General features: G+C 71.2%; 46 protein-coding genes and 1 pseudogene (1 of these 47 running past the window's edge). 19 read left to right on the top strand and 28 right to left on the bottom strand.

What is annotated here, in order from left to right:
* The 5 genes from FM112_RS09480 to FM112_RS09460 all read right to left on the bottom strand — a co-directional run.
* Nucleotides 1–978: the 5' portion of a CopD family protein gene (locus tag FM112_RS09480; protein ID WP_176386770.1), read on the bottom strand. 675 nt of this gene lie to the left of the window's left edge; 978 of the gene's 1,653 nt are visible here — the first part of the coding sequence; the start codon lies at nucleotides 976–978; its stop codon lies off the left edge, out of view.
* A 50-nt stretch (nucleotides 979–1,028) separates the two neighbouring features.
* Nucleotides 1,029–1,715, bottom strand: a complete 687-nt coding sequence (locus tag FM112_RS09475; protein WP_176386769.1) for a YcnI family protein — start codon at nucleotides 1,713–1,715, stop codon at nucleotides 1,029–1,031.
* A gap of 59 nt (nucleotides 1,716–1,774) precedes the next feature.
* The gene (locus tag FM112_RS09470; protein WP_254910433.1) at nucleotides 1,775–2,479 is read right to left on the bottom strand and encodes an ABC transporter ATP-binding protein; all 705 of its coding nucleotides are present in this window, start codon (nucleotides 2,477–2,479) and stop codon (nucleotides 1,775–1,777) included.
* A 119-nt stretch (nucleotides 2,480–2,598) separates the two neighbouring features.
* Complete coding sequence (locus FM112_RS09465) at nucleotides 2,599–3,714, bottom strand: ABC transporter permease (RefSeq protein WP_087006850.1); 1,116 nt, start codon at nucleotides 3,712–3,714, stop codon at nucleotides 2,599–2,601.
* Between the two features lie 13 nt (nucleotides 3,715–3,727).
* Nucleotides 3,728–4,900: an ABC transporter substrate-binding protein gene (locus tag FM112_RS09460; RefSeq protein ID WP_087006848.1), complete on the bottom strand. Its 1,173-nt coding sequence runs from the start codon at nucleotides 4,898–4,900 to the stop codon at nucleotides 3,728–3,730.
* 353 nt (nucleotides 4,901–5,253) lie between these two features.
* On the opposite strand from FM112_RS09460, the gene FM112_RS09455 reads away from it, so the two are divergent.
* From FM112_RS09455 to FM112_RS09445, 3 genes are all read left to right on the top strand, one after another.
* Nucleotides 5,254–5,934: an SOS response-associated peptidase gene (locus tag FM112_RS09455; protein WP_087006846.1), complete on the top strand. Its 681-nt coding sequence runs from the start codon at nucleotides 5,254–5,256 to the stop codon at nucleotides 5,932–5,934.
* 84 nt (nucleotides 5,935–6,018) lie between these two features.
* Nucleotides 6,019–6,336: a DUF6504 family protein gene (locus FM112_RS09450; protein ID WP_087006844.1), complete on the top strand. Its 318-nt coding sequence runs from the start codon at nucleotides 6,019–6,021 to the stop codon at nucleotides 6,334–6,336.
* Entirely contained in the window at nucleotides 6,337–9,717 is a 3,381-nt protein-coding gene (locus FM112_RS09445) for a DNA polymerase III subunit alpha (RefSeq protein WP_087006842.1), read from the top strand.
* A 778-nt stretch (nucleotides 9,718–10,495) separates the two neighbouring features.
* On the opposite strand, the gene FM112_RS09440 is transcribed toward FM112_RS09445, so the two are convergent.
* The 3 genes from FM112_RS09440 to FM112_RS09430 all read right to left on the bottom strand — a co-directional run bounded on the left by FM112_RS09440 (nucleotide 10,496) and on the right by FM112_RS09430 (nucleotide 13,198).
* Nucleotides 10,496–10,756, bottom strand: coding sequence for a hypothetical protein (locus tag FM112_RS09440; protein WP_087006840.1), 261 nt, complete (start codon nucleotides 10,754–10,756; stop codon nucleotides 10,496–10,498).
* Nucleotides 10,757–10,824: 68 nt separating this feature from the next.
* Nucleotides 10,825–11,760, bottom strand: coding sequence for a DMT family transporter (locus tag FM112_RS09435; RefSeq protein ID WP_087006838.1), 936 nt, complete (start codon nucleotides 11,758–11,760; stop codon nucleotides 10,825–10,827).
* 58 nt (nucleotides 11,761–11,818) lie between these two features.
* Nucleotides 11,819–13,198, bottom strand: coding sequence for an aldehyde dehydrogenase family protein (locus FM112_RS09430; RefSeq protein ID WP_087006836.1), 1,380 nt, complete (start codon nucleotides 13,196–13,198; stop codon nucleotides 11,819–11,821).
* A 285-nt stretch (nucleotides 13,199–13,483) separates the two neighbouring features.
* Here FM112_RS09430 and FM112_RS09425 point away from each other — a divergent pair, with 285 nt between their 5' ends.
* The gene (locus FM112_RS09425) at nucleotides 13,484–14,737 is read left to right on the top strand and encodes a Xaa-Pro peptidase family protein (protein WP_087006834.1); all 1,254 of its coding nucleotides are present in this window, start codon (nucleotides 13,484–13,486) and stop codon (nucleotides 14,735–14,737) included.
* Between the two features lie 67 nt (nucleotides 14,738–14,804).
* Nucleotides 14,805–15,896: a LacI family DNA-binding transcriptional regulator gene (locus FM112_RS09420; RefSeq protein ID WP_087006832.1), complete on the top strand. Its 1,092-nt coding sequence runs from the start codon at nucleotides 14,805–14,807 to the stop codon at nucleotides 15,894–15,896.
* A gap of 150 nt (nucleotides 15,897–16,046) precedes the next feature.
* On the opposite strand, the gene FM112_RS09415 is transcribed toward FM112_RS09420, so the two are convergent.
* The 6 genes from FM112_RS09415 to FM112_RS09390 form a co-directional block, all read right to left on the bottom strand.
* Entirely contained in the window at nucleotides 16,047–16,832 is a 786-nt protein-coding gene (locus FM112_RS09415; RefSeq protein WP_087006830.1) for an SDR family NAD(P)-dependent oxidoreductase, read from the bottom strand.
* A gap of 50 nt (nucleotides 16,833–16,882) precedes the next feature.
* On the bottom strand, nucleotides 16,883–17,671 hold the full coding sequence (locus FM112_RS09410; RefSeq protein WP_087006828.1) for an SDR family NAD(P)-dependent oxidoreductase: 789 nt from the start codon (nucleotides 17,669–17,671) through the stop codon (nucleotides 16,883–16,885).
* 103 nt (nucleotides 17,672–17,774) lie between these two features.
* Nucleotides 17,775–18,737, bottom strand: a complete 963-nt coding sequence (locus FM112_RS09405) for an ABC transporter permease (RefSeq protein WP_087006826.1) — start codon at nucleotides 18,735–18,737, stop codon at nucleotides 17,775–17,777.
* Between the two features lie 8 nt (nucleotides 18,738–18,745).
* Nucleotides 18,746–19,747, bottom strand: coding sequence for an ABC transporter permease (locus FM112_RS09400; RefSeq protein ID WP_176386768.1), 1,002 nt, complete (start codon nucleotides 19,745–19,747; stop codon nucleotides 18,746–18,748).
* On the bottom strand, nucleotides 19,740–21,257 hold the full coding sequence (locus tag FM112_RS09395) for a sugar ABC transporter ATP-binding protein (protein WP_087006822.1): 1,518 nt from the start codon (nucleotides 21,255–21,257) through the stop codon (nucleotides 19,740–19,742). The genes FM112_RS09400 and FM112_RS09395 overlap by 8 nt, the downstream gene beginning before the upstream one ends.
* 122 nt (nucleotides 21,258–21,379) lie before the next feature.
* Nucleotides 21,380–22,525 (bottom strand): sugar ABC transporter substrate-binding protein, encoded by a 1,146-nt coding sequence (locus FM112_RS09390; protein WP_087006821.1) that lies wholly within the window; start codon nucleotides 22,523–22,525, stop codon nucleotides 21,380–21,382.
* A gap of 283 nt (nucleotides 22,526–22,808) precedes the next feature.
* Here FM112_RS09390 and FM112_RS09385 point away from each other — a divergent pair, with 283 nt between their 5' ends.
* From FM112_RS09385 to FM112_RS09375, 3 genes are all read left to right on the top strand, one after another.
* Nucleotides 22,809–23,702, top strand: coding sequence for a sugar phosphate isomerase/epimerase family protein (locus tag FM112_RS09385; RefSeq protein ID WP_087006819.1), 894 nt, complete (start codon nucleotides 22,809–22,811; stop codon nucleotides 23,700–23,702).
* Between the two features lie 227 nt (nucleotides 23,703–23,929).
* On the top strand, nucleotides 23,930–24,241 hold the full coding sequence (locus FM112_RS09380) for a Dabb family protein (protein WP_087006818.1): 312 nt from the start codon (nucleotides 23,930–23,932) through the stop codon (nucleotides 24,239–24,241).
* A gap of 9 nt (nucleotides 24,242–24,250) precedes the next feature.
* A complete protein-coding gene (locus FM112_RS09375; protein WP_087006816.1) occupies nucleotides 24,251–24,976 on the top strand; it encodes a helix-turn-helix domain-containing protein in 726 nt (241 codons plus the stop codon).
* 9 nt (nucleotides 24,977–24,985) lie between these two features.
* Here FM112_RS09375 and FM112_RS09370 read toward each other — a convergent pair whose 3' ends face one another.
* Both FM112_RS09370 and FM112_RS09365 read right to left on the bottom strand, forming a co-directional pair.
* Nucleotides 24,986–26,353: a pyruvate dehydrogenase complex dihydrolipoamide acetyltransferase gene (locus FM112_RS09370; RefSeq protein WP_087006815.1), complete on the bottom strand. Its 1,368-nt coding sequence runs from the start codon at nucleotides 26,351–26,353 to the stop codon at nucleotides 24,986–24,988.
* On the bottom strand, nucleotides 26,353–28,539 hold the full coding sequence (locus tag FM112_RS09365; protein ID WP_087007104.1) for a thiamine pyrophosphate-dependent enzyme: 2,187 nt from the start codon (nucleotides 28,537–28,539) through the stop codon (nucleotides 26,353–26,355). Before FM112_RS09365 ends, FM112_RS09370 begins: the two co-directional genes overlap by 1 nt.
* 149 nt (nucleotides 28,540–28,688) lie before the next feature.
* Between FM112_RS09365 and FM112_RS09360 the strand changes: the two genes are divergently transcribed.
* From FM112_RS09360 to FM112_RS09350, 3 genes are all read left to right on the top strand, one after another.
* Entirely contained in the window at nucleotides 28,689–29,210 is a 522-nt protein-coding gene (locus FM112_RS09360) for a VOC family protein (protein ID WP_087006813.1), read from the top strand.
* Nucleotides 29,211–29,214: 4 nt separating this feature from the next.
* Nucleotides 29,215–29,886 carry a GntR family transcriptional regulator gene (locus FM112_RS09355; RefSeq protein ID WP_087006811.1) on the top strand — a complete coding sequence of 224 codons (672 nt, stop codon included), beginning with the start codon at nucleotides 29,215–29,217 and terminating at the stop codon, nucleotides 29,884–29,886.
* 93 nt (nucleotides 29,887–29,979) lie between these two features.
* A complete protein-coding gene (locus tag FM112_RS09350) occupies nucleotides 29,980–31,065 on the top strand; it encodes a LacI family DNA-binding transcriptional regulator (RefSeq protein WP_087006809.1) in 1,086 nt (361 codons plus the stop codon).
* A 49-nt stretch (nucleotides 31,066–31,114) separates the two neighbouring features.
* Here the strand turns inward: FM112_RS09350 and FM112_RS09345 are convergent, their stop codons facing one another.
* Nucleotides 31,115–32,626, bottom strand: a complete 1,512-nt coding sequence (locus FM112_RS09345; protein WP_176386767.1) for an amidohydrolase family protein — start codon at nucleotides 32,624–32,626, stop codon at nucleotides 31,115–31,117.
* A gap of 177 nt (nucleotides 32,627–32,803) precedes the next feature.
* Between FM112_RS09345 and FM112_RS09340 the strand changes: the two genes are divergently transcribed.
* The 3 genes from FM112_RS09340 (at nucleotide 32,804) to FM112_RS09330 (ending at nucleotide 36,657) form a co-directional block, all read left to right on the top strand.
* On the top strand, nucleotides 32,804–33,880 hold the full coding sequence (locus FM112_RS09340; RefSeq protein WP_087006805.1) for a 2,3-butanediol dehydrogenase: 1,077 nt from the start codon (nucleotides 32,804–32,806) through the stop codon (nucleotides 33,878–33,880).
* A gap of 291 nt (nucleotides 33,881–34,171) precedes the next feature.
* Complete coding sequence (locus tag FM112_RS09335) at nucleotides 34,172–34,840, top strand: alpha/beta fold hydrolase (protein WP_176386766.1); 669 nt, start codon at nucleotides 34,172–34,174, stop codon at nucleotides 34,838–34,840.
* Between the two features lie 317 nt (nucleotides 34,841–35,157).
* Nucleotides 35,158–36,657, top strand: a complete 1,500-nt coding sequence (locus FM112_RS09330) for a CoA-acylating methylmalonate-semialdehyde dehydrogenase (protein WP_087006801.1) — start codon at nucleotides 35,158–35,160, stop codon at nucleotides 36,655–36,657.
* 78 nt (nucleotides 36,658–36,735) lie between these two features.
* Here the strand turns inward: FM112_RS09330 and FM112_RS09325 are convergent, their stop codons facing one another.
* From FM112_RS09325 to FM112_RS09305, 5 genes are all read right to left on the bottom strand, one after another.
* On the bottom strand, nucleotides 36,736–37,587 hold the full coding sequence (locus FM112_RS09325; protein ID WP_087006799.1) for a sugar phosphate isomerase/epimerase: 852 nt from the start codon (nucleotides 37,585–37,587) through the stop codon (nucleotides 36,736–36,738).
* Nucleotides 37,584–38,519, bottom strand: a complete 936-nt coding sequence (locus tag FM112_RS09320; RefSeq protein ID WP_087006797.1) for an NAD(P)-dependent oxidoreductase — start codon at nucleotides 38,517–38,519, stop codon at nucleotides 37,584–37,586. The genes FM112_RS09325 and FM112_RS09320 overlap by 4 nt, the downstream gene beginning before the upstream one ends.
* A gap of 3 nt (nucleotides 38,520–38,522) precedes the next feature.
* Nucleotides 38,523–39,920 carry an MFS transporter gene (locus tag FM112_RS09315; protein ID WP_087006795.1) on the bottom strand — a complete coding sequence of 466 codons (1,398 nt, stop codon included), beginning with the start codon at nucleotides 39,918–39,920 and terminating at the stop codon, nucleotides 38,523–38,525.
* Between the two features lie 74 nt (nucleotides 39,921–39,994).
* Nucleotides 39,995–41,002, bottom strand: a complete 1,008-nt coding sequence (locus tag FM112_RS09310) for a zinc-binding dehydrogenase (protein WP_176386765.1) — start codon at nucleotides 41,000–41,002, stop codon at nucleotides 39,995–39,997.
* Nucleotides 40,999–42,768, bottom strand: coding sequence for a thiamine pyrophosphate-binding protein (locus FM112_RS09305; protein ID WP_087006791.1), 1,770 nt, complete (start codon nucleotides 42,766–42,768; stop codon nucleotides 40,999–41,001). The genes FM112_RS09310 and FM112_RS09305 overlap by 4 nt, the downstream gene beginning before the upstream one ends.
* A 145-nt stretch (nucleotides 42,769–42,913) precedes the next feature.
* Between FM112_RS09305 and FM112_RS09300 the strand changes: the two genes are divergently transcribed.
* The gene (locus tag FM112_RS09300) at nucleotides 42,914–44,335 is read left to right on the top strand and encodes an aldehyde dehydrogenase family protein (protein WP_176386764.1); all 1,422 of its coding nucleotides are present in this window, start codon (nucleotides 42,914–42,916) and stop codon (nucleotides 44,333–44,335) included.
* 3 nt (nucleotides 44,336–44,338) lie between these two features.
* Entirely contained in the window at nucleotides 44,339–45,970 is a 1,632-nt protein-coding gene (locus FM112_RS09295) for an FAD-dependent oxidoreductase (RefSeq protein WP_087006787.1), read from the top strand.
* Nucleotides 45,971–46,033: 63 nt separating this feature from the next.
* On the opposite strand, the gene FM112_RS09290 is transcribed toward FM112_RS09295, so the two are convergent.
* Complete coding sequence (locus FM112_RS09290) at nucleotides 46,034–46,891, bottom strand: IclR family transcriptional regulator (RefSeq protein ID WP_087006785.1); 858 nt, start codon at nucleotides 46,889–46,891, stop codon at nucleotides 46,034–46,036.
* A 160-nt stretch (nucleotides 46,892–47,051) separates the two neighbouring features.
* Between FM112_RS09290 and FM112_RS09285 the strand changes: the two genes are divergently transcribed.
* A complete protein-coding gene (locus FM112_RS09285) occupies nucleotides 47,052–49,181 on the top strand; it encodes an ATP-dependent DNA helicase RecQ (RefSeq protein ID WP_087006783.1) in 2,130 nt (709 codons plus the stop codon).
* A gap of 179 nt (nucleotides 49,182–49,360) precedes the next feature.
* Here FM112_RS09285 and FM112_RS09280 read toward each other — a convergent pair whose 3' ends face one another.
* Nucleotides 49,361–50,902, bottom strand: coding sequence for a PucR family transcriptional regulator (locus FM112_RS09280; protein WP_087006781.1), 1,542 nt, complete (start codon nucleotides 50,900–50,902; stop codon nucleotides 49,361–49,363).
* 148 nt (nucleotides 50,903–51,050) lie between these two features.
* Between FM112_RS09280 and FM112_RS09275 the strand changes: the two genes are divergently transcribed.
* Nucleotides 51,051–52,382, top strand: a complete 1,332-nt coding sequence (locus FM112_RS09275) for an aspartate aminotransferase family protein (protein WP_087006779.1) — start codon at nucleotides 51,051–51,053, stop codon at nucleotides 52,380–52,382.
* Between the two features lie 144 nt (nucleotides 52,383–52,526).
* Here FM112_RS09275 and pruA read toward each other — a convergent pair whose 3' ends face one another.
* The 4 genes and pseudogenes from pruA to FM112_RS09255 all read right to left on the bottom strand — a co-directional run.
* Nucleotides 52,527–54,173 (bottom strand): L-glutamate gamma-semialdehyde dehydrogenase, encoded by a 1,647-nt coding sequence (gene pruA / locus FM112_RS09270; RefSeq protein ID WP_087006777.1) that lies wholly within the window; start codon nucleotides 54,171–54,173, stop codon nucleotides 52,527–52,529.
* Nucleotides 54,174–54,181: 8 nt separating this feature from the next.
* Nucleotides 54,182–55,183 carry a zinc-binding dehydrogenase gene (locus FM112_RS09265; protein ID WP_087006775.1) on the bottom strand — a complete coding sequence of 334 codons (1,002 nt, stop codon included), beginning with the start codon at nucleotides 55,181–55,183 and terminating at the stop codon, nucleotides 54,182–54,184.
* Between the two features lie 6 nt (nucleotides 55,184–55,189).
* Nucleotides 55,190–56,287 (bottom strand): alpha-hydroxy acid oxidase, encoded by a 1,098-nt coding sequence (locus FM112_RS09260; protein ID WP_087006772.1) that lies wholly within the window; start codon nucleotides 56,285–56,287, stop codon nucleotides 55,190–55,192.
* Between the two features lie 3 nt (nucleotides 56,288–56,290).
* A pseudogene (locus FM112_RS09255) lies at nucleotides 56,291–57,178 on the bottom strand (dihydrodipicolinate synthase family protein); the annotation flags it as partial.
* Between the two features lie 119 nt (nucleotides 57,179–57,297).
* Here FM112_RS09255 and FM112_RS09250 point away from each other — a divergent pair.
* A partial coding sequence (locus tag FM112_RS09250) for a transposase family protein (RefSeq protein ID WP_140400642.1) occupies nucleotides 57,298–57,671 on the top strand: 374 nt, incomplete at its 3' end.

The following is a 57,671-nucleotide window of genomic DNA, read 5'->3' as shown; positions in this document are numbered from 1 at the left end:
CGCGTAGAGGGACCATCGCCCCATACGACGGAAGCCGTCTTCGCTCAGCCTTCGGCGCAGCATCAGCACGGCCAATGAGACGAGCCCTCCCAGCCAGGCCGTCGCCGCCGCGGCATGCAGCACCGTGCTGATGAGGGCCACCGGGGAACCGCCGCCGTGACCGTTCAGCACCACGGTCACGAGCGCCGCCGCACCTCCGGAGAGCAGCACGATGAGACGGCGACGCTCGCTCCCACCCTTCGACGCCAGCAGCGTGGCGCCGAGCAGCGCCATACGCACCCAGACCGGCATCGCGTATTCGGAACGGGCGAATTCCAGGACATCGGCCAGTGCCGCCTCGCCCTGCATCCCTCCGCTGGATCGCAACCAGAGGAACTGCGTGACGAGCTGCAGAAGGCTTGCGAGGGCGATGACGGCAAAACCGAGCACCGTCCCCGTGCGAATGCGCTTCCGCCCTGCTTCGGACACGCCGAGCACGGCCGCAGCCGCCGGCACCCCGAACGCGATCACCAGCCCCAGATAGAGCACTCCCTTGACGAGTCCCACCGCGAGGGTCAGCGCCGAGCTCGGCTCCTCGGGCTCGGACGGCGCCAGCACGCTCGCGGGCACCCCGTATCCGAACTGCAGGGATCCGCCCACCGGGTGGGTGTCCGCCGATACCACGCGCCAGCTCGCGATGTACGCGTCCTCGGGCAGATCCGCCTGGATCGGGATCGTGAGCCGTGTACGGCTCTCATCGAGTCGAGCCGGCCCCGCGTCGAAGCGCTCGCCCTCCAGGTTGACCACGGTCGCCGCATCGGCGTACGGGCCGAATGTGACCGGTTCGTCGTACACGACCACGACCTCGGCGGGCGGCTCGTCGAGCTCGGCGCCGTGCTCGGGCGAGGTGGAGACGATATTGGCGTGCGCCGAAACCGGAGCCGGCCGCTGGCCGGGAAGGAGCTGCAGCGCGACGAGCACGCCGAGCACCGCCGCCACGAACAGCAGCGCGGCGGCGGTACTTCGACGAGACGACGTGCTGCGGCCGCTCATGCGTCGCGCACGCGAGGCCTGCGCAGCAGTGCGACCCCGGCGAGCAGCACCGCGAGCACCGCGACGGCGAGTGATGCCCACCCCAGGAAGTTCTGCGATCCGGCTTCCTCGGGCTGCGCGGCGTCCACGGCGGCGTCCTGATCGCCATCGGGCGTCGCCGGGGTGATCTCAATGCTCGGCGCCGGGCGATCCGCCTCCGTCCCCGCGGAGGCCTGCTGCACCCAGTCGACCTCTTCGCCGTCGGAGTAGACCTGCACGGCGGGCAGATGCAGGGTGCCCGATTCGGGCAAGGGGCCGACCGATACTTTGAACTCGCCGAATTCGCTCGGTGCAAGGCCTTCCCCCGTGGCCGTCCAGATGATCTCGGTCGGCGCCTCGGTGATGGTGTTGCCGTGGTCGTCCGTTACGGGCTCGGGGAGTTCGCTGCGCACCACCTCGGCCTCCCAGCCGGGCACCGGCTGCGTCTGCGCGGACAGCAGCGGCGCATCGACGGGCAGTTGCACGCGCAATCCCGTCGTGGAGGCGGTGTCGGATTCCGTCGGCACCTTGAAGGTCAGCACGGCCCAGGATCCCGCCTCGGTGCTCGATGCTTCGACGGTGACATGCGCGTGGCCTGCCGTGGCCCCCGCGAAGAGCAGTACGACGGAGAGGATCACGGCGGCCGCCGCATGGGGGACGCGCAAACGCAGGGTACGGTATCGAGACACTTCTTCAGCCTTTCGAATAGGTGGTGGCTGCGCGTTTACGCGCGTTCCGCTTCATTCGCCTGGTCCTCGTCCAGCAGCGCGAGGATCGCTTCGCGCAACCGCACGAACTCGGGCGAGGCCTGATCCCGCGGACGGTCGAGCCCGACCTCGACGACCTCGCGCACCCGCGCCGGCCGCGGGGAGAACACGATCACTCGGTCCGCGAGCACGAGCGCCTCGCTCACGTCATGCGTGACGAGGAGTGCCGTGTAGCGTCGCTCCTCCCACAACGAGAGCAGTTCGCCCTGCAGATGACGGCGAGTCAGCGCATCGAGCTTGCCCAGCGGCTCGTCGAGCAGCAGCACCGACGGATCGTTGACCAGCGCACGCGCGAGGGCGGTGCGCTGCGCCATACCGCCCGAGAGCTGCGATGGCCAGGCATCGGCGAAGTCTGCGAGATGCACGAGCCGCAGCACGTCGTCGATCCTCCGCTGCGAATTGCCGAGCATGCCGAGCGCCTGCGGTCCTGTTGCCACGTTCTGGCGAACAGTGCGCCACGGGAAGAGCGTCGGATCCTGGAACACGAGCGCGCGGCTGGGGTCGGGCCCGGTCACCGTTCTGCCGTCGACGTACACCTTCCCGAAAAGCGGTTCGTCCAGCCCCGCGACAAGTCGCAGCAGCGTCGACTTCCCGCTGCCGCTCGGGCCGACGAGCGCGACAAACTCGCCCGGAGCGATCGAGATCGAGACGTCGTCGAGCACGAGCAGATCGCCGCCGCCGCTGCGGAAGGCCTGCGTGGCATCGAGGATATCGATCGCCGCCCCGGCCGGAGAGGCCGCGGTCGGGGATTCGGGAGCCGGGCGGCGCCCGCTCGGTTCGGTCACCATCTGGTCAGCCCCTTCTCCCAGCGCAGCACATGATTGCGGATGCGGAACAGCAGGGTCAGCGCCAGGCCGCAGAGCACGATGAGTACGACGATGCCCGCGTACAGCCCCGGGTAGTCGCCGAAGCTCTTCTTCCAGTTCAAGTACCAGCCCAGGCCCGAGTTGACGCCGAAGTTCTCGGCGACCACCAGCGTCGCGAACGCGCTGCCCAGCGCCATGAACGCACCCGTGAAGATGCTCGGCAGAGCGGCGGGCAGACTGATCTTCCATACGAGGAACCAGCTCTTCGCGCCCAGCGTCTGCGCGACGTCGAAATACGATCGCGGAACGCTGAGGATTCCCGCCCTGGTGAGCACCGAGATCGGGAACCACACGCTCAACGCGATCATGAACACCGCACCGGCGAACGAGCTCGGCGAGAGCACGAACACGATGGGGACCCAGGCCAGCGCCGGCACGGGGCCGATGAAGACCAGGATAGGGTGCACCCAATAGTTCGCCGCCTGGTACCAGCCGATCGTGATTCCGGTCGCAAGTCCCGCGATCACGCCGAGGACGATGCCCGTCGAGACCAGCACGAGCGAGTTCACCACGCTCTCGCCGAGCACCAGGCGCGTATCCCACAGCCGTTCGAGGATCTCCTGCGGGGCAATCAGATAGGGCGGCTGGAGCAGGAGCGTCTTCGAGGTGCTGAAGATCCAGAACACGAAGAACACGCCCGAGCCGAGCAGCCAGGCCGCGCCGCTCGCCACGCGGGAGTATGCCCAGGCCCCGACGCGCGTACTGCTGTACGAGAGCGCCCACAGCCCGGTCCAGATCACCGCCACCACCAGTGCGATGACGATCGAGGCGGGATTCGCCTCGGCGATGTACTGCGCATCCCTGAGCGGCAGCTCTGGATGATCGGAGACGAACGCGGAGATGGCCGCCACCGCGATCCATGAGAGGATGCCCAGGGCCACGACCGCGGGCTTGATCCGCACCGGGTCGATCGCTCTCGCGAGCGCCGCGCCGATGCGCGCCCGGCCCTCGGACGTCGAATCGGTCGGCGGTACTCGCGAACCTGGAATCGCAAGCGGGGCGGGCGCCGCCGTGTCGGTGGAGTTCGTCATATGGCCCGCCCCCTCAGTACTTGAGTCCGAGGTCGACGTATACCTGATCGGCGAGCGCCTGCGCATCGGTGTCGGCAGGCAGGAACCCGGTCTTGATGTACTTCTCGATACCGGGCTTCAGCACCTCGTTCAACGCGATCGATGAGGGGTCGAAGGTGAGCGTTTCGAGGATCGGGATGATCTCCGCCGGCGTCCCCGCCACGTATTCCTTGTCCGAGATCAGTTCCGCCGTCTCCTGATAGTTCGCGCCCACCCACCGAGATCCCTCCGCCCAGGCGGTGACGAGCTTGCCCGCGGTGATCGGGTCTTCCTCGACGAACGTGTTGTTGAGCACGACTGCGCAGCAGGGCTGATCGGAGTTCGGGCTGAGCCCGTTGTTGTTCGAGAGCTCCTTCGCCCAGCCCTGTTCCACCGCTTCGATGATGGGAAGGAAGCCGCCGCTGGTGGCGACGGCGTCGACTCTCCCGCTCTTGAGCGCCTCGGGAAGCAGCGTCTGCTCGATCACCACCCATTCGACCTCACCCGCATCGGGGCTGGAGTTGATGCCTACATCGAGCAGATCGAGCGAGAAGAAGTTCGTCGCCGAGCCTTGCAGGTTATCCACACCGATCTTCCGCCCCTTGAGATCGGCAACCTGCGTGATCGGACCGTCGGTGAGCGTATAGAGGTCCAGGCATCCGTAGTGCAGTCCTCCGGAGAGCTTCACCGGGGTACCGTTGTAAATCGGTCCGAGATAATTGAAGAATATGCCGTTCGAGGCGATGTACGTCCCCGACCCGACCGCCTCCACGATATTCTCCCCACTCCCCGTCTTCTTGAGAGTGACGTTCAGCCCGGCCTGTTCGAAAATACCGTTCTCATAGGCGACCGCGAGCGGCGCCTCGCACACGCCGCTCGGCGACGTGATCAGCAGCTCCCGGTCGGCCCACGAGTTCGTCACGGTCAGACCACTCGTATCTATCGGGGTCGGACGACGGCTCTCCAGGAACCACCAGCCCCCGAAGGCGCCGGCGGCCGCTACCGCGGCGCCGATGCCGATGCCGGTGAACAGACCTCGTCTGGATACCCGCTTCTCGGCATCGGCGTCATCCGCATCGCCCTCGAGACTCGCACCGCTCGGCAGCGTGTGCTCCGGCAACTGCTCATCGGCACCGCCCGAGGATGAAGTCGAGGTTTCGTCTGCCATTACTCCTCCTGAATCGCTTTATCAATCACCGACTATCGAACCGATCGTTCGGAATCGATTCCGTTCGAGTCGTCGGAGTTTCGAGGCCCAGTGTGGCTCATATGCGCAGAGGGCGCACTGCTTTTAACGCGCCTATGACGCGCATGAACATATTTGACTCGAAGTGACGGCAGATTTACTTTTATGACTTGGGAAAACCTCGATGATTCGGCAGGATCGGCCCCGCCGGATACGACGCTGCGAGCGGAATGCAGGGCTCTGCCGCACCGGAGAGCATTCCGGTCGACGGCCGTGGACTCCTGCGACGCTCGCACCTTCGGGCCCCGCACGCCAGGCCGCATAGACTCCTCACCATGTGCGGCCGCTTCGTCATCGCCCGAGCCACCTCCGAGCTCGTCGTCGAGTTCAAGGTCACCAGGCCGACCGAGGAGGAGATCGCCCCGTCCTACAACGTCGCGCCCACCGACCGCATCCCGATCGTCGTCGACGCCGGGGGCGAGCGCCGCCTCGAGCTCGCGCGCTGGGGCCTCGTCCCCCGCTGGGCCGCCGACGAGAAGGTCGGCGTGCGAGCGATCAACGCGCGCAGCGAGACCGCCGCTGAGAAGCCGACCTTCCGCGACGCCGTCCGCAGCCGCCGCGCGGTCATCCCCGCCGACGGCTACTACGAATGGCAGAAGCACGCGGACGGCTCGAAGACCCCGTTCTACATCCGCACGCCGGAGGCGCTGACGCTCTTCGCGGGCCTCTACGAGTGGTGGCGCGACCCCGCGGGCGGCTGGCTGCTGTCGACGAGCATCCTCACCCGCGCCGCCGCGGGCGAGCGGATGCGCGAGATCCACGACCGCATGCCGATCCTCCTCGACCGCGGCGACGTGGACGAGTGGCTCGCGCCCGGCGCGGGCGACGCGAACCTCCTCGCCGACTTCGCCGACCGCGCCGAGGCCGTCTCGACGCGGCTGCGGATGCACGCGGTCGATCCCCGCGTCGGCCGCGTGCGGGAGAACGACCCGGCGCTCATCCTTCCCAGCGCCTGACGCTGTCGCGGATCGCACAAATGTCGTAGGCTCCCCCTACGCTCTGCATCGAACAGGAATTCGATCGAGGAGTGGGGAGAGGACATGGTGATCGATGAGCCCGTCATCGTCGAGCTGGTGCGCGAGACGCCGGTTCGCTTCGTCTGGCGCGGCGTCCCCTACGGCGTCGTCGGCGAGCCCGAGCGCTGGCTGCGCCGCCGCGAGGCCTGGTGGCGCGGCGCGCCCCGGGCCGCGCGCGGCGCGGCGCCCCCGCTCGATCGCGCGGTGTGGCGGGTGGATGCGATCCCGCTCGCCGCGGGCCTCGAGCCCCTCGACGGCGTCTTCGACCTCGCGCGCCTCGGCGCCGGCTGGCGCCTCGAGCAGGCCTGGAACCCCGAGCTGGAGATGAGGTTGTTCGCGTAGATGTTCCCCCACCTGCATGTGGCCTCGGCCCATTCGATGCATCACGGCACCGCCGCGCCCGAGGCGCTCGTGGCCCGCGCGGCCGAGTTCGGCGCCGCCGAGGCGGCCATCACCGACCGCGACGGGCTCTACGGCGCGGTACGGCACGTCCGCGCCTGCATCGAGGCCTCGATCGCGCCGGTGGTCGGGGCGGACCTCGCGCTGCGGGATGCGGATGGGCGCACCGCCCCGCAGCGCGTCGCGGTGCTCGCGCACGGCGGCACGGGCGGGCAGAGCTGGGCCGCGCTGTGCCGGCTGATCTCGGCCGCGCACGTGCCGCCCCGCAGGGCGACCGCGGCGCAGCGGCGCGAGCACCGCGCCTCCGTCGAGCCGACGCGCTTCGGCCCGTTCCTGTTCGGCGAGCGCGACCTGCTCGGCACCGTGCTGCTCGGGCCGCAGTCGGACGTCGGCCGGGCCCTCGCCGCGGGGCAGCCCGGGTGGGCGCGCACCCTGCTCGAGCGCTGGCGCGACCGGCTGCCCGGCGCGCTCGTGGTGGAGGCCGTGTGCCACCTCACCGAGCCGGGCTCGGCCGCATCCCTCTCGCACGCGGCCGGGATGCTCGAGCTCGCGCACGCCTGCCGCATCCCCGCGGTGCTCACCAACCAGGTGCGCTACCTCGAGCAGGACGAGGCGGTGACCGGCGACGTGCTCGACGCCGCCGGGGCCCTCAAGCCGCTCGACGAGGCGCCGCTGCAGCCCAACTCGCAGGCCTGGCTCAAGCCGCCCGCGCACATGCGCGAGCTCGCCCGGCGCATCGTGGCCCGCACCGATCTCCGCGCCGCCGCGGCCGACCAGCTGCTCGACCGCACCGCCGAGCTCGCCGCGCGCTGCCGGCTCGATCCCGCGGCCGACCTGGGCTGGAAGCAGCCCAAGGTGCCCGAGCCCGAGCTGCTCGGCATCCGCGGCGATCCCGCCCGCGAGCTGCGCAACCGCTGCCTCGTCGCGCTCAACGAGCGCTTCGACGACCCCGTGGGCGACCGGCGCCGGCCGCTCGACGAGCGGCTGCACCGCGAGCTCGGCATCATCAACGGCTTCGGCTTCGCCACGTACTTCCTCGCGGTCGCCTCGGTCTCCGACCTCATCCGCGGCATGGGCATCCGCAGCCAGGCCCGCGGGTCCGGCGCCTCGAGCCTCGTGAACTACCTGCTCGGCGTCTCGAACGTGAACCCGCTCGAGCACGACCTGCTGTTCGAGCGCTTCCTCGGCGACAAGCGCGAGACCCTGCCCGACATCGACATCGACGTGGAATCCGCGCGGCGGCACGACGTGTACCGGGCTATCTTCGAGCGCTTCGGCGGCGACCGCGTGACGCTGCTGTCGATGCACTCGACCTACCGGGCCCGCGGCGCCGCGCGGGACGCGGGGCTCGCCCTCGGCTTCGACGAGCGCCGCATCGACGAGATCGCGAAATCGCTGTGGCGCTTCAACGCGGGCCGCTTCCGCGAGGTGCTGCACAAGAAGCCCGAGCTCGCGGAGATCGCCTCCCGCGCCGAGACCGAGCAGGACCTCAACCTGCTCATCGACCTCGCCGAGCGGCTCGACCGGCTGCCGAGACACCTCTCGATGCACCCGTGCGGGGTGCTGATCGGCAACGCGGATCTGCTGTCCACCACGCCCGTGCAGCCGAGCGGCATGGGACTGCCGATGAGCCAGTTCGACAAGGAGGACATCGACGACATGGGGCTGCTGAAGCTCGACGTGCTCGGCGTGCGGATGCAGTCCTCCCTCGCGTACACCGTCGGCGAGATCGAGCGCGTGCACGGCCCCGAGGCCGCGGTACGCGGCGGCATCGCCTCTGATGCGCCCTACGTGTCGGCGACGGGCCGGGTCGAGCTCGACGAGATCCCGAAGGACGACGAGGCGACGTTCGAGCACATCCGCACCACGAACACCCTCGGCATGTTCCAGATCGAGTCGCCCGGGCAGCGCGAGCTCATCGGCAAGATGCAGCCGGACGAGTACGAGGACCTCATCGCCGACATCAGCCTGTTCCGGCCGGGGCCGATGAAGGGCAACATGATCACGCCCTTCCTCGACGTCAAGCACGGCTTCGCATCGCCGGACTGGCTGCACCCCGAGTTCAAGCCGTTCCTGCGCGACACCTACGGCGTCGTGATCTACCACGAGCAGGTGCTGCGCATCCTGCACCTGTGCATGGGCATCTCGCTCGCCGAGGCCGACAACCGGCGTCGGCAGATGGAGCGCTCCGAGAGCATCGAGGCGGAGTTCCGCACGGAGACCGCGAAACAGCATGACAAGCAGGGCCGGCGCCGGTTCAGCGATGCGCAGATCGACCGCATCTGGAAGGTGCTCGAGGGCTTCGGATCGTTCGGCTTCTGCAAGGCGCACGGCGCGGCCTTCGCGCTGCCGACCTGGCAGAGCGCGTGGCTGAAGACGCACTACCCGGCCGAGTTCTTCACCGGCCTGCTCACCCACGACCCGGGCATGTACCCCAAGCGGCTGCTGCTCGGCGACGCCCGCCGCATCGGCATCCCCATCCTGCCCGTGGACGTGCAGATCTCCACCGACCGCTTCGTCGTCGAGCGGGTGCGCGAGACCCCGCCGGGCCGGGCCACCCGCATCGGCGACCTCGGCATCCGCTTCGCCCTCGCCGAGATCCGCGGCATGAGCGAGGCCGAGCAGCAGCGCATCCTCGCCGAGCAGCCCTACGAGAGCCTCGGCGACTTCCTCACCCGGGCGCGGCCCTCGCGGTCCCTCGCGGAGCGGCTGGCGCTGATCGGCGCGCTCGACTCCCTCGAGCCCGAGCGGCTCACGCGCGGGGAGCTGCTCGCCGCGGTGCGGAGCCGGCCCCGCATCCGCCCCAGGCCCGTCGCCCCGGACGCGCTCGAGCTGCCCCTCGAGATCGGCACCGCCGGCCACAAGCCCGTCGAGCCGACCGGCGAGCCCGAGCTCACCCCGCGCGAGCTCGTGCGCGTCGAGCTGGACGCGCTCGCGCTCGACCTCTCGGAGCACGTCGTCGACGGCTACCGGCCGCTGCTCGACGAGCTCGGCGTCACGCCCGCCGGCGACCTGCTCGGGCTGCGCGGCGGCGCCGAGGTGACCGTGGCCGGCATCCGCGTGGCCACGCAGACCCCGCCCATGCGCACCGGCAAGCGCACCGTGTTCATCAGCCTGGATGACGGCAGCGGCGTGGCCGACGCGGTGTTCTTCGACGAGGCGCAGGAGCGCAGCGGGCCCGTGCTGTTCGGCACGCAGCTGCTGGTGATCCGCGGCACGGTGCGCCGCACCGGCGAGCGCGGGGTCTCGGTGCAGGCCGAGGAGGCGCACGACCTCAAGCGCATGTGGGAGGAGTGGGCCGCGATGCAGGCGATGGCGGGCTGAGCCGCACCGGCCGGACGGCGGAATGCCTAGCGGGGTTTTCCTGCCGAGTCGTCCAGCAGCCCAGCCAGCGATTGCGGCGGAAGCATGCCGGAGAATACGATCTGCCCAGCAGCTGGCGCGATGCCCAGCACTTCGGCGGGCTCCGCCATCCAATCATCTCGCCCCATGCCAGGCACCGAATCCAACACGACCGCGATGATGTTCGGGTCGAGGAAGCCTGCCGCGATGATGGCCAGATACGTATCGCCCTCCCGAGTCGCGACCCAGGCGGTCAGTCGTTGTCGTCCCGCCGATGTCGAGACTGGTCTGCCGCAATGCGCCGACCTGCGAATCGCCTCCCGTACCGCGGCCTGGAGCGCGACCGCACCGAGCGCGATCCGCTCGTGCTCGAGTCTGCGGATATCGAGCGCTTGCGGGAGGAGGTGCTCGCTACTGACCGCCTGAGGACCATCCGCGAGTTGCTTGGCGGATCGCTTGCACTCTTCCTCCAGCCGAGCGTAAAAATCGCTTGTTCTGCTATCGGACCGTCGCTTACCCGCGGCGACCAGCCACCAATGAACGGAGGGCTCGTGGATCGGAGCGACGACCGCACCCGCTCGGCACCTCCCGAGGCATGCTCTTCAGGAAGCCGTTGCGCCTTCGCGATCAACTCGTGGTTCAGCCCCTCCAACGGCACGTCGAGAGGCGGGAACCCGAGATCCAGATCGTCGAGACATCGTTTCGTCGGACGCACACCATTGCTCATGCCGTGACGATAGTTCCCGCCTACGACATGCGATCAGCCGCGCAGCCCGCCCAGCTCGTCGAGCTCCGCGTCGGTCGCCCCGGTAAGCAGCTGAACAGCGCTTTTCGTCGTGCCGTCCAACGTCCGCAACGCCTCGAGCGCGGCCTCTTGTATCTCGTCCCGATGGCGCTCCACGTACTCGCGAACGGCGTCATTGACGATGTGCTTCTTCGAAGTACCGAGGAAGTGCGCCGCATGGGAAATCAGTTCGTCCGTACTCGCGTCGACTTTGATCGGCGAAAGCGCATTGGGCATACTTCCACCCCCTCTCTTCGGGTACCAAAGTACCGCAGGCTATCATCGAACACCAGGTCGCCACAGCGCTATCGCCCTCGCCGCGCGCCGAGATGCGAGACCAGGATGCCCACGAACGCGAGCACGACGCCGCACAGCAGCAGCCAGCTGAAGTGCCCCGACAGCAGGTCGAAGAAGAGCGAGCCGACCAGCTGACCGCCGACCAGCGAGAGCGACAGCATGAAGACGCCCAGCCCGCGGACGACGGAGGCCGTCACGAAGATGTAGATCACGCCGATCACGCCGCCCAGGTAGAGCCACCACTCGCGCGGCAGCCCCGAGAACTCGACCAGCCCGAGCAGCGAGGCGAGGAGGGCGGCGCCCAGGAGGACCGCAAACCCCACCGCGAAGTTGATCAGCGCGGGGCTCACCGACTCCCGGGCGTGCTGCCGCACCGTGCCGGTGATGCCGAGCTGCAGCGCGACGAGGAACCCGGCCACCGCGCCGATCGCCATGAAACCGGTCGACCCGAGCGTCACGCCCCCGCCGAGGCCGACCAAGCCGACGGCCAGGAGCGCGAGGAGGGTGCCGATGCCGCGCATCCACGAGATCCGCTGCACCGGCGCCCCGAGCCAGCCGAAGTGGTCCACCGCGAGCGACCCGAGCAGCTGGCCCACGACCATCGAGGTCATGAACACGGCCACGCCGAGGAAGGGCACCGAGAGCCCCTGGGCGAGCACGAAGGATGCGCCGCACGCGCCGCCGAGGAAGCCCCACCAGGGCATCTCGCCGCCCCGCGCGGCCGCGATCGTCCGGCGCAGCCCGGTCCGGGCGCTCTTCACGCAGGCCGTCACGAGCAGCAGCAGGGCGAGCCCCGTGCCGAAGGCGATGGCCGCCGCGTGCGGACCGCTGCCGACCGTCTCCGCGAGCGTGCCGTTGATGCGCGACTGCGTCGCGCTGCCCACGCCGACGAGCACCGCGATGACGAGCAGGAGCGGTTTGAGCCAGGCGCGTTCGGAGGTCACTGGTGGACGCTATCGCATCCGCGGCGCCGGGCACCGCCCGGAGGGCACCCCCGGAGCGCTACGCGACCCACACGGTCTTCAGGTTGCAGAATTCGCGGATGCCCTCCTTCGAGAGCTCGCGGCCGTACCCGGACTTCTTCACCCCGCCGAACGGGAGCTCGGGATAGGAGATCGTCATGCCGTTGACGAACACGGCGCCCGCCTCGAGCTCGCGCCGCGCCCGGACGATCTCGTCGTCGTCCTCGCTCCAGAACGCCGATCCGAGCCCGAATTCGCTGTCGTTCGCGAGCGCGAGGGCGTCGTCCAGCGACTCGGCCCTGAACACCGAGGCCACCGGGCCGAACGCCTCCTCCCGCCACAGCCGCGCCTCCGGGGTCAGGCCGTCGATCACGGTCGGGGCGTAGAAGCACCCGACCTCGCCGATCCGGTAGCCGCCGACGCGGACCTCGGCGCCCTTCGCGCGCGAGTCCTCGACGAGCTCCTCGATGTCGGCGAGGCCCTGCGCATTGGCGAGCGGGCCGATCTGCGTCTCCTCGGACGTCGGCTCGCCGACCGCGAGCGATCCCATCCGCTCCGCGAACAGCTCCACGAACCGGTCGTAGACATCCGCGTGCACGATGAACCGCTTCGCGTTGATGCACGCCTGCCCGTTATTGCTCGTGCGCGCCTGCACCGCCGTCGAGACGGCGTCCTCGAGCCGGGCCGAGGGCATCACGATGAACGGATCCGAGCCGCCGAGCTCCAGCACGGTCTTCTTCAACGAGTCGCCGGCGGTCGCGGCCACCGCCCTCCCGGCCCCCTCCGACCCGGTCAGCGTGGCGGCGGCCACGCGATCGTCGCGGAGCACCTCCTCGACGCGGGAGGAACCGATCATCAGCGTCGCGAACGCCCCCTCGGGGAATCCCGCCCGCGCGAACAGCGCGCCCAGATACGCCGCCGCCTGCGGCACGCAGGAGGCGTGCTTCAGCAGCCCGGCGTTCCCCGCCATCAGCGCCGGCGCCGCGAAGCGCACGACCTGCCAGATCGGGTAGTTCCAGGGCATGACCGCCAGCACGACGCCGATGGGCTCGAACTCGGTGTACGCGGCCGAGGCGCCCACGACCGAGGGGTCCTCGAGCTCCTCGCCCAGGAGGAAGTCCTCCGCGTGCTCGGCGTAGAAGCGCATCGCCTTCGCCGACTTCAGCACCTCGGCCCGCGACTGGCCGATGGGCTTGCCCATCTCGGCCGTGATCAGCCCAGCCACCTCCTCGACCTCCGCCTCGAGGAGCTCGGCCGTCCGCACCATCAGCCGCGCGCGCCCGTCGAATCCCAGCGCCCGCAGACGCGGCAGCGCAGCGGATGCGGCGGCGAGCTTCTCCTCGATCGCCGCTTCGCCGTCCGGTTCGAACGTCCGAAGCACCTCGTCGGTGGCGGGGTTGATGCTCTGCAGTGCGGCCATGGGTGCCTTCCTCCGGTCCGGAACCGCCCGTCGGCGATGGCGGGCGAATGTACAATCGATTGCAAGTTTTCAGCTTCGAGAGTATCGCCGACCGCCTCGATGCGTCAACATCGGCACCGGCGCAACCGCCGCGTTATGCCTGATAGAGCAACGAGTAACCCGCCTTCGCAGCCATCTCCATCGGCACGACAACTTGTTTGCAAACGATAGCAATGGCTGTTACCTTGGCTCCACGAGAACGCCAGCTGCGCGTGCACCGACGCACCCACTTGAAAGAAGGCTTCAATGACCGAGTCAGCCACTCCGCGCCCGCTCCATGCCCCTGGCCACATGGCGGTCGACTACGAGAACCGGGTCGACTTCGGCCGGCTCCGCGACTACCGGCTCGGCCGTGCGCAGGCCGCGCTGGACAAGAGCGGCTGCGGCGCCTTCCTGCTGTTCGACTTCTACAACATCCGGTACACGACCCAGTCCTGGGTGGGCGGCGCCCTGGGCGACAAGATGATCCGCTACGCGCTGCTCACCCGCAACGGCGAGCCGCACCTGTGGGACTTCGGGTCGGCGGTGAAGCACCACCAGCTGTACTCGCCGTGGCTCAAGCACGACCACAACCATCCCGGATTCCTCGGCTTCCGCGGCGCGGTGGCCCCGACCGCGGGGCTCATGGAGGACGCGGTCCGCGAGATCCGCGGCATCCTGATCGATCTCGGACTCGAGGACGAACCCGTCGGCGTCGACATCGTCGAGCCGCCGTTCATGTTCGAGATGCAGCGACAGGGCCTCACCGTCGTGGACGCGCAGCAGCACATGCTCGACGCTCGCGAGATCAAGAGCCGGGACGAGATCATGCTGCTGAACCAGGCGGCCGCGATGGTGGACGGCACCTACGTCGACATCGTCGAATCCCTGAAGCCCGGCGTGCGCGAGAGCGATATCGTCGCGATGGCCGCCAAGAAGCTCTACGAGTACGGCTCCGACCAGGTCGAGGCGATCAACGCCATCTCCGGCGAGCGCTGCAACCCGCACCCCCACAACTTCACCGACCGGATCATCCGCCCCGGCGACCAGGCGTTCTTCGACATCATCCACTCGTACAACGGCTACCGCACCTGCTACTACCGCACGTTCAACGTCGGCATGGCCACGGGCTCGCAGCGCTCCGCGTACAGCCAGGCCCGCGAGTGGATGGACAACGCCATCGCCGCGCTCAAGCCGGGGGTCGGCTCCGACGAGATCGCGACGCTCTTCCCCACCGCGAAGTCGCTCGGCTTCGACGACGAGCTCTCGGCGTTCGGCCTCCAGTTCTGCCACGGCCTCGGCCTCGGCCTGCACGAGCGCCCGATCGTCTCGCGCCTCAACAGCTACCGGGAGCCGGTCGAGCTGAAGGCCGGCATGGTCTTCGCGGTCGAGACCTACTGCCCCGCCAGCGACGGCTACTCGGCGGCGCGGATCGAGGAGGAGGTCGTCCTCACCGACGAGGGGCCCGTGGTCATCACGAAGTACCCCGCGGACGACCTCATCGTGGCGAACCCGCTCTGATCCCCCGAGCCCGCGACGCCATGGCACCCGAGCACCGGTCTCGTCCGGACGGCGGGCGGGGCGCGAGTTGATCCGTCGGCCCGCGCCCCGCCCGCCCACGCTGCGCGATGTCGCGGAGCTCGCCGGCGTGCACGTCGGCACGGCCTCGCGGGCGCTCAACCCGGCGCAGTCCGGCCTCGTGAACCCGGCCACCCGCGCGCGGGTCGTCGAGTGCGCGGCGAGGCTCGGCTACCGCCCGAACGCCGTCGCGCAGTCGTTGCGCAACGGCACCACGAGCACCGTCGGCGTCGTGGTCGCGGACCTCGCCAACCCCTACTTCGTCCAGCTGATACGCGGCATCGAGGCCGAGGCCCGGCCGCACGGCGTCATGCCGCTGGTCGTGGAGACCCACGACGACTCCGAGACCCTCGAGCGGGTCGTCACGCGGCTGATCGCCAACCGGATCGACTCGCTCATCGTGAGCGCGGCCCACATGACCGACGAGCCGTTCATCGCCGCGATCGAGGCCCAGGTGCCGACCATCCTCGCCGTGCGCACGTTCCTCGACACCGGCCCCGGGAAGGGCGTGACCGACCGCCGCAGGGAGGTGCTGCAGGACGATGCGCAGGGCGCGCGGATCGCCGCCGAGCACCTCATCGGGCTCGGGCACCGGCGCATCGCGCAGCTCCGCGGCGACCCGACCATCTCCTCATTCGTCGGCAGAAGCCGCGGCTACCTCGAGGCGATCGCGGCGGCGCCCGGAGTGTGCGACGTCTCGACCGACGACATCGCCGGCACCAGCACGATCGCCGAGGGCCGGCGGATCGCCCGCCGTCTGCTCGTCGAGGGCCCGGCGCGGGACCGGCCGACCGCGATCTTCGCGCACAACGACCTCATGGCTCTGGGCGCCATCGACGCGGTCGACGAGCTCGGCCTCTCCTGCCCCGAAGACGTCTCCGTGGTGGGCTACAACGACGCCCCGCTCATCGACCACGCGGCCCCGCCGCTGAGCACCGTGCGGCTGCCGAGCTGGGAGATCGGCCGGCACAGCGCCCGGCTCGCGCTCTCCGGTGACGACGCGGAGTCCTCGGTCCCCGTGCGCATCATGCTGACCCCGGAGTTCGTGGTCAGGAGCTCCACCACGGCCCCGCCCGCGCGGCTCCGCGACGCCGGCGCCTGAGAGCCGCGGCGCCCGCGGCCTCGCGGCACCGATCCGGGCCCGTCGGGGCGCCGGGAACGGATCGCGCGCGGCCCCGGAAACCCCCTGAGGGCGGGCGCCGCCCGAACCCGCAGGCTCGAGCGGCGCCCGCCCTCGGGCGGCTCGCGGCGGCTACCGCATCAGCACGCCGCCGTTGACGTCGATGGTCGCGCCCGTGACGTACGACGCCCGGTCGGAGGCGAGCCAGTACACCGCGTCGACGATGGCCTCGGGCGGCCCCGCGACCTTGAGCGGGATCTTCGCGTACTCGATGTCCCGCATCTCCTCGACCGTGATGCCGCGCTCGGCGGCCTCCCCCTCGAGCGCGGCGCGGTGCATCGCCGTGTCGATGTTGCCGGGCGAGACGGCGTTGGCCCGGATGCCGAAGTCGGCCAACTCCGCGGCCAGCCCCTGGGTCAGGCTGATGACGCCGGCCTTCGACGTGCAGTAGGCCGAGTAGAACGGATGCGCCCGCTGCCCCCACCACGAGGCGATGGTGACGACCGAGCCGCCGGCGTTGTGCGGGATCAGCGGCACGAGCTCGCGGCAGGCGAGGAAGACGCCCCGCAGGTTCACCGCGTGCACGCGGTCCCACTCCTCCGTGGGCATGTCGAGCAGCGGGAGCCCGTCGCGCTGCACGACCCCGGCGAAGAGCGCCAGGGTGTCGATCCTTCCCGACCACTCGCGCACCTTCGCGGCGGCCTCCCTGAGCGACTCCTCATCGGACTGGTCCACCACGAGCGCCAGCAGCTCCGCGTCCGGTCGGGCCTCGACGATCTCCGCGTGCACGCGCTGCACCGGCTCCGCGAAGAGATCGGCCATGACGACCCGGTATCCCTCGTCCAGGAAGCGCTCGACCGCGATGCGGCCCTGTCCTCCGGTCGCACCCGTGATGAACGCGACGTTCTTCTCCGACATTCGTATCTCCTTGTGAAACTTCGTTGTTCTCGTTCGTCCGGGCGCCCGCCCTAGACGAGCACCATGCCGCCGTCGATCATGATGACCTGCCCCGTCATGTAGTCCGAGTCCTGCGAGGCGAGGAAGAGCGCCGTGCCGACGATGTCCTCCGCCTCGGCCACGCGCCCGCGCAGGATGCCGGCCGAGAAGTTCTTCATCGCCTCGCCCGGCACGCGGGATGCGCCGATCGCCATGAGGTCCTCGTCGAGCTTCTCCCACAGCGGCGTGGCCACCACGCCCGGGGCGAAGGCGTTCACCGTGATGTCGTCCTCCGCGAGCGCCTTCGCGCCCGACTGCGTGAGCGAGATCACCGCCGACTTGGCCGCGCAGTACGCGGCCGTGTTCGCGTCGCCCACCCGGCCCGAGATCGACGCGGTGTTGACGACCTTGCCCAGCCCGTCCTGCTGCCGGAACTGCTTCGCGGCCTCCTGCGTGCCGATCAGCGTGCCGAGGGCGTTGACGTCGAGGATGGCCGACCAGTTCTCCTCGGTGACGTCGAGGAAGCCGAGCGGGCGGTTGAGGCCCGCGTTGTTGAACCAGACGTCGATGCGGCCGAACTCGGACACCGCGACCTGGATGGCCGCGCGGACCTGGTCCCGCTCGGTCACGTTCGCCTGCGCCCAGGCGGCGCGGCCGCCCGCCGCGATGATGCTCTTCGCCGCGGCCTCCGCGGCCTGCGGGTCGAGGTCGACGATGAGGACGTTCGCGCCCTCCTCCGCGAAGCGATGCGCGAAGGCGAGGCCCATGCCGCTCGCCGCGCCGGTGATGCCGATCGTCTTGCCTTCGAGTCGTGCAGTCATTGTGTGAGTCCTTCCCAGTGGTTCTTTCGACGTTGTTGGTGGTCTTCTCGGGCCCCGGGGGCGGCCGTGCGGCCGTCCCTCGGATCCGGGGCCCGCAGCGGATTCATGCGTTCAGCTCGCGGAGCTTGGCGATCCTGTTGCGTCTCGCGACCCGCAGGATCACGAACTCGACGACGATGACGACGAGCAGCAGCACGCCGGTGATCAGCTCCGTGAAGTACGAGGGCACCCCCATCGCGGAGAGGCCGGCCGCGAGCACGACGATGATGAGGATGCCCAGCGTGATGTTCACCACGTTGCCGCGGCCGCCGGTCAGGCTCACGCCGCCGATCAGCGCCGCGGCCACGCAGGTCAGCATCACCGTGCTGAAGCTGTCCGGCATGACGGATCCGCCCTTGAGCGAGGAGAGCCCTCCCGCGAGCGCCGCGCACAGCCCGGAGAGGCCGAAGGAGAGCACCATCGAGCGCTTCACGGACACGCCGGCCGCCACGGCCTCCTGCCGGGCGCCGCCCACGGCGTAGATCTCGCGCCCCCACTTGGTGAACGTGAGGAAGACGCCGATCGCGACGATCGCGATGATCGCGGTGATCGACAGCGGCGAGAAGATCCAGTACCGCGCGAGCAGCGCGTCGGTGGCGAGGTAGTTGTTCAGCATCACCGGGCCGCCGCCCGCGACGATCCAGGCCACGCCCTGCAGGACGGTGAGCATGCCCACGGTGAAGACCAGCGAGTTTATGCCGATCCTCGCGATGACCCAGCCCTGGAAGGCCCCGATGAGGAGCCCGACGAGGGAGGCGATGACGATGCTCGGGAAGAGTCCCAGGTCGCCGAGCCGGACCGCGATCACCCCGGCGAGGACGGCCTGCCCCGCCACCGCGAGGTCGAGCTCGCCGGCGATCATCGTGACCGCGAGCCCCGCGGTGATGATGCCGATGAGCAGGAGCCGTTCGAAGCTCGCGTACACCGCGGACTCGCCGCGGAACGTCGGGGCGATGACCGCCAGCGTGACGAGCAGCGCGACGAGGATCCCGAGCTGCAGCCCGTACTTCCGACCGATCTGTTGCATTGCGTGTTTCATCGCGCCGTAGCCTTTCGCAGTACGTGGAGAACGGAGACGACCACCACGACCAGGACGCCGACGCCGAGCAGGCGGACCCCGGTGGGCAGGCCGTGGAGCAGCATGATGTTGCCGAGGGTGACGATGAGGATCGCGCCGAGCGCCGAGCGCAGCGGCGATCCCTCGCCGCCCGAGATCGCGGTGCCCCCGACCAGGATGGCCGCGATGACGTCCATCGTGAGGGTGCCGAGGTCGGCCGACTGCACCTGCCGCAGCTGGGCCGCCGCCAGCACGCCGGCCAGCGACATGCCGATCGACATCGAGAGGAACGCCCACATGGTGGTCCTGCGCACGGAGACGCCGCTCAGCCCCGCGGTGCGGCGGTTCGCGCCCATGAGGTAGGTGCGCCGGCCGGCGACGGTCCGCTCCATGTAGAACCAGTTGATCGCGAGGTACGCGAGGAAGATGTACACCGGCAGGGGCAGCCCGAGGAAGTTCGTCAGCGCGATCCACGCGATGTTGAAGTCGGCCGCGGGGGTGACCACCTCGCCGTTCGTGAAGATGGTCACGAGGCCGAACACGATCGTGCCGGCGGCCAGCGTGGTGATGATGGGGTTGAGCCCCGCCGAGACGATGTAGCCCTGGATCGCGCCGACGGCGACGAGCACGAGCAGGGCGGCGAGCGCCCCGACGAGCACGGATCCCGTGGCGCTGCCCACGGTCAGGAAGAGCACCGCCCCCAGCACGACGGACTGGCTGCCGCCGAGGGAGAAGAAGTTCCCCGAGATCGTCACCGGCGTCATGCCGATCGCGACGATCCCGACGATCGAGGAGTTGATGAGGATCGCGCGGATGTTGTCGAAGCTCAGGAAGCTCGGCGTCGTGAACGCCGCCACGACGACGATCAACAGCAGCAGCAGCGGCAGCGCCCAGGTCGCCGCGGTGTGCAGCGTGGCCTTCTTCGCGGTGGGCACCACCTGCACCGGCGTGGTGCGGGTTTCCGGCGTTGTCTTACTCACCGACGGTTTCCTTTCGGTGCATGACCTCGCGGACGAGGTCCGGTTCGGTCCATTCGGTCCAGGGCCGCAGATTCGTCTGGCGGCCCTTGTAGTACGTGGCGATGGTGTCGCAGAGGCCGAAGATCTCGTTCGTGTCCGAGGAGCTGACGATGATCGCGACCCCCGCGTCGCTGAGCTCCCGCAGCTGGCGGTAGATCTCGGCGCGCGCGCCGACGTCCACGCCGCGGGTGGGCTCCTCGACGAGGAGCACCTCGGGCTCGATGCCGAGCCACTTGCCCAGCGCGACCTTCTGCTGGTTGCCGCCCGAGAGCGTGCCGACCGAGGACTGCATCCTGCGGATGTCGATGGCGAACTGCTCCGCGTAGGTGTGGGCCCGCTCCGATTCCCTCCGGGTGCTGACCACCCCCAGGCGGGCGGTGGCGGGCAGCCAGGGCGAGGAGAGGTTCCTGGTGATCGAGATGCCGCCGAAGATGCCGTTGCGCTTGCGGTCCGCCGAGCAGTAGGCGATGCCCTGCTCGATGCCGCGGGTGCGATTGCGCAGGTCGACGAGCCTTCCCTGCAGGCGGACCTCGCCGCCGAGGCGCGGCTGCATGCCGGCGAGCGCCTCCATGATCGCCTGCGTGCCGGAGCCCAGCTGCCCGGTCAGGCCGACGATCTCGCCGCGCCGGACGGTGAGGTCGACGTCGTCGCGGAGGCCGGGGGCGCGGAGCCCCTCGACCTCGAGCACGGGATCGCCGATGCCCGCCGAGCGCTCGGGGTACATGTGGCCGAGCTGCCGGCCGATCATCAGGGCGATGACCTGGTCCACGTCGAGCGAGTCGATGTCCTCCGGCTCGGCGCTCCGGCCGTTGCGGAACACGGTGACCCGGTCCGCGATCTCGAAGACCTCGCCGAGCCGGTGCGTCACGTAGATGACGCTCCGTCCCTCCGCCGCGAGCGTCTTGACCACGTCGAGGACCCGGGCGATCTCGGCGTCGGAGAGCGCCGCCGTCGGCTCGTCGAAGATCACGATCTTCGCGTCCCTGGCCAGCACCCTGGCGATCTCGAGCAGCTGCATCTCGGCGACCGAGAGCTCCTCGACCGCCGTGTCCGGGTCGAGGTCCTCGAGGCCGACGCGCGCCAGCAGGGTCTCGGCGTTCTCGCGGAGCCTGCGCTTGCCCCACCAGAACGGCGCGTGCGCCTGGCCGAGGACGAGGTTCTCGGCGATGGTCATCGTGCCGACGGTGCTGTACTCCTGCTGGACGACGGCGATGCCGGCGGCCTGCGAGAGGCTGTTGCTCGAGATGTCCGCCGGCGCCCCGTCGATGGCGATGGAGGCGCCGGAGTCCGGCCGCACCAGGCCCGAGATGATCTTGACGATCGTGCTCTTGCCCGCGCCGTTCTCGCCGAGCAGGGCCATCACCTCGCCGGCCCGCAGCTCGAACCGGACATCGCTGAGCGCCTTGATCGCTCCGTACGTCTTCGACGCGTTCTCGATCAGCAGGCGGAAGGGCTGTTGCGCTTCATTCATATGCCTAATTCCTCATCAGTAGGTTGTCCGCCCCGGACGGGTCTCCCCTTCCGGGCCGGGCGGGGCCGTGTGCTGCGCCCCGCCCGGCCCGGCCGGCACGGCGGAGAAGGGGGAGCCGCCGCCTACTGGACGAGCTCGTCGACGGTCATGTCCCAGATCAGGAAGTCGTCGTAGGTCTCGGCGGTGATGGGAGGGTTCATGATGTACGTCACGGCGGCCGGGGCCATCATCTCGAGCTCCGGCTTGGCCTCTTCGGTCTCGAGCGTGACGGTCTCGTCGACGACCTCGCCGACGGCGAGGAACTGTGCGGCCACGCGGACCGCGAGCATGCCCTCGATCACCGGGGACTGGATGACCGCCGAATCGATCTTGCCGTCGCGGAGCGGCGCCTTGTCGCCCGAGTAGTCCCCGGCCACCACGATGACGTCCTCGCCCGGGGTGAGGCCGTTCTGCTCGAGCGCCTGCACGACGCCCGCCGCGGAGTTGTTGTTCTGCGCGAAGATGAAGTCGATCCCCTCGGCCTTGAACCGCGGGATGACCTGGCTCGCGGCCTCGTACCCGGCCTGCGCGTCGGTGGTCGTCAGCGGCTCGACGAGCAGCTCGTTGAACGCGCCGTCCGTGGCCTCGACGAACGCCTCGTGGCGGTCGTCGCCCGCCACGTAGCCCGTCGGGAAGCGGAACTCGATGATGTTGGGCTTGCCGTCGGGGCCGCTGAACTCGGCGCCCTCCGCCTCCAGCTCCTCGAGCTTCGCGAGCGCGCTGAGTCCGGCCTGCTCGCCGATGCCCGGGTCGCTCACGCCCGCGTAGGCGGTGACGAACTCCTGCGCGTCCTCTTGGACGCCCTGGTTGAACTGGATCACCGGGGCGTCCTGGGAGAGCAGGCGGATCGAGTTGGTCGCGGCCTCGGCGGCCGCCGGCCAGAACAGGTAGGCCGCGGCCTCCTGCCCGGTCGCGAGCCATTCCTGGACCTGCTGGTCCTGCTCGGTCTGATCGAAGTTGTTCTCGAACGAGGAGACCTCGAATCCGAGCTCCGCCGCCTCGGCCTCGATCGCCTTCAGGCTCTCGGCCATGTAGACGTTCGAGGTGGCGGGCATGAACACGACGAGCGTCTGCCCCTCGCCCTCGAGCGTGCCCGATCCCTCGTGCTCCTCGGCGGCGCCGGGCGCCGCCTGGCCCCCGCATCCCGCGAGCCCGAAGACGAGGCCGGCCGATGCGACCACGACGCCGAGCCGTTTCCATATCCCGCGACGTCCGGTTTGACGTTTCATCACTCTTTGCTCCTTTGCAGAGTTGCCGATCCCGGCCCTCCCCGCCCCAACGACTCGGGCCGGATGCCCGACGGCCACCGTTGCCGCGCCCTGGAACAGGAGTGAACGAGTTCGAAATGCTAACGTTTGCACTCCATGCTAATCCATGATGCGAACGATTGCATCATCTATTTTGTCCACCTAGGCTTAACGGACTCGATTCCGGCGCGTCGTCCCCGCCATCGCGGGCGACGGCGCGGCCGCCGAGATCCGACCGTGAGCCTTCGACCCGATGGAGTGTCCGATGACCGCTGCCCCCGCCCCTCGCCTGCTTCCCACGAGCTGGTCCACCGCCGGAGACGTCGTCCCCCAGAGCGCGGACGAGCGAAGCCCGCTCGCGCTCGCCGATCGCGTCCGCGCCGTCGCCGAGACCGGCTGGAACGGCTTCGGCCTGGTGTACGACGACCTGATGGAGTACCAGCGCGAGCACTCGCTGGGCGACCTCAAGCGCCTGCTCGACGACCACGGGCTCGACCACGTCGAGCTCGAGTTCCTCGGCGACTGGTGGACGGCCGACGAGCGCCGGGCGGCCTCCGACGAGATGCGCGAGAACCTCTTCCACGCGGCCGAGGCGCTCGGCGCGAAGACGGTCAAGATCGCGCCCGAGACCGCCGACGCCCCCGTCGACAGGGACGTCTTCTTCGCGGAGTTCGATGCCCTCGCGACGGAGGCGGCGCGCCACGGCACGCGCGTCGCGCTCGAGACGCTGCCCTTCGCCGCGAATATGCGCACGATCGAGGAGGGGATCGAGCTCGTCACCGAGGTCGCCAACCCCGCCGGCGGGCTCTGCGTCGACATCTGGCACGTCGCCCGCGGCGGCACGGACTACTCCGTGATCCGGGACTCGCTCCCCGCCCAACACCTCTTCGTGGTCGAGCTCGACGACGCCGCCGCGCAGCCGATCGGCCGGCTGTGGGAGGACACGGTGCACCGCCGCCTCCTGCCCGGGCACGGCGCGTTCGACGTCCCCGAGTTCATCAACGCCGTCCGGGCCACCGGCTACGACGGCATCTGGGGCGTGGAGATCATCTCGCACGAGATCAGGGCCACGCCGCTCCCCGAGGCCCTCGCCGCGATGCGCGGGGCCGCCCTCGAGTGCTTCGCGGAGGCGGACGCGCGCCTCGCCGCCGCCCGGTAGCGGAGCGGCGCGGCGCCGTCGCCCCTCGGACCCGCGCTGCGGTTCCGAGGGGCGACGGCGATATCGTTGACCTCGGCGCACGACTCGGCGTCACGGCGCCGGCCGATGCGGCGATTCCCGGAATCGGGGAGCGCGGCGGATCCGGCTGCCCGGCGCCGGTCCGGAGGACGCGTGCCTTCTCCGCGCCGCACCGCACGGCCGCGAACACCAACCGAGGAGCACCTCCGATGATCCGACACGTCGTCATGTTCACACTGCGCGCAGAGCAGGAGGCGCAGCGCCGCGCCGACGCCGCCGAGCTCGAGCGGGCCCTGCTCGCCCTCGAACCGGTCGTGCCGGGCGTGCGCGCCATGCAGGTCGGCATCGACGACTCCGCCGCGCCCGGGCACCGGGACATGGTGCTCATCTCCGACCACGACTCCCCCGAGGCGCTGGCCGAGTACCAGCGGCACCCCGAGCACCTGCGGGTGCTCGAGCTCGTGGCGGCGCTCGCCGCCGAGAAGTCGGTGGTCGACTTCGCCCTCGACCCCGTCGAGTAGCCTCGCCGTATGTACGAGCACGCGCGCCCGTCCGAGGACACCGGGCCTCGACTGCGTCAGGCGCGGCTCGATCACGGGCTCAGCCTCCGGGCCCTCGCCACGGAGCTCGACGTCTCGTCGAGCCTCATCTCGCAGATCGAGACCGGCAAGACCAAGCCCTCGGTCGGCACGCTGTACGCCCTCGTCTCGCGGCTCGGCCTCTCGATGGACGAGCTGCTGGGGCACGCCGCGCCCGGCGCGGCCCCGAGGCCTCCCGTGCCGTTCGCCGGCCCGGTCAGCATGGTCACGGAGCACTTCCGCGCCCAGTCCGCCGCCGAGAACCCGACGCTCGAGATGGAGAACGGCGTCACCTGGGAGCGGCTCGCCGCGCTCGGGGGCAGCGACGTGGAGGGGCTGCGCGTCACGTACCGGCCCGGCGCCTCGAGCTCGGTGGAAGGGCACCTGATGCGGCACTTCGGCGTCGAGCACGTCTATCTGCTCTCGGGCGAGCTCACGCTCCGGCTCGAGTTCGACACGCACGTCATCCGGGCCGGCGACTCCATGGCCTTCGACTCGCGGCGGCCGCACCTGTTCTCCAACGAGTCGGACGCCGCGGCCGTCGGCATCTGGTACGTCGTCGGCCGGCGCTCGAGCGCGAACGAGGCCGACGCGCACGAGCCGACGGGCGAGGACGCCGCGGGTGCGGGGTCTCCCGCATCCGCGGTGGACGTGCTCCGGCGCTTCGGCGGCCGCTGACCGCCGGGCCTACACGAGGATCTCGAGCGGGTGCTCGACGAGCCGGACGAAGGCGGCCAGCCATTCCGCGGCCACGGCGCCGTCGAGCACGCGATGGTCCGCCGAGAGCGTGACCGCCATGACGGTGCCCGCCTCGATCCCGCCGTCCGCCGACACCACGGGCTGCCGCTGCGCCGCTCCCACGGCGAGGATCCCCGACTGCGGCGGGTTGATGATCGCGGAGAACCGCTCCGTCCCGTACATGCCGAGGTTCGAGACCGAGAAGGCGCTGCCCTCGAGCTCGCCCTGCCTGATCTTCCCGTCCCGCGCGCGGGCGGCCAGATCGCGGATCTCGGCGCTCAGCGTCGACACCGACTTCGACTCGACATCCCGGACCACCGGCGTGAGCAGCCCGCCGGGGATCGACACGGCCACCGCGATGTCCACCGACCGGTACTGCCGGATCGAGTCGCCTACCCAGACGGCGTTGGCGGCCGGCACCGCCCGGTGCGCCGCGGCGACGGCCTTGACGATCAGGTCGTTGACCGAGACGCGCGACTCGCGCCCCTCGTTGATCTGCGCCCGGAGCTCGAGCAGCGCGTCCACGCGGATGCTCGCGTCGAGGTAGAAGTGCGGGATCGTCGTCTTGCTCTCGGTGAGCCGGCGCGCGATGGCCCTGCGCATCCCGGAGAGCGGGATGTCCTCGTAGTCGCCCGTCGCCGCGGGCGCCGGCGACCGCTCCGCCGCGGCCTCCTCCCGCGGCGCCCGGCCGTCCGAGCCCGGCTCGGACGCGGCGGGGGCCGCGGGACGGACCGCCGGGCGCGCATCGAGGAAGGCCTCGATGTCGCGACGCACGATCCGCCCGTTCGGGCCGGAGCCCGACAGCTCCGCGACGTCGATGCCGTGCTCCTTCGCGAGCTTCCGCGCGAGCGGGCTCGCGAAGATCCGCTCGTCCCCCGCTCCGGCGCCGTCGGCCGGGCGCGGATCCGGTTCGGCGGATCCGGGCTCGGCGGATCCGGGCTCGGCGGATCCGGGCTCGGCGGATTCCGGCTCGGCGGTTTCCGGCTCGGCGGATTCCAGTACTGTGGCGCCGCCCCCGTCCGGTTCCGCGGCGGCGGCGGATCCGCCCACCTCCGCCAGCGCGGCGTCCACGCCCTCGGCCGAGTCCGCGATCGCGCCGATCACGGCCCCGACCGGGGCGGTCTCGCCGGCCTCGACGAGCGGTCCGGCGAAGAATCCGCCGACCTCGGCCTCGTACTCGATCACGGCCTTCTCGGTCTCGATCTCCGCGATCGGCTGGCCCTCCTCGACCGCGTCGCCCTTGGACACCAGCCAGGACTGGATCGTCGCGTCGTCGCCGCCCGCGGCGAGCTGCGGCATCTTGATCAGCGTGGTCATCACTGCCCTCCCCAGGCTCGACGGACCCGTTCCAGGCCGTCCACGACTTCTTCCGTCTGCGCGATCGCGGCCCGCTCCAGCACCTTCGAGATCGAGGGCGAGGCCTCGCCGCCGGTGACCCGCTCCACGGGCTGGTCGAGCCAGTCGAAGTAGCGCCGCTGGATCTCGTCGGCGAGCCACCCGCCGTATGAGGTGCCGCGCGCGCCCTGCTCGACGATCAGCACGTTGTTCGTCTTCCGGATGCTCTCGCCGATGGTGTCCCAGTCGAGCGACGCCCGGTCGAGCCAGCGGAGGTCGATGAGCTCCGCGTCGACACCGGTCTGCTCGATCGCCTCGGCGGCGTGGGCGACCATCGACAGGTAGGAGATCACCGTGACCTCCTCGCCGGGGCGCCGCACCGCGGCCCTGCCCGGGGGCAGGACGTAGTCGAGCTCGCCGTCGGGGATCCGGTCCTTCTTGCCGTAGAGGTCCACGTGCTCGATCACGAGCACCGGGTCCTCCAGCGCGAGCGCCGCGTTCATGAGGCCCACGTAGTCGGCGGCGGTGGACGGCGCGACGATCCGCCAGCCCGCCTGGGTGGCGAAGATGCCGGCCGGGTCCATGAGGTGCTGCGAGCCGTACCCGGAGCCCATCGCGACCTTCGTGCGCAGCACCAGCGGGACGGCGTTGTTGTCGCCGAACATGTGGCGGATCTTGCCCGCCTGGTTGAACACCTGATCGGCGGCCACCCACATGAAGTCCGGGTACATGAACTCCACCACCGGGCGGAACCGGCCGTCGGTCGCGACTCCGGTCGCGAGGCCGAAGAAGGCGTTCTCGCTGATGGGCGTGCCGATGACGCGGTCGGCGCCGTAGCGCTTGGCGAGCCCCTTGGTGGCGCCGTTCGTGCCGCCGCCGAGGTGATGGACGTCCTCGCCCATGACGATGATGCGCTCGTCCTCGCCCATCCGCCGGTCCATGACCTCCGCGACGGCGTCGACGAACTTCACGTCGCGCCAGTCCTCGGCGGGCTCGAGATCCCGCTCCCGCAGGTCGCGCAGCTCCTCGCCGGTGCTGCGGATGCCCGCGTCCACGTTCTTCGGGTCCGGCCACAGGTCGGGGCGGATCCGGCGGCGCTCGGAGTCGCCGGGATCCTGCTCGACCAGCTCGGCCACCGCGGCGGCCATCGCCGCCTCCGCCTGCCTCCGGACCGAGTCGATCCCCTCGTCGTCGACGAGCTCGCGACGGCGCAGCTCCGAGGCGACCCGCGCGAGCGGATCGCGCTCGCGCCAGGCCTGCTCCTCCTGCTTCGCCCGGTACCCGAACGCGCTGCCGGGGAACGGCCCGTTCTGATGGAAGAAGCGGTAGACCTCGGCCTCGATGACGGCCGGCCCCTCCCCCGAGCGCATTCGCGCCTCCGCCTCCTGCGTGGCGAGGTAGACCGCGAGCGGGTCCATCCCGTCCACCCGCCAGGAGGGGATGCCGAAGCCCTGGCCGCGGACCGAGAACCGCGGATCCGCGGAGGCCTCGTCGGCGTGGGTGGACACCGCGTAGAGGTTGTTCTCGATGAAGTACGCCACCGGGAGCTTCCAGACGGCGGCGAGGTTCATCGATTCGAGCACGGAGCCGATTTGGCTCGAGCCGTCGCCGAAGTAGTTGATCGAGACGCGGTCGGTGCCGCTGCGCCTGTGGGCCCAGGCGCTGCCCGCGGCCATGGGCGCGCCGCCGCCGACGATGGCGTTCGTGCCGAGTGCGCCGGCTTCGAGCCACTGCAGGTGCATCGAGCCGCCGCGGCCGCCGGAGAACCCCTGGGCGAGCCCGAGGATCTCCGCGAGCGTCCGCTGCAGCACGGCCTGGAGCTCCCCCGGGACGAGATGCTCGAGGTCGGGCCCATCCGGCGCGATGTGACCGATCGCCTTGGCGAGGAACTGGTGATGCCCACGGTGGGATCCGCTCACCGTGTCCTCCGAGCTCAGGCCGAGGATCGACCCCACCGCGCCGCCCTCCTGACCGATGCTCGAATGCGCCGGCCCGTGGACGAGCCCCTCTCCCGCGAGCTCAAGCAGCGCCTCCTCGAAGGACCGGATGAGCTGGATCTGCCCCAGCATCGTGCGCAGCAGCGCGGGATCGGCCTCGGCCCAGTCCTCCGGCGTGGTGGTCAGCTCGATCCAGTCGACGCCGGTGTCAAGGCGCTGTCTTCTCGGCATCATTGCCTCGTTTCCGCAATCTAGTGAGTTCGTGGACGAGCACGACCATACGCAGCATTGGCGCCAATCACAACACCAAGCCCCCTGATGTCTCGCTGAATTCTGGGGTCTTTCGATGAATTGGCGCCATTACTGGCTATGCTGCGGGCATGATCCCTTCACTCCATGGCACCGATCACATCGGCTTCACCGTCCCCGACCTCGACGAGGCCGAGGAGTTCCTCGTCGAGATCCTCGGCGCCGAACACGTCTACACGCTCGGGGGCAAGCGCGCGGACGACGACTGGATGGAGCGCCAGCTCGGCGTGCATCCCCGCAGCACGATCCGCGAGGTGCGCTTCTACCGGCTCGCCAACGGCAGCAACTACGAGCTGTTCGAGTACGAGGCCGCGGACGGGCAGGCCGCCCAGCCGCGCAACAGCGACATCGGCGGGCACCACCTCGCCCTCTACGTCGACGACATGGACGCGGCCGTCGACTACCTCAGGGCGCGCGGCGTCGAGGTGATGGGCGAGCCCGTGGCCAGCGCGCAGGCCGCGGCCGGGCAGCGCTGGGTCTACTTCCGGGCCCCGTGGGGCATGCAGTTCGAGCTCGTCTCCTACCCGGAGGGCAAGGCGTACGAGCGGGACGCCGAGACCGTGCTCTGGCATCCGAAGCATCCCGCACAATAGTCGGATGACGTCGAACCACGCAGCCGAGTCCCCGCCGCACGGCCGTTCCGGCGAGGAGGTCGCCAACCGGTTCCGCGAGGACATCCTCGCCGGGGTGTTCGCGCCGGGAACCCGGATCACGCAGATCGATCTCGCGGAGCGCTACGACTCGACCCGGGCGCCCGTCCGCGAGGCGATCCGCATCCTCGGCGCCGAGGGGCTCGTCAGCAGCGTCGCGAACACCGGCGCGTGGATCGCATCCCTCGGGCTGCACGAGTGCCACGAGCTCTACCGGCTGCGGGAGCAGCTGGAGCCGATGCTGATCGGGGACTCCGCGCGGGGGCTCTCCCCCGCCGACCACGAGCGCCTCGCCGGCCTCGCCGAGGAGATGGCCGCCACCGCGGACACCGAGCGCTTCCTCGCCCTCGATCGCGAGTTCCACTTCCTCGCGTACTCCAGGGCCGACACGATCATGCTCGCGGATCAGGTGCGCGGGCTGTGGAACCGCACCCAGCACTACCGGCGCGCGTTCGTCTCGGTGGTCCGGACGCAGGGCGATCCGTCCGCCGACTACGACCACGCGCTCATCGCGCGGGCCCTCGCGCGCGGCGACGCGGAGGAGGCCTCCGCGGTGCTGCGGCTGCACATCCGGAGGACCAGGATCCGGCTCGCCGACCACCCCGAGATATTCGAGTAGCGGCCCCGATACCCCCCCAGCCGACGTGCAATCGTTTGTCGGTAGACTCGGCCCTGGCTCCCCTGAGGTTCACCCAAAGAGAGCAGGTCCGCCTTGTCCATTCCCCGAGTCCCCACGCTCAAAGACGTCGCGAAGCACGCCGGCGTGCACGTCGCCACCGCCTCCCGCGCCCTCAACACGCAGCAGTCGCATCTCGTCAGCGAGGCGACCAGGACTCGCGTCCAGGCCGCGGCCGACGCGCTCGGCTACCGGACCAACGCGGTCGCCCAATCGCTGCGGACCGGGACGACGGGCACCATCGGCGTCGTCGTGCCGGACCTCGCCAACCCGTTCGTGGTGTCGATCATCCGCGGCGTCGAGCACGGCACGCGGCGCGAGAACATCCTGCCCCTCGTCGTCGAGACGCATGACGAACCGGAGCAGCTGCGCAGCGCCGTCTCGCGCCTCCTCGGCAACCGCGTGGACGGCATCGTCCTGTGCGCCGCGCACACGACGGACGAGGAGTTCGTCGCCGACCTCGAGGGCAAGATCCCGGTGGTGCTGGCCCTGCGCGGCTTCGACCAGCGCGGGCGGAGCGCGCCGGGGGCGCGCCGGTTCGAGGTGCTCCACGACGACATCGCCGGCGCCCGCGCGGCGGTCACGCATCTGATCGAGCAGGGGCACACCCGCATCGCGCAGCTCCCCGGCAACCAGGTGATCTCCTCCTTCATCGAGCGAGGGCAGGGGTTCGCGGCCGCCCTCGCCGCGCATCCGGAGGTCGAGGACCTCTCGAGCGGCACGCACGCGACCGAGCACACGGTGGCGGAGGGCAGGCGGCTCGCCGCCGAGGCGCTGGCGGCGCCGGCCGGTCGGCGGCCGACCGCGCTGTTCGCGCACAACGACCTCATGGCGGTGGGCGCGCTCGACGCGCTCCGGGAGCTGGGGCTGCGCTGCCCGGAGGACGTCTCCGTCGTCGGCTACAACGACGCGCCCCTCAGCGACCACCTCGATCCGCCGCTCACCACCGTCCGCCTGCCCAGCTACGAGCTCGGCAAGCACAGCGCGCGGCTGCTGCTCTCCGCGATCGAGGGGGACGCCTCCGAATCGGTGCGGACCATGCTCGCCCCCGAGCTCGTCCTCCGCGAATCGACGCGGCCCCCGGCGGACGGGGCCTCGGCGGACGAGGCCCCGACGGCCTGACCCGGAGCGTCCGCCCGGAGCGCGGCCCCGGCGCGCCGCGATCCGCCGCCTACGCCTCAGCGCACGCCGCGACGAACTCCCGGGCCTCCCGCAGCGCCCGCCTGGCGTCGACCACCCGCCCGGCGACGACGGCGATCTCGACCCCGCCGCGGCGCACCACGGCGCCGCCCTCGTCCATCGAGTAGTGCCCGACGCCCGACAGCGTCTTGAGGTTGCGCAGCGGGTTCTCCCCCACGAGCACGAGGTCCGCGCTCTTGCCCGCCTCGATCGACCCGGTCTCCCCGTCGATGCCGAGCAGCTCCGCGGCGTGGAGCGTGGCCGCGCGGATGACCTCGAGCGGCTGGAAGCCGGCCTCGCGCAGCAGCTCCAGCTCGTCCACGAACGAGAACCCGTAGTGCGAGTGGATGAAGCCGGGGTCGCTGCCGGCGCAGACCCGCCCGCCGCGGAGCGCGAAGTCGCGCACGAAGCGCATCCAGATGCGGTACTGCTCCTTCCACAGCACCTCGTCCTCCGTGGTCCAGTCGGCGAAGAACGATCCGTGCCGGTGCGCGCACGGCGTGAAGAAGCGGGCGAGCCGCGGCGACACGTACTCGCGCACCCACTCGCGGTTGCGGGCGCGCTCGGCGTCCCTCGCCGCGTTGTAGACCGCGAAAGTGGGGACGAGCGTCGTGCCGAGCCCGACGAGCTCGTCGAGGAAGTCGCCCCACTGCGAGTCCGAGGGCCGCGCCCCCTGCACCCAGAGGCTGCCCGCCTCCCGGAATCGCATCGCCTCGTCCGAGTAGTTGAACTCGGCGGGCACCGCGGGCAGCACGCGGTCGGCGTACATCGCCTCCGCCTGCCCGTAGGAGTGCTCGATGCTCCCGAGCCCCCAGCGCGCCGTCTGCAGGGCGTTCGCCCGGGGCGAGGTCTGCTGCGAGTGGTGGCACGCGGAGCCCATGTCGAGCGCGCGGCACTCCGCGAGCGCGGCGCGCATGAGCTCGGGCGCCGCGCCGAAGAACTTCACCCCGAGCGCGCCGTGCTCGCGGGCCGCGCGCACCCACGCGCGCGCCTCGTCGCCGGTCCGCGGCGGCGGCGCGACGTCCTCCCTGCCGAAGGTCAGATAGGGGTGGATGATCGGCGCGGCCAGCTCGCCGGCGGCGCTCCGCCGCGCCGCCTCGGCCATCCTCCCGAAGCCGATGCCGAGCGAGCCGACCTCGCGCACCCTGGTGATGCCGTGACCGAGCCAGAGCTTGAACACGTAGTCGGTGGACTCCACCTGGTCGGGGGCGCCGATGTGGGCGTGCGCGTCGATGAAGCCCGGCAGCAGGTGCATGCCCTCGAGCGAGAAGCGGTGCTCGGGCGCGACCTCGTCCGGGTAGCGCGCCGAGTAGTCGCCGTCGGCGAGCCCGGCGAGGGCGTCGTGCCGCGCCAGCACCCGGCTGATCCTGCCGTCGAGGATCACCACGTGGGCCGGGCCGAACGCCGGGCCGCCGGTGCCGTCGATGATCGTCGCGTCGAGCAGCGCCCAGGGGACCCCCGGCTCGGGCCGATAGGTCCTGAGGTCCTCCAGCGTCCGGTGCATGCCGCCTCCTCGGTCCGTGCCGCCCCATCGCATCGCGACCAACTGTATACCACCGGTATACGAATACTCACGGGCCTTCGCTCTCCCCGAACGGCAAGCCGCCCGGACTACAATCGCCTTGTGGCCAGACCACACCGGCCCGGCCACTCCCACCCGCACTTCGAGGAGGAGAGCAGCATGAAGGCCGCCCGCTACTACGACAACCACGACATCCGCATCGAAGACATCGCCGAACCCGAGGTGAGGCCCGGCACGGTCGGCATCGACGTCGCCTGGTGCGGCATCTGCGGCACCGACCTGCACGAGTACCTCGACGGCCCGATCTTCGTGCCCGAGGCCGGCAAGCCCCACCCGATCTCGGGCGAATCCGCCCCCGTGACCCTCGGCCACGAGTTCTCGGGCGTGGTCTACGCGGTCGGCGAGGGCGTGGACGACGTCCGGGTCGGCGACCACGTCGTGGTCGAGCCCTACATCATCCGCGAGGACGTCGACACGAGCGAGCGCAACCGCGCCTACCACCTCTCGCCCGACATGAACTTCATCGGCCTCGGCGGCCGCGGCGGCGGGCTCGGCGAGAAGATCGCCGTGGAGCGCCGCTGGGTGCACCCCATCTCGGAGAGCCTGCCCCTCGACCAGGCCGCGCTCATCGAGCCGCTCAGCGTGGGCGCGCACGCGGTCGAGCGCTCCGGCGCCGAGGCCGGCGACGTCGCCCTCATCGGCGGCGCCGGACCCATCGGCCTGCTCACCGCCGCGGTGCTCAAGGCCAAGGGCGTGACCGTCATCATGTCCGAGCTCAGCCCCATCCGCCGCGAGAAGGCGCTCAGCAGCGGCGTGGCCGACCACGTCTTCAGCCCGCGCGAGGTGGACGTGGTCGAGGAGGTCCGCAAGCTCACCGACGGCCGCGGCTCGGACGTCGCGTTCGAGTGCACGAGCGTGGACGTGGTCCTCAACACGCTCATGGACGCGATCCGCCCCCAGGGCGTCCTCACGGTGGTCTCGATCTGGGGCCACCAGCCGCCGTTCGACATGCACAAGCTCGTGATGAAGGAGATCGACCTCCGCGGCACGATCGGCTACGCGAACAACCACCCCGAGGCCATCCGCCTCGTCGAGGAGGGCAAGGTCGACCTGGAGCCGTTCATCACCGGCCGCATCGGCCTCGAGCACCTCGTGGACGAGGGCTTCGACACCCTCATCAACAACAACGAGACGGCGGTGAAGATCATCGTCTCGCCCTCGGGCGCGGGCCTCTGACCGGCGCTGCAGTTGCGCCCCGGGCGTCGGACCGGCTCCGACGCCCGGGGCGCCTCCCGTTTCCAGGGCCCGCGGCCGCCCCGGGGCTCCGCCCCACTGCCCGCGGAGGTTTCGGCCCGCCGTCCCCGGGGCCTCCGGCCCGCCGCCTACGGCCCCAGGTGCTTCCGGCGGGCTGCTGTTCCGGATGCGAATAGCCCGCAGACCCGGATATCCGGGACCCGGCGCCTATTCGCATCCGGAACAGCAGCCGGAGCGCCCACCCGACCCCGCCGATAGGGAACAATGGAACGCATGAGCGCGATACCAGTGGAGTTTCTGCACGGTCTCGGCCAGTCGCCGAGCGACTGGGACGGAGTGCTCACGCACCTGCCCGAGTGGATCGACCCCGGGGTCACGACCATCCCCTCGGTCAGCGCCCCGGCGCACGAGCCCTTCTCACTGGACGCGGCGGCCCGCTGGGCGCTCGCCGACGTGATCGACCGCAGCGAGGAGCCCGCGGTGCTCGTGGGCGTCTCCCTCGGCGCCATCATCGCCATCCGCGCCGCCGCGCTCGAGCCCGACTGCGTCTCCGGGCTCATCCTCTCGGCGCCCGTGGCGCGGCCGCCGAAGGCGCTCTACCGGATGCAGCGGGCCATCATGAGCGCCCTGCCGGAGCGCGCCGTGGCCGGCCGCTCGATCGCGGACGGCGGCTCGGGCCTGACCAAGCAGGACATGCTGCAGGTGCTCGACTCGCTGACCGACCTCGACCTGCGGCCCGAGCTGTACCGCATCCAGTGCCCGACGCTCGTGGTCGTCGGCGGCAACGACCGCGCGAACCGCCGGCCCTCGGGCGAGGTGGTGGAATCGATGCGGGACGCCACGATGCAGGTGATCCCCGGCGCGGGCCACGAGTGGAACACGACGCACCCGGAGCAGTTCGCCTCCGTGGTGACGAATTGGCTGCGCCCCGTGCAGCCCTGAACGAACGCCGCGCAGCCCCGAGCCACCCCGTGCAGTCCCGAGCCAACCTCGCGCAGCCCCGGGCGAACTCTGCGCAGCCCTGAGCAACCCTGAGCAGGCCTGAAGCAACCCCGTACGGCCCTGGGCGAACCCCGCGCCGACCGGGGATTTTCGGGCGGATTCGCGGCGCCCGGCATCGGGGCCCAGCGCCGATGCGGACATCCCGTCTGCCATCTTGGCAAACTTTGTTAGGACAATTCGACAATATTGCACTACGATTCGGGGTACGGGACTCCTAGCGTTGGAGTCACCATCGCTTCAGCTACGAAAGGATCCGCATGAGCGACCTCCCCATCCTGGGACACTGGATCAACGGAACCGAAGTTCTTCCCGCTGACTCCCGCACCGCCGCCGTCTTCGACCCGGCTCTCGGCGTCGAGACCAAGCGCGTCGCGCTCGCGGAGCAGGAGATCGCGGATGAAGCGGTCACCACCGCGCACGCCGCCTACCTCAAGTGGCGCGACGTCTCGCTGGCCCGTCGCACCGCGGTGATCTTCAAGTTCCGCGAGCTGCTCAACGAGCGCAAGGGCGAGCTCGCCGAGATCATCACCTCGGAGCACGGCAAGGTGCTCGACGACGCCCTCGGCGAGATCTCGCGCGGCCAGGAGGTCGTCGAGTACGCCTGCGGCATCACCAACCACCTCCGCGGCCACTTCTCGGAGCAGGTCTCGACCGGCTTCGACATCCACTCGGTGCAGCAGCCCATCGGCGTCGCCGCGATCATCTCCCCGTTCAACTTCCCGGCGATGGTGCCGGCGTGGTTCTTCCCGATCGCCATCGCCGCCGGCAACTCGGTCGTGCTCAAGCCCTCGGAGAAGGACCCGAGCGCGGCGAACTGGTTCGCCGAGCTCTGGAAGGAGGCCGGCCTGCCCGATGGCGTCTTCACCGTGCTCCACGGCGACAAGGTCGCGGTGGACTCGCTGCTCACGCACCCCGAGGTCGCCTCGGTCTCCTTCGTCGGCTCGACCCCGATCGCGAAGTACGTCTACGAGACCGGCACCGCGCACGGCAAGCGCGTGCAGGCCCTCGGCGGCGCGAAGAACCACATGCTCGTCCTCCCGGACGCCGACCTCGACCTCGTCGCCGACTCGGCCATCAACGCGGGCTTCGGCTCCGCGGGCGAGCGCTGCATGGCCATCTCGGTCGTCGTCGCCGTCGAGCCCGTCGCCGACGAGCTCATCGAGAAGGTCGTCGAGCGCATGGGCAAGCTCCGCGTGGGCGACGGCCGCCGCGGCTGCGACATGGGCCCGCTCGTCACCCAGCAGCACCGCGACAAGGTCGCGGGCTACATCGAGATCGCCGAGCAGGACGGCGCGAAGGTCGTCGTCGACGGCCGCGGCATCGAGGTCGACGGCGAGGCCGGCGGCTACTGGCTCGGCCCGACCCTGATCGACCAGGTGCCCACCGACTCCAAGGTCTACACCGAGGAGATCTTCGGCCCGGTGCTCTCGGTCGTGCGCGTGAAGACCTTCGACGAGGGCATCGAGCTCATCAACTCGGGCGCGTTCGGCAACGGCACCGCGATCTTCACGAACGACGGCGGCGCCGCCCGCCGCTTCCAGCGCGACATCGAGGTCGGCATGATCGGCGTGAACGTGCCGATCCCGGTGCCCATCGCCACCTACTCCTTCGGCGGCTGGAAGGCCTCGCTGTTCGGCGACACCAAGGCGCACGGCGCCGAGGGCGTCCGCTTCTTCACGCAGCAGAAGGCCATCACCACCCGCTGGCTCGACCCGAGCCACGGCGGCATCAACCTCGGCTTCCCGCAGAACGACTAGTCCGCGGCAGAGGTGCAGGACGGGGCCGGGCCCGCAGCGAGTTCGCTGCGGGCCCGGCCCCGCTCGGTTCTCGAGGGACTACGGCAGCGCCCCGACGAGCTCCGTGCTCCATCCGTACCGGCCGAGCTCCGCGATGTCCGCCCGCAGCTTGGGCTCGGGCGGCTCCATGTCGATGAGCTCGTACACGGTGGGCCCCGCGTAGCCGACCTCCCGGAGCGCGTCCGCGTAGGCGCGGAAGTCGACCTCGCCCCGGCCCGGGGAGGTGTGCGCCCACTCGTCCCGCCACGTATCGCTCACATGCGCGATCTTCAGCCGGGGCGCGGCGGTCCGCACCCCCTCGGCGACGTCCTCCTGGTTGATCGTGTTCGCGACGTCGTAGGCGATGCCGAGGTGCTCGGAGTCGTAGCGGTCCGCGATCTCCATCAGGTCCCGCGCGCTGCCGAGGTAGCCGTACGGGTTCACCTCCATCGCGAGCGAGACGCCGAGCGCCTCCGCGCGGGAGAGCAGCCTGTCGAAGGCCCGGTCGAGCCACCACCGGCACGCCTCGTCCGGGGCCGGGGACAGCGCGTGCCGCCGGCCGCACATCACCACCACGATGGGCGCGCCGATATCGGCGGCGAACTCGATTTCGCCGAGCAGCACCTCCACGCTGAGCTCGCGGAAGTCGTTGTGCGGGCTCAGCAGGTTGATGTCGAGGAACCCGGGGTTCACCGAGGTCGGGGCGAGCCCGAGGCGGTCCAGGCGCCGCCGGAGCTGGTAGCGCTCGAGGAATCCCGCCGAGCGCGCCTGGATGTGCGGCCCCGCCGTCGTCAGCTCCACCTGGGCGAAGCCGACCTCGGCGAGCGCGTCGAGGGCGTGCTCGAGGGTGTCCTGGTGCATCCAGCTGTAGGTGGCCCCCGCGAGCGCGAGGGATGCGTCGGTGTTCGTCATGCGTCGGTCCTTTCTTCGCGGATCCCCGCCAGCCGGTCCCGGAGCGCGTCCTCGAGGCCGTAGCTCGGCGCGTAGCCGAGCGCGCGGATGCGGGAGATGTCGTATGCGCCCTTCCTCGCCGCCCGGACGCCCGGGGCGAGCTCGAGCCCGCCGTCGCCGAGCTCGACGTCCCACTCCGGCGCGATGCGCCGGATCGCCTCGGCGAGCTCGCGCATCGAGGTCCCCGTCCCGGAGGCGAGGTTGTACGCGCGATGCTCGAGCGCGGGTGCGTCGAGGACGGCGAGGATGCCTTCGACCACGTCGGCGAGGTAGGTGAAGTCGATGCGCTGGTCACCGCCGCGCGCCAGCGCGCTGGTCCGGCCCTCGGCAGCGTCCTGCAGCCAGGTCTCGGGTAGCCGGGCGCGCGGGAAATCGGGGCCGAACACCCAGGAGAGCCGGACGGCGACGTACGGCAGCCCGCGCACCTCGGCGTAGTACCGCCCCAGCCGCTCCACCGCGAACTTCGAGATGCCGTAGGGCGAGATCGGCGCGGCCGGGGCGTCCTCGCCGAGCGGCTCCTCGGCGAAGTCGCCGTAGTACTCCTCGGAGGACAGGTCGAGGATCCGCCGGACTCCCCCGTGCTCGAGCGCCGCCTCGAAGAGGTTCACGCTGCCGGCGATGTTCACCTGCACCGTCGGCATGAGGCCGGCGCCGACGCTGGCCGCGACGCCCACCACCGCGGCGGTGTGGACGATCGCGGCGGGCGAGACCCGCTCGATCAGCTCCCGGACCTCGGCGCGCGAGGTGATGTCGCCGACGATGTGCGGGATATCCGCATGCCGCGCGGGCTCGCGGTCGAAGGTGACGACGCGGTCGCCCCTGTCCGCGAGGCGCCGGGCCAGTGGAGCGCCGATGAAGCCGGCTCCTCCGGTGACGAGTACTGTGTCGGCCACGGCTCACCCCTTCCCATTCGCGGTGCGCGCGGTGTCCCCGTCCCCCACGGTCGGGATCCCGCCCGTGTAGTCGACCGAGAGGCTGCGCTTCGAGGTCTCCGGGGCGGCGATGATCGCGACGAGCGAGATGACGCCCGCCAGGACGATGTAGCCGGAGACGCCCCAGGAGCTCCCGTTCGCCCAGATCACCAGCGAGCTCGCGATCAGGGCGGCCGGTCCCCCGGCGACGATCCCGGAGATGCTCAGCCCGAAGTTCGCCCCGGTCAGCCGGTAGCGGGTGGGGAAGAGCTCCGAGTTGAGCGAGGCGCCGATCGACCAGGTCATCGCGTGAGCCACGGCCAGGGCCAGGATGATGGCGATCCAGGCCAGCGCCGGCTGCCCCGTGTCGATGAGCATGAAGGCCGGGAAGGCGAGCGCGATCCAGACCAGGCAGCCCGCGATGTACAGGGGGCGGCGCCCGAAGCGGTCGCTGAGGTGGCCGAAGAAGGAGATGAGGCAGACCTCAATCGCCGCCGCCACGGCGACGCCCAGGAGGATGTTCGATTCGGGCAGGCCCACGGTGCCCACGGCGTAGCTGACGATGAACGTGGCGAACACGTAGAAGCCGATGTCGGGCGCGAATCGCACCGCGACCGCGGTGAGGAGCTCGCGCCACGAGTAGCGGAACACGTCGATCGCCGGCACCTTGGAGGACATCTCGCCGGAGGACTTCGCCCGCGTGAACTCGGGCGACTCCTCGAGGCGGGTGCGGATCCACAGCCCCACGACCACCAGCAGCGCGCTGGCGATGAACGGCAGACGCCAGCCCCACGAGTGCAGGGCGTCATCGGGCATGAGCCCCACGAGCGCGAACGCCCCCGAGGAGAGCAGCAGGCCGATCGGCGATCCGAGCTGCACGAGGCTGCCGACGAAGCCGCGGTTGTGCGGCCCGGCGTACTCCGCGGCGAGCACGGTGGCGCCGCCCCACTCGCCGCCGAGGGCGAGGCCCTGCAGCAGGCGCATGAGCACGAGCAGTACCGGCGCCATCACGCCGATCGTCGCGTACGTGGGCAGCAGGCCGATGCCGAGGGTCGCCACGCCCATCAGCAGGAGCGACAGCACGAGCGCGCGCTTGCGGCCGAGCTTGTCGCCGATGTGGCCGAAGATGAACGAGCCGATCGGCCGCATGATGAAGCCGACGGCGAAGGTGGCGAAGGCCGCGAGCGTGCCCACGATCGGGTCGAACGCCGGGAAGAACAGGGTGTTGAGCACCAGGGCGGCGGCCGTGCCGTACGCGAAGAAGTCGTAGTACTCGATCGCGGTGCCGATCGCGCCGGCGGCAAAGGCCCTTCTCGCCTGCCGAGGCGATTTCGCCGGCGGCTCGGGGGTGTCGGTCGGGTGGACGGGTGGGTTCATTGTCATTGCGTGTTCCGCTTCGTCGAGGAATCTCAGGGTGGTGCGGCGGCGCTCGGCCGGGGGCCTTCGCGGCGCCGGTATCAGGGGTGCAGCAGGACTTTGACGGCCTCTCGCGACTCGAGCAGGCGCATCGCTTCTTCGAAGCGATCGAGGGGCAGGGTGTGCGTCACGATGGATTCGAGCTGGGGCGCCTGCTCCAGGCGCCGGGGGATCGTGCTCCAGGTGGAGATGTCGTAGGCGCGCGAGCCGAGCACCGAGCGCTCCTGCCACGCCAGCTGGGCGGTGTCGATGGCCGCCGGCGCGGTCGGGAGCCCCACGCAGACCAGCCGTCCCCCGGGGCCGAGCAGCTCCGCCGCGAAGCTCGCCGCCTCGGCAGTGCCCGCGGTCTCGAAGACGACGTCGAACGCGCCGCGCTCCGCCGCCGCGTCCTCCGTGACGAGCGCGGCGATCGCGCCGTACTCGAGCGCGAGCCGCACCTGCGCCGCGTCCGCCCTCCGCCCGATCATCGTGACCTCGTACCCGGGCAGGGCGCCGAGCGTGAGCAGCCCGACGGTGCCGGGGCCGACGATGGCGATGCGCTCGCCCTCGCGGATCTCGGCGCGGTCGACAGCGTGGGCTCCGACGGCGAACGGCTCCGCCAGCCCCGCGAGCTCGTCCGAGACGCCCTCCGGCACCTGCACGAGGTTCCGCGCGGGCATCACGAACTCGCTCGCCCAGCAGCCGTCGGTGTCGAGGCCGATGACCTCGCGCTCGCTGCAGAGCATCGACCGGCCGCCCCTGCACCAGCGGCATCGCCCGCACGTGAGGTGGCATCCGCTCACCACGCGGTCGCCGGCGGCGAACCCGGCGACGCCGGGGCCGGGCGCGACCACGCGGGCCGTGAACTCGTGCCCCAGGACGACCGGGTACGTCGGGCTGTATCCCGAGCCCGGGCCGTACGCGCCCTCGATCATGTTCACGTCCGTGTGACAGATGCCCGCGTACACGAGTTCGAGCAGCACTTCCCCGGGCCCGGGGGCTGGAGTGGGGAGCTCCCGCACCTCGGTGCGGCCGCGGCCCGGCCCGGTCTTCACGATCGCCGTCCTCATGCGTCGGGCCATCCGAAGCCGGGGCGGGGGTGGTCGAGCGGCGGCAGCGCCCAGGTCGCCGCGGCCGGCAGGCCGACGGCGTCCGTGACCGAGACGTCGACGACCGTCGGCCGCTCGGAGGCGATCGCCGTCTCGAGCGCGCTTGAGAGGTCCGAGGAGTGCGTCACGGTGATGCCCTCCGCGCCGAGCGAGCGGGCGAGGGCCGCGTGATCGGCCTCGTACGGGGCGCCGTCGGCGCCGAGGAAGGTCGTGGCGAGCTCGCGGTCCGCGCCGAAGTAGAGGCGCTGCTGGTCGCGGATCGACTGGAAGCCGCCGTTGTTCCACACGATCCACGTCGCCGGCACGTCGTATTGGACGGCCGTGGCAACGGCGCTCGGCAGCATCAGGAACCCGCCGTCGCCGACGACCGCGACGTGCTTGCGCTCGGGTGCGGCGAGGTACGAGCCGATCACGCCGCCCAGGCCGAAGCCCATCGAGGCGAACCCCCAGCTCTGGTGGAACGTCCGCGGCTCGCGCGGCTCCCACTCCTGCACCAGCCAGTTGTGGTGGATGCCCACGTCGCTGAACAGGATGCCGTCGTCGGGCAGGACCGCGCGCAGGTCGGCGACGAGCCGCTCCGGGCGCAGCGGGCCGCCCTCCGCGCCGCGGTTCGGCGCGACATGCTCGAACCACTTCCGCTTCCAGGCCGCCACCTCGTCGAGGTACGCGTCCTCGGAGCGGTAGTCCGTCTCCCGCATCGCCTCGGCGAGCTGGCGGAGCACGGTGGCGGGCGAGCCGATCACCGGCACGGTGGGCGGGAAGTTGCGCCCGAGCTCCTGGGGGTCGATGTGCACGTGCACGAGCCTGGTCTCGGGGAAGCGGTACGTGTACCCCTCGAGCCAGGAGCTCGTGGACCGGTCGTCGAACCGGGTGCCGAACGCGAGCACGAGGTCGGCGCCCCGCGCCGCCCGGTTCGCCGCGTACGTGCCGTTGCGCCCCGTCGCGCCGAGCGCGAGCTCGTCCTCGGCGGGGAAGGTGGACTTGCCGAGCGGCGAGGTCGCGACGGGGATCCGGTGCGCGCGGGCGAAGGCCAGCAGCGCCGCCTCGCTCTCGGAGGACTCGACGCCCGAGCCCGAGACGATCACGACGCGACGGGACTCGAGGATCAGCTCGCGGATGCGCTCGATCTCCTCGGGGCTCGCGCCGGGCTGCGGGACCGCCCCGGTGTTCCACTCGGCGGGGCTCTGTAGCGGCTCCTCCGTCTTCTCGGCGAACACGTCCAGCGGCACGTCGAGGTGCACGGGGCCCGGGCGGCCCCGGCGCATGAGCGAGAACGACTGGCGCAGCATGAGCGGGAGCTGCTCGGGCCTGGTCGCCTGGTACGAGCGCTTCACGTAGGGGCGGACCACGCTCGGGAAGTCGGCCTGGTGGTAGCGCCCGGTCTCCTGGAAGGGCGTCCTGTTGAACTGCGAGGTCGGGACGTTGCCCGTGATGGCCAGGAACGCCGAGTCGTCCATGAAGGCCGAGCCGAGCGCCACCGGGAGGTTCGCCGAGCCGGGCCCGCACGACGTGAAGGTCGCGATCGGCTGATGCGCGACGCGGTAGTAGCCGTCCGCGATGAACCCGGCTATCGACTCGTGCTGCGTCGAGATGGTCTGCAACTCGTCCTGCCGGTCGAACAGGCCGTCGAGGAGGCCGAGGTCGCCGTGCCCGCAGAGCCCGACGACGTACGGGACCTGCTCCTGTATGAGGTACTCGCTGATCAGCTCTGCACCGGATCTCGCCATTGCCACTCCTTCGGGACTCTTCGCCATACGGTCGCGTCATTGCTCTATGCGCAATGACTTGCGCAATACGAAACACTAGGACACCATGGTTTCGCAAGTCAAACTTCCTCGGCAGAGCCGCTCAGGAAGACGAAGGAGGAAATCCGTGGCAGTGCATCCCAGTGGCCTCTATCTCGACGGCGAATGGCGGACGGGTCCGACGAAGGCGGTGACGGACCGCTACCGCCAGGAGCGGATCGCCGAGGTGGTCGAGGCGACGCCCCGGCAGGTCGAGCAGGCGATCGAGCACGCGGTCCGCGCCGCGGAGAGCGTTCCCCCTGCGGAGGAGCGGGCGCGAACCCTCCGCGACGTCGCCGAGCGCATGGAGTCGGACGCGGAGCGGATCGTGCGCGACTACATGTCGGAGACGGGCTTCACCCGGTCCGATGCGGAGAACGAGCTCCGTCGGGCGGCGCGCATCTACCGCCTCAGCGCCGAGGAGGCGATCCGGATCGCCGGCGAGCAGGTACCCCTCTCCGGCCCGGGGCACGCCAGCAGACTGGCGTTCACCGTCCGCGTCCCCGTCGGGGTGGTCGTGGCGATCGCGCCGTTCAACGCCCCGCTGTCGACGGTGGCGCACAAGGTCGGGCCCGCCATCGCCGCGGGGAACGCGGTGATCCTCAAGCCTGCCGACAAGACCCCGCTCAGCGCGATCAATGCGGTGCAGGCGTTTCACGAGGCAGGTCTGCCTCCGGGCTTCCTGCAGCTCGTCTGCGGCTCGGGATCGGTGCTCGGCGACGCGCTGGTCGGCGACCCGCGGGTCCGCTTCTACACGTTCACCGGCTCCACCGGCGTCGGCCGCCGGATCTCGGCCCGCGCCGGCCTCGCGCGCACGCAGCTCGAGCTGGGCTCGAACAGCGCCACGCTCGTCGACTCGACCGCGGACGTCGAGGCCGCCGCCGCGGCCGTCTCGCGGGCGGGATACCGGAAGGCGGGGCAGGTCTGCACCAGCGTGCAGCGCGTGCTCGTGCACCGCTCCCGGCTCGACGAGCTGGTCGCCGCGCTCGAGCGGCGCGTCGAGGGACTGGTCGCCGGCGATCCCTTCGACGCGAGCACCGATGTCGGGCCGCTCATCGACCCCCGGGAGGCCGAGCGGGCCGCGGAGTGGATCTCGGAGGCGCGCCGGACGGCGGCGAAGGCCGTCGGCGGCGACCGCTCCGGCCCCGTGCTCGCCCCCGCGCTCCTCGTCGAGCCCGACCGGGATTCGAGGGTCCTGAGGGACGAGGTCTTCGCACCGGTCGTCTCGGTCGTGCCCATCGACGATCTCGCGCAGGGCGTCGACATGATCAACAGCGGCGCCTACGGGCTGCAGAGCGGGCTCTTCACGAGCGACGTGAACGCGGCCTTCCGCACGTTCCGGCGGCTCCGGGTCGGCGGGCTCATCGTGAACGACACCTCGAGCTATCACGCCGACGAGATGCCCTACGGGGGCGTCAAGGAGAGCGGCCACGGGCAGGAAGGCCCGAAGTACGCCGTCCACGACATGACCGATCCCCGACTCATCGTCCTCAACCTCCCGGAGGCCTGACCCATGCCCCAGAATCCGCAGTCCGCATCATCCTTCGACGTGGTCGTCGCCGGCAGCGGCGCCGCCGGCCTCGTGACCGCGATCCGCACGGCCTCGGCCGGCCTCCGCACGCTCGTGATCGAATCGGGCGAGCGCTTCGGCGGCACCACCGCGCTGTCGGGCGGCCGCGTGTGGATCCCCGCCAACGGGACGCCCGCGAACAGCGGCGACAGCCCCGAGCTCGCGAAATCCTATCTCCGCCGGCTGTTCGACCGGAGATGGCCGGAGTTCGTCGACGCCTTCGTCGATACGGCCCCGAGGCTCCGCGAGTTCGTCGAGGCCCGCAGCCCGCACCGGTTCGTCGTGTGCCCGAACTACCCCGACTACCACCAGCACCTCGAGGGCGCGAGCACCGGCGGGCGGTGCTTCGACATGGCGGTGCTCGACACCCGGGTCCTGGTCGAGGAGGCCCGGCAGGTGCGCTACCCGCCGAGCTACTCGCCGATCACCCACGCCGAATGGGAGGAATGGCGGTTCCCCGAGCGCATCGACGCGCCCCTGCTCGCGAAGCGCTTCGAGGAGGGCGGGCGCACGGGAGGCCACGCCCTGGCCGCCGCCCTCGTCGACGGCGCGGTGCGGGCCGGGGCGGAGCTGCGCCCGAGGGCGTCGCTGCGCGGCGTCGAGGAGGCCGGGGGCGCCCGGCGCCTCGTGCTCGACACCCCCGAGGGCTCCGAGACGCTCGACGCCGGGGCCGTGGTGCTCGCGACCGGCGGCTACGACGCGGACCCGGGCCTGAGGGCCGAGCTGCTTCCCGCGGGGCTCTCAGTCTCGGCATCGGCGCCCACGAACACCGGCGCCGCGCTCGAGATCTCCCGGAGCCTCGGCGCGGACATCGCCAACGAATCGGACGGCTGGTGGATGCCCATGGCGCTCGTCCCGGGCGAGGAGCTCGACGGCCGGCCGTACCCCCGCGGGCTCGTCCGCGAGCGCGGCGTCCCCCGGTCCATCATCGTGAACGCCCGCGGCGAGCGGTTCATCGACGAGGCCTCCCCGTACAACGAGTTCGGCAAGAAGATGCACGAGCGGGACGAGGCCGGCGAATGCCCGAACAGCGTCGCCTGGCTGGTCTTCGACGAGGGCTTCCGCGCCCGGTACCCGTTCCCCGGCCTGCCCGCGACCGGCGAGCTGCCGGAGCACATCCGCACGGCCGAGTCGATCGGGGCGCTGGCCCGGGAGCTCGGCATCGAGCCGGCCGCGCTCGAGTCGACGGTCGCCCGCTGGAACCGCCTCTCCGAGCAGGGGGCCGACGAGGACCTGCACCGCGGCGAGAACGCCTACGACCGCTACTACGGCGATCCCTGGGCAGGCCCGGCCGTGAACCTCGGTCCCATCGACCGCGCGCCGTACTACGCCACTCGGATCTACTCGGGATCGATCGGCTCCAAGGGCGGCCCGGTCACGGACACGCACGGCCGCATCCTGCGCGGCGGCCGTCCGCTCGACGGCGTCTACGCGGTCGGCAACGCCTCCGCGTTCTGGACGGGCGACGGCTACCCGGGCCCGGGGGCGACCCTCGCGGTGGGGATGGTCATGGGGCTGCGCGCCGGCGACGCGATCGCCGCGGCATCGACGCGATCGGCCGCAGACGGCCGCTAGCCGAGGTCTTCGCAGGGGCGCCCGTCGGATCCCGGCGGGCGCTCCTGCCGTCCCGGCTCCCGCCTATCGCGCGACGTACTCCTCGGGCTGCGCGGTCGGCGCCTCCGTCCAGCCCTCCGGCGTCCTCGTCGCGCCCCGGGCGAGCGAGGCCTGCCACGCGTGCCAGCGGACCCGCTCCCCGATGAGCGGGATGCGCTCCGGCGTGATGCGCTGGGTGGGGCCCGAGATGCTGATGCTCGCGTCGACGGCCCCGCTCGGCGAGAACACCGGGGCCGACACGCAGCGCAGGCCCTGCTCGAGCTCCTCGTCGTCGACGCCGTAGCCGCGCTCCCGGAGGCGCCGGAGATCCGCCTCGAGCTCGTCGAAGGTGCGGATCGTGCGCTCCGTCCGCGGCAGCAGGTCCACGGCGGAGAAGAGGTCCTGCAGCGTGCTCTCGGGGAGCCCCGCCAGGAGCGCCTTGCCCATGGAGCTCACGTACGCGGGGGCCTGCTTGCCGACATACGAGTGCATCCGCACGGTGTGCCAGCCGTCCACGACCGCGATCGTCGAGGTGTCCGGCCCCCGCAGCACGGCGAGGTGCCCGGTCTCGCCGGTGATCTCGACGAGCCGCTCGAGGTGCGGCACGATGATGTCCGTAAGCCCCGCCGGGCGCCCCGCCAGCTCGCCCAGCGCCGCGAGCCGCTGCCCGAGGCGGTAGGTGCCGGGCGCGTTGACCTGCTGCAGGTAGCCGCTCATCGCCAGCGTCGCGGCGATCCGCGACGCGCTCGAGCGGTGGATGCCCAGCTGCTCGGCCATGTGCCCGATGCTGAGCTCCCGGTGCTCGGCGCTGAACAGGTCGAGAACCTGGAGCCCCTTGGTCAGCGACCCGATGAGGCCCCTGCCCTCGCCGCTCTGCGATTCGCGCGATCCCCTGCCTGCCATGCGGCCAGTCTAGTCGGCGCCCCTCGCCGTCCCCGGGGCGCGGGATCGGGGACGCCTCGGGTGCGTCTCGGCGCCTTCGCGGAGGGCGCGCCGCCGCCCGGGCGCCGATGTCCGGGGCTCCTCCTAGAGTGGATGGCGGCCGAACGGATGAGGAGGCGGCATGGAAGCGCAGACGACGCAGGACGGGCAGGGCGCGGCGGGAGCCGGCGAATCGCTGCACGAGGCGGCGACCCGGCTGCTCGAGCAGCTGACCGGGAGCCCCGACGCCGAGCTGCGCTCCGGCCAGTACGAGGCCATCGAGGCGCTCGTCGCCCGGCGCAGTCGCGTGCTGGTCGTGCAGCGCACCGGCTGGGGCAAGTCGGCCGTGTACTTCCTCGCGGCGAAGCTCATGCGCCAGGCCGGCCGCGGCCCCGCGCTCATCGTCTCGCCGCTGCTCGCGCTCATGCGCGATCAGGTGGGCGCGGCCACCCGCGCCGGCGTCGTCGCCCGCACGCTCAACTCCGCGAACGCCGCGGAGTGGGACGCCGTGCACGCCGAGCTGCAGGCGGGCGTCGTCGACGTCCTGCTCGTCTCGCCCGAGCGGCTCACGAACCCGTCCTTCCGCGACACGGTGCTGCCGGGCCTCCTCGACTCGATCGGCATGATCGTCGTGGACGAGGCGCACTGCATCTCGGACTGGGGCCACGACTTCCGCCCCGACTACCGGCGGATCGGCGCGATGATCCGCGAGCTGCCCGCGCAGACGCCCGTGCTCGCGACCACCGCCACGGCGAACTCGCGCGTGGTCGCCGACGTCGCCGAGCAGCTCGGCGAGGACACCACGGTGATCCGCGGCCCGCTCGCGCGCGACTCCCTGCGCCTGGGGGTCGCGCCGACGCAGGCGCCGACGGCGCGGCTCGCCTGGCTGTCGGAGCACCTGGGCGATTTCTGGGGCTCGGGCATCGTCTACACCCTCACGGTCTCGGCGGCGCAGGACACGGCCCGGGCCCTCCGCGAGGCGGGCTGGAACGTGGCCACGTACACGGGCGGCACCGATCCCGAGGAGCGCGAGCGGCTCGAGCGCGCGCTCAAGGACAACGAGCTCAAGGCGCTCGTGGCCACCTCGGCCCTCGGCATGGGCTTCGACAAGCCGGACCTGGGCTTCGTCGTGCACCTCGGCGCGCCCTCCTCCCCCGTGGCCTACTACCAGCAGGTGGGCCGCGCCGGCCGCGCCGCCGACTCCGCGGACGTGCTGCTCCTGCCGGGCCCCGAGGATCGGGAGATCTGGGAGTACTTCGCGACGGCCTCCATGCCCTCCGAGGAGGATGCACGGGCGGTGCTCGAGGCGCTCGACGCGGAGGGGACGCTCTCCGTCCCCACGCTCGAGGCGCGCGTGGGCGTCCGCCGCAGCCGGCTCGACCTGCTGCTGAAGACCCTGAGCGTGGACGGCGCCGTGCGCCGGGTGCGCGGGGGCTACAAGTCGACGGGCGCGGGCTGGCGCTACGACGCGGAGCGGTACGCGCACGTGGCCGAGGTGCGCCGGGCCGAGGCGCGGGCGATGCTCGACTACGAGGCCGCCTCGACGTGCCGGATGCGCTTCCTCACCGAGGCGCTCGACGACCCGGATCCGCGGGACTGCGGGCGCTGCGACAACTGCGCCGGCCGATGGTGGGACGAGCGGGTGAGCGAGGGGGCGAGCGACCGCGCCCGCGAGCTGCTCGACGGCGTCGGGCTCCCCATCGAGGTGCGCGGCCAGTGGCCCACCGGCATGGACCACCTCGGGGTGGCGCTCAAGGGTCGCATCCCCGCCGAGGAGCGCGCGGAGGAGGGGCGGGCCATCGCCCGGTTCACCGACCTCGGCGCCGGGCAGCGCCTGCGCGAGTTCCTCGCGGCGGATGCGCCGGATGCGCCGATCCCCGACGACATCGGCGCCCTGTGCCTTCGGACGCTCAAGGACTGGCCATGGACGCAGCGGCCCGACTGCGTCATCGCCGTGCCCAGCGCACGCCGCCCGGTCACGGTGCGCTCGCTCGCGGAGGGCCTCGCCGCGGCCGGCAGGCTCGAGGACCTCGGCGACCTGCGGCCGCTGCGCGAGCACGGCGGCCCGGACGTCAACAGCGCCTTCCGGCTCCGCGACCTGCACGCGGCGTTCGGACTCTCGCCCGAGCAGGCCGAAGCCGTCCGCGGCCGGACGGTGCTGCTGGTCGACGACGTGGTCGTCTCGCGGTGGACGATGACGGTCTGCGCCCGGGAGCTGCGCCTCGCCGGCGCCGCGGCGGTGCTGCCCTTCGCGCTCGCCCTGCGCGCCTGATCGCGGCCGCTCCGGCCTGAAGATCCCGCCACCCGGACCTCGCCCCTCCTCCGGATCTCGCCCCTCCTCCGGATCTTGGCGTGCCCCGGCGGTTCCGAGGTGCCGAACCCCACCGGGACCCGCCAAGATTCGCCGGGCGGAGCGGACGGGGCGGGGGCAGGCAGGGGGCGGAGCCTGCGTCAGGGGGACGGGGCGAGCTGCAGGGCGAGCCAGAGCTCGGCACGGTCGTGGAACACGTCCAGGTCGAGGCCCGTCACCGCCTCCACCGACTTGATGCGCGAGCGCAGCGTGTGCCGGTGCATGCCGAGCTCGCGCGCGGCGGGATCCCACGCGCAGTTGTGCCGGTACCAGACGAGCAGGGCCTCCGTGAGCTCGCGCGCATCCGCCCGGGCGCGCAGGCGCCGCAGGATCCGCTCGGCGAGCACACCGCCGTCCGCCGCATCCAGCCACGAGAGCAGGCCGTTCTCGGCGAGCCGATCGAACTCGAGCGTCCCGCCGTCCTCGGCCACGCGGCGCAGCGCGTGCTCGGCGTCCTCCTTCGCCCTCGGGATCTCGCGCACCGTCACCGGGGCCGAGATGCCCGCGCGCAGTCCCTCGCGCGCGACGAACTCCAGGGGCGGCTCGGCATCGGCCGGGTAGATGACCATGAGGTCGCCCCGCACGCGCGCGAAGACGAACCGCGCATCCGCCGCGAGCAGCTCGAGCTCGTCCACGATCAGGGTCCAGTCCTGCGTGCCCCGCGCCACGGCCACGCGGATGATGCCCTCCGGCACCCACGCGTTCATGTCGCGCAGCGCGCGGGCCGCCGCCTCCCCCGATCCCGCGAGGTAGAGCTCCATGACACCCATGCGCAGGCCCCTGCGCGCGCTGTCGAGGGCGCGGCCCTGCTCGATCGCGACGGAGGCGATGCCCACGACGCTCGCGACGAGGTCGCTGCCGGCCGGATCCAGCGGCACGGCGGTGCCGATCGCGAGCACGCCGCGGAGCCGGTCGGCCTGGCCGATGGTCTGCAGCGTGATGGCCTGCGCCCGGTCGCTCAGCCGGGCGGCCGAGCGCCGCCCGCCGCGCAGCGCGCCGGCGACGGCCCGCTCGAGCTCCTCGCGCGCCTCCTCGGGCACGTCGCGCTGCGTGCGCACCGGCACCCGGCGGCCGATCGAGTCGAAGAGCGCCACCCAGCAGCCGAGCTGCGTCTCGAGCTCGCGCAGGGTGGCGGCCAGGCCGTCGGGCCGCAGCGTCGCCCGCGCCACCGCGCGCTGGGCGCGGATGGACCACTGCAGGCGCTCGTGCCGGTCCTCGGCGATCGCGTCGGCCACCCGGCGGATGATGCGGATGAACGGCGTCGAGGAGGGGACGAGGACGAGCGGCAGCCCCGCCTCGACGCAGGCCGCGACCACCGCCCTCGGCACCTGACGATGCACGACGTTCACCGCGAATCCGAGGCCGCGGATGCCGCAGGCCTTGAGGCGCGCGACGTACGCGGCGGCCTCCTGCGCGAACGCGCCCGACGCCTCTTGGCCCCCGGCGTCCGGCCCGTCCGCCGGCGCGAACTGCCCGCCGTCGGTGAGCAGCAGCTGGCCGCCGTCGAGCCACGGCGTGGGATTCATCAGGTCGGAGGAGTGCACCCACGCGATCTCCGCGTCGAGCTGCTCCGCCGTGGCCGATTCGACCGGCAGCAGGCGGAGCCCGAAGTCAGGCTCGGCGAGTAGATTGCGAAGCGTCATCACCACCCGGTCAGCGTATCGGAACTGTCACAAACTGGCAGCGATTTCGCCAATTCGGCAGTGGCGTCCTCGGCCCCCGGGTCGCAGGCTTGGACTACCCGGCGCGCGCTGCGCGCACCCGTCGACCAGCAGCAAAGGAGCAGCCGAAATGACCCACTCCACCTCATCCGCAGGCGCCGCGTTCTCGAGCAACGCCGAGGTCGTCGACGCCGACCTCGCCACCGTGTTCCACTCCTGGTCGGCGCAGGCGAAGCTCGCGCCGCTCGCGATCAAGACCGGCGACGGCTGCGTCGTCGAGGACTACGAGGGCAACGAGTACCTCGACCTCTCGAGCCAGCTGGTGAACACGAACATCGGCCACCGGCATCCGCGCGTGATCGAGGCCATCGAGCGGCAGCTCGCCGAGCTCCCCACAGTGGCCCCCTCGCACGCGAACGCCGCGCGCGCACGCGCCGCGGAGCTCGTCCTCGAGCACGCCCCCGAGGGCTTCTCGAAGGTGTTCTTCACCAACGGCGGGGCCGACGCGAACGAGAACGCGATCCGCCTCGCCCGCCTCCACACGGGCCGGGACAAGGTCATGTCGACCTACCGCTCGTACCACGGCAACACCGGCTCGGCGATCGTCGCGACGGGCGACTGGCGCCGCCTGCCCAACGAGTACTCGCGCGGGCACGTGCACTTCTTCGGGCCCTTCCTGTACCGCACCGAGTTCTGGGCCGAGGACGAGCGGCAGGAGTGCGAGCGCGCCCTGCAGCACCTCGAGCGGGTCGTGCAGTCCGAGGGCCCCGAGACGATCGCCGCGATCATCCTCGAGTCGATCCCCGGCACGGCCGGCATCATGCCGCCGCCCGAGGGCTACCTGCAGGGGGTCCGCGAGATCGCCGACCGGTACGGCATCATCCTGATCTTCGACGAGGTCATGGCGGGATTCGGCCGTGCGGGCGAGTGGTTCGCGTTCCAGGCCTTCGGGGACGTGCGACCCGACCTCATCACCTTCGCGAAGGGCGTGAACTCGGGCTACGTGCCGCTCGGCGGGGTCATCATCCCCGAGGAGATCGCCTCGGACTTCGACGAGCGCGTCTTCCCGGGCGGGCTCACCTATTCGGGCCACCCGCTCGCCTGCGCGGCCGCCGTCGGCTCGATCGAGGCGATGGAGGACGAGGGCATCATCGAGAACGCCCGCCGCATCGGCGCCGAGATCATCGGGCCGCGCCTGCGCGAACTCGCCGGGAAGCACGAGTCGATCGGCGAGGTGCGCGGCCGCGGCGTCTTCTGGGCGATCGAATTCGTGTCCGACCGCGAGCGCCGCACCCCCGTGGGGGACGAGTTCATCGGCCGGCTCAAGTCGGCGCTGCTCGAGCGCGGCGTGCTGCCGTTCACCTCGAACAACCGGCTCCACGTGGTGCCGCCGTGCATCATCACCGATGAGCAGATCAACCGCGGCCTCGACGCGGTGGACGAGGCGATCGCGAGCCTGTAGCGTCCCGGGCGCCGGCCGCTCCCCCGAGCCCGGCGCCCGCCGCAAACACGCCGCCGGGAACCCCGCGACCTGCGCACCATCCGTGCAGATCGCGGGGCTCCCGGCGGAGTCGCGGGCGCGCAAGCCGCCGCACCCGCGAATGCATCAGCGCTGCAGGTAGGGGTACGTCCAATCCGTGGCCGGGGCCAGCGATTCCTTGATGAACCGACCGTTGACCCAGCGCTGCAGCGCGAGCCGCGAGCCCGTCTTGTCGTTCGTGCCCGAGGCGCGTCCGCCGCCGAACGAGACCTGGCCCATGAGTGCGCCGCTGGGCTTGTCGTTGATGTACGTCATGCCGGCCGTGTTCCGCAGCACGTCGAGGGCGTGCGAGATCGCGGCCCGGTCCGAGGCGAAGATCGACAGCGTCAACGCGTACTCGCTGGCCGAATCGATCAGCGGCAGCACGTCCTCGAACTCCTCGTCCTCGTAGACGTGCACCGCGAGCAGCGGACCGAAGAACTCCTCCCGGAACGTGAACGCCGTCGGGTCGGTGGATTCGTAGATGGTCGGCTCCACGAACCAGCCCGTCTCGTCGTGCACCTCGCCGCCCGCGAGCAGCGTGTGGCTCTCGAGCTCGGAGGCTCGGCGGAACGCATCCTCGAGGCGACGCAGCGCAGTCTCGTCAATCACCGCGCCGACGTAGGTCTCGTGCTTCGTCGGGTCGCCGACCGGAAGCGAGCGGACCGTCTCCACGAGCTCGTCGCGGATGGCCTCCCACACCGAGCGCGCGATGTAGGCGCGCGACGCGGCCGAGCACTTCTGCCCCTGATATTCGAAGGCCGCGCGGATCAACGCGGTCCGCGCCGCATCCGGGTCGGCCGTCGGGTGGGCCACCACCGCGTTCTTGCCGCCGGTCTCGCCGACGATGCGGGGGAACGACTTGTACGCGTCGATGTTCTGCGCGGCCTGCTTCCACAACCCGCGGAACACCTCCGTCGATCCCGTGAAGGTCAGCCCCGCGAAATCCGGGTGCGCGAGCGCCCGCTCCGCGATCGCCCTGCCCGAGCCGTGGACCACGTTGATCACACCGGGCGGGAGCCCGGCCTCCTCGAAGACCCGGTACAGGACCTCGCTCGACAGCGCCGACTTCTCGGAGGTCTTCCACACGACGGTATTGCCCATGAGCGCGGGCGTCGTCGGCAGGTTCGCCGCGATCGCCGTGAAGTTGAAGGGCGTGAGCGCCAGGACGAAGCCCTCGAGCGGCCGCTGATCGATGGTGTTGATATCGCCGGTGAGCGAGGGCGGCTGATCGGCGTAGATCTCGGCCGCGAGCGCCGTGTTGAACCGCATGAAGTCGGTGACCTCGCAGGCCGCGTCGATCTCGGCCTGGTGGAAGGTCTTCGACTGGCCGATCATCGTGGTCGCCACGAGCTCATCGCGGTACTTGCCGGCGGCGAGCTCGCCGACGCGCTGGAAGATCGCGGCGCGCTCCCACCACGGGGTCCGGCTCCAGTCGTGCTGCGCGTCCAGCGCCGCCTGGATGGCGCGATCGATCACCGCCGTATCCGTCGCGGGAAGCGTCGCATACACGTGCCCGTGATCGTGCGGCGCGACCACGTCGGAGGTCTCCGCCGAGCCGATGCGCTCGCCGTTGACGATGTGCGTGATCTCGCGCACCTCGTTGTTCAGACGGTCGATCACCTGCAGCACCGACTCCGCCTCGGGCGATCCCGGGCGGAACTCCCGCGCGGGCTCGTTCTTCGGGGCGGGGATGCGCGGGTTCGCGGCGATGCTGATTCGTTGAGTAGTCATTTCCATCCTCATTGGTTGCTCTGGTCTGTCGTTCCGGGGCCGCGGTTCGCGGCCTCGGCGGGCGGGGTGAGCGCGACTTTGAGCCGGCCGCGCTTGGGCGTCGCGTAGCACTGGAAGGCCTCGGCCACGTCGTCGAGTGGGAACACCGTGGTGATGTAGTCCTTCGGCAGTCGCGGGTGCGCGAGCACGTACTCCTGCGCCTCCGGCATGAACCGCTTCCAGTCGCGGGTCGTGCCGCCCCACAGCGAGAGGTTCTTGCGGAAGAACCGGCGCATGGGGAACACGTAGTGGTCCTCGGGCAGGCCGAACAGCACGAGCTGCCCGCTGTCCGCGATCGCCTCGACCGCATCGGCGAGGTGCTCCTGCCGGTGCCCGATGGCCTCGATGATCATGTCCGGGGCGTCGGCCGGGTCGAGCTCCCGGCTCCAGCTCCGGACGTCGCGGTGCACGAACTCGTCGATGCCGAACCGCTCCGCCACGTCCGAGCGGTCCACCCGGTCGACGCCCACGACGTGCGCGGCGCCCATCGACTTGGCCACGTGCGTGAACAGGAGTCCGAGCGGCCCGAGCCCGAGCACGGCGACGCGGCGGCCGCGCACGTCCGAGCAGTAGGAGAAGGTGCTCAGCACCGTGGACAGGGGCTGGACCATCGTCGCCTCGATGTCCCCGAGCCGGTCGTCCACCGCGACGAGCATCGACGCGGCCGTGCTGATCACCTCGCTGAGCCCTCGCGAACCGCTGATGAAGCCCACTACGCGTCGGCCGATCTCGAAGCCGGGGGCTCTGGTCGCCTCCACGGTACCGACCACTTCGTGGAGCGGTGCGCCGGGGCATCCGGTGTCCGGATGATCGGGGTCGATGTGCCCGAGGAACTTCGGGATGTCGCTTCCGCAGATCGCTCCCGCGCGGAACCGGATGATGACCTCGCCGTCCTCGAGCGAGTCGGGCTCCGGTTCCGGCGCCTCCACCCGCTCGAACTCCGTCGGGGCCGGTTGGTAGTACTGCCACATAGCTATCTAGCGCCTCCTCGCGCCGATTCCGAGTTCCTCGGGCGGACGGTCCGCCACGAGCAGGTCGGCGCCGATCTCCTCGATGCGACGGACCCCGCACAGCGCCATCGTCTGCTCGAGCTCGTCGCGGAGCGCGGCCAGCACCGCTTCGACCCCGTCGGCGCCGTCCGCCGCGAGGCCCCACAGCACCGGGCGGCCGATCATGACCGCGTGCGCTCCGTGCGCGAGGGCGATGAGCACGTCCCCGCCGCTGCGGATCCCGCCGTCGACCATCACCAGGGCGCGCGTGCCGATCGCCTCCGCGATGCCCGGGAGCACCTCCAGCGGCGCCGGCAGACGGTCCATGTTCCGGCCGCCGTGGTTCGAGACGATCACGCCGCCGAGACCTGCGTCCACGCAGCGCTCCGCATCGGCAGGCCGCAGCACGCCCTTCCCGAGCACGGGAACGCGCGCATGCTCCGCGATGGCCGCGACCGCCTCCCAGTCCAGCCCCGGCCAGGTGAACGCGCCCCAGTCCTGCGCGGCGCGCTGCAGCATCGGACGGCCGATGTGCTCGGGCATCTGCGGCAGCGCCGCGCGCTGCCGGTAGCGCATGCCCGAGACCGGGGTGTCGAGGGTGAGCACGATCGCCTGCGCGCCGGATTCCTCCGCCGCGCGCACGAGATCCTCAGTGACGGAGCGATCCCGCTGCGGGGAGATCTGGCACCAGTGGCGCTCCGCGCCTGCCTCGCCCCAGTGCACGGAGGACTCCATGCTGAGGGTGAGGACCGCTCCCGCCCGTCGGGCGCCCTCGGCGGTGCCGGGCTCGCCCGACGGGTGGAACAGCCGATGGCTCGCCATCGGCGCCACCACGATCGGATGCTCGTGCTCGCTGCCGAGCACGGTGGTCCGGGTGCTGACCGCCGAGGCGTCCCGGCAGAGGTGGGGAAAGAGCGCCTGCGACTCGTAGGCGAGCCGGTTGCGCAGCGCCGACCGGCCGTCCCCGGCCGATGCCATGAGATAGGCCCACGATGCCGGCGCCACCTGCGCCTCGGCCCGTCGCCGGATGATCTCGAGCGGCAGCGACTCCGTCTCGGCGGTCGCCGCCGTCGCGGAAAGCAGCATCGACTACACCTCGTATCCGTGCGAGCGGAGGCAGCGCCGAAGGCCTTCCAGCTGTTCTCCCTCCACCGGCCGGCGCGGATAGCGCGGATAGCCGCCGGGCCGGCCGAGCAGGTTGAGCGCGGCTTTGAGCTGCCCGGGGATGCCGCCGAACATGCCGTTGCCGTCGATGTCGTCCAGGTCCCGCTGCAGCGCGTTGAGCCGGTCGATGAACTCGCGGGCGGCCTCGGAATCACCCGACCAGAGATGCTCGAGCGCGCGGATGAGCTCGCCGCCGAAGAGCAGCCCGCCGCCGATGTAGCCGTCGGCGCCCCAGTCGTTGGCCATGAGCCCCAGGCCGGGGCGGTTCATCAGGTTCCCGAACACGCGGATCCGGTCGCCTACGAGACGGCAGGTCTCGTACAGCGCGCGGTCGTCCCGGTTGCTCTCCTTGACGGCGACGACGTTCTCGATGTCGGCGAGCTCGTCGATGAGCTCCGGCTCCAGGTTCGTCGCGACATCCGCGGGGATGTTGTACACCATCACGGGCAGCCCGGTCCTGCCGCACTCCCGTCGGTAGTACTCGAGGAGCTCGTCGCGGTCCAGCCGCCAGCCCGCCGGAGGCGAGAGCATGATGCCGTCGGCGCCGATCTCGCCCGCGTGCCGGATGAGCCGCGCGGTGGTGGCGGGGTCCGTGCTCGAGACCCCGACGATGGCGGGAACCGTCCCGGCGACCTCCGCCACCCCGGCCTCGGCGACGGCCTCGCGCTCGTCGGCCCGCTGCGCGTACCACTCGCCGCTGCTGCCGTTGATGACGATGCCGTGGGACCCCTCGTCCAGGTAGTACCGCACGACCGCGCGGAACGACGGGATGTCGAGGTCTCCGTGCTCGGTGAAGGGGGTGGGGCTGGCGGTGAAGTATCCGGCTCTTCTCGAACGAGGGTGTAGTCCGTTGAGCGCGTCGCTGTCCGTGTAGGAGTCGAGGTCTCCCTGAAGATGGAAGTTCCTACACTGCCCACCCGGAAGACCTCGACATGTCCCACCCTACTTTTGATGCGCCCTGCCTGACCACGTTCTGCCGCCTCGACGAGCTCGGTCTCCAAGCCGTCGGACAACACCTGGAACCCGACCGAGCGATGCTCCAATGCCGAGTCGTTGAACCAGACCAGTGGTGCCAGCACTGCGGATGTGAGGGGACGCCACGGGACACGGTGGTGCGCAGGCTCGCGCACGAACCCTTCGGACACCGACCCACGACGCTGCTGATCCGCGTGCGTCGTTACAAGTGCTCAGGATGCGGCCGGGTGTGGCGCCAGGACACGACCGCAGCGGCGCCGCCGCGGGCAAAGATCTCCCGCGGCGGTCTGCGATGGGGACTGGAAGGACTCGTGGTGGACCATCTGTCCAT

It is taken from the genome of Gulosibacter sp. 10 (assembly GCF_900163695.1).
GTDB lineage: Bacteria > Actinomycetota > Actinomycetes > Actinomycetales > Microbacteriaceae > Gulosibacter.
Note: the sequence above shows the minus strand (reverse complement) of the source record. Positions and strands in the feature narration are given on the sequence as shown.

Coding starts and splice junctions, on each gene's coding strand:
- FM112_RS09465 (WP_087006850.1), bottom strand. CDS start 3,714: ATGACGAACTCCACCGACACGGCGGCGCCCGCCCCGCTTGCGATTCCA.
- FM112_RS09460 (WP_087006848.1), bottom strand. CDS start 4,900: ATGGCAGACGAAACCTCGACTTCATCCTCGGGCGGTGCCGATGAGCAG.
- FM112_RS09455 (WP_087006846.1), top strand. CDS start 5,254: ATGTGCGGCCGCTTCGTCATCGCCCGAGCCACCTCCGAGCTCGTCGTC.
- FM112_RS09450 (WP_087006844.1), top strand. CDS start 6,019: ATGGTGATCGATGAGCCCGTCATCGTCGAGCTGGTGCGCGAGACGCCG.
- FM112_RS09445 (WP_087006842.1), top strand. CDS start 6,337: ATGTTCCCCCACCTGCATGTGGCCTCGGCCCATTCGATGCATCACGGC.
- FM112_RS09440 (WP_087006840.1), bottom strand. CDS start 10,756: ATGCCCAATGCGCTTTCGCCGATCAAAGTCGACGCGAGTACGGACGAA.
- FM112_RS09430 (WP_087006836.1), bottom strand. CDS start 13,198: ATGGCCGCACTGCAGAGCATCAACCCCGCCACCGACGAGGTGCTTCGG.
- FM112_RS09425 (WP_087006834.1), top strand. CDS start 13,484: ATGACCGAGTCAGCCACTCCGCGCCCGCTCCATGCCCCTGGCCACATG.
- FM112_RS09415 (WP_087006830.1), bottom strand. CDS start 16,832: ATGTCGGAGAAGAACGTCGCGTTCATCACGGGTGCGACCGGAGGACAG.
- FM112_RS09410 (WP_087006828.1), bottom strand. CDS start 17,671: ATGACTGCACGACTCGAAGGCAAGACGATCGGCATCACCGGCGCGGCG.
- FM112_RS09405 (WP_087006826.1), bottom strand. CDS start 18,737: ATGCAACAGATCGGTCGGAAGTACGGGCTGCAGCTCGGGATCCTCGTC.
- FM112_RS09395 (WP_087006822.1), bottom strand. CDS start 21,257: ATGAATGAAGCGCAACAGCCCTTCCGCCTGCTGATCGAGAACGCGTCG.
- FM112_RS09390 (WP_087006821.1), bottom strand. CDS start 22,525: ATGAAACGTCAAACCGGACGTCGCGGGATATGGAAACGGCTCGGCGTC.
- FM112_RS09385 (WP_087006819.1), top strand. CDS start 22,809: ATGACCGCTGCCCCCGCCCCTCGCCTGCTTCCCACGAGCTGGTCCACC.
- FM112_RS09380 (WP_087006818.1), top strand. CDS start 23,930: ATGATCCGACACGTCGTCATGTTCACACTGCGCGCAGAGCAGGAGGCG.
- FM112_RS09375 (WP_087006816.1), top strand. CDS start 24,251: ATGTACGAGCACGCGCGCCCGTCCGAGGACACCGGGCCTCGACTGCGT.
- FM112_RS09370 (WP_087006815.1), bottom strand. CDS start 26,353: ATGACCACGCTGATCAAGATGCCGCAGCTCGCCGCGGGCGGCGACGAC.
- FM112_RS09365 (WP_087007104.1), bottom strand. CDS start 28,539: ATGCCGAGAAGACAGCGCCTTGACACCGGCGTCGACTGGATCGAGCTG.
- FM112_RS09360 (WP_087006813.1), top strand. CDS start 28,689: ATGATCCCTTCACTCCATGGCACCGATCACATCGGCTTCACCGTCCCC.
- FM112_RS09355 (WP_087006811.1), top strand. CDS start 29,215: ATGACGTCGAACCACGCAGCCGAGTCCCCGCCGCACGGCCGTTCCGGC.
- FM112_RS09345 (WP_176386767.1), bottom strand. CDS start 32,626: ATGCACCGGACGCTGGAGGACCTCAGGACCTATCGGCCCGAGCCGGGG.
- FM112_RS09340 (WP_087006805.1), top strand. CDS start 32,804: ATGAAGGCCGCCCGCTACTACGACAACCACGACATCCGCATCGAAGAC.
- FM112_RS09335 (WP_176386766.1), top strand. CDS start 34,172: ATGAGCGCGATACCAGTGGAGTTTCTGCACGGTCTCGGCCAGTCGCCG.
- FM112_RS09330 (WP_087006801.1), top strand. CDS start 35,158: ATGAGCGACCTCCCCATCCTGGGACACTGGATCAACGGAACCGAAGTT.
- FM112_RS09325 (WP_087006799.1), bottom strand. CDS start 37,587: ATGACGAACACCGACGCATCCCTCGCGCTCGCGGGGGCCACCTACAGC.
- FM112_RS09315 (WP_087006795.1), bottom strand. CDS start 39,920: ATGACAATGAACCCACCCGTCCACCCGACCGACACCCCCGAGCCGCCG.
- FM112_RS09310 (WP_176386765.1), bottom strand. CDS start 41,002: ATGAGGACGGCGATCGTGAAGACCGGGCCGGGCCGCGGCCGCACCGAG.
- FM112_RS09305 (WP_087006791.1), bottom strand. CDS start 42,768: ATGGCGAGATCCGGTGCAGAGCTGATCAGCGAGTACCTCATACAGGAG.
- FM112_RS09295 (WP_087006787.1), top strand. CDS start 44,339: ATGCCCCAGAATCCGCAGTCCGCATCATCCTTCGACGTGGTCGTCGCC.
- FM112_RS09290 (WP_087006785.1), bottom strand. CDS start 46,891: ATGGCAGGCAGGGGATCGCGCGAATCGCAGAGCGGCGAGGGCAGGGGC.
- FM112_RS09285 (WP_087006783.1), top strand. CDS start 47,052: ATGGAAGCGCAGACGACGCAGGACGGGCAGGGCGCGGCGGGAGCCGGC.
- FM112_RS09280 (WP_087006781.1), bottom strand. CDS start 50,902: ATGACGCTTCGCAATCTACTCGCCGAGCCTGACTTCGGGCTCCGCCTG.
- FM112_RS09275 (WP_087006779.1), top strand. CDS start 51,051: ATGACCCACTCCACCTCATCCGCAGGCGCCGCGTTCTCGAGCAACGCC.
- pruA (WP_087006777.1), bottom strand. CDS start 54,173: ATGACTACTCAACGAATCAGCATCGCCGCGAACCCGCGCATCCCCGCC.
- FM112_RS09265 (WP_087006775.1), bottom strand. CDS start 55,183: ATGTGGCAGTACTACCAACCGGCCCCGACGGAGTTCGAGCGGGTGGAG.
- FM112_RS09260 (WP_087006772.1), bottom strand. CDS start 56,287: ATGCTGCTTTCCGCGACGGCGGCGACCGCCGAGACGGAGTCGCTGCCG.